Consider the following 57671-nt stretch of genomic DNA (forward strand, 5'->3'; position numbering starts at 1 on the left):
TCTAGAAAATCTAACTGCTCCATGTTAAGATCATTCCCTGCATTATATTGATATCTTTACAATTCAAGATATTACTGCGTTATCCTGCCCGTTAGCGTAATGAAGCAGCCGATCATTGTGGTCGGCTGCTTCTGCGTTTTTATTGAACTATCGTTCTCCGTTAGCTTAATGATCAGCACAACTACATGTGATACGTACAAAGCGTAGGCCTTAAATTTCCTCTTGATAAACTTTTAATTCAAGGAGAAAATTACGGCTAATGGGAATTGAAAATTCCTTTAATGATTCAACTGTTGTAAAAAACGAATCAAGGTTATCATCAGTATCATATGACCAAATTGGCTTTTTCAATGACCTTAATTCATCAACAGGAGGAAATGTATACTCACAATGTAACTGTCCACAGAAAATAAAGTATTAGACTGAAAAATAAAGTTGTAGACTGAGAAAATAAAGCTTTAGACTTGCGGGTGCTTCATTACGCTAACGGGCAGGTTAGCGTGGTACTATTGAACAATCGTTCACATACGTTAGCTGGTCTAATGCTCAGCTGCCGTTTCTAATTGAAGTAACGAGCAGTCAGCATCCAAAATAGGTTGATTAGCGTGATTTCAACAACCGAGGATTTTTGTAAGCATCATAAAACTAAAAGGAGTAGCTGTTACTATGAAGGATTTACATAATTTTGTTTCAGATTACACGAAAGATAAGAAACATTTACATCTTGCGATCGGGATTATTAGAGAGGGCGGTATTGAATACTTTTCGTTTAGTAATAATCAAAAGAGAAGTACGATTCCTCCTGAGCATATGTTGTTTGAAATCGGCTCCATAACCAAAGTTTTCACATCCATTCTCTTATTAGAAATGGAACGGGAAAAACTGCTTTCCTCGGATGACATGGTTGGTAAGTTTGTGCCAAACGTTAAAAACGATTATTTGAATAAGATTACCTTGAAAAGCCTTGCTACTCATACCTCTGGTTTACCTGTATTGGCAACAAACCACAATCTGGCTAAAAAAAGATCGAATCCTTATTCAATGTATACCGAGCAAGATTTAACTGCTTTTCTATCTAATGCTGACTACACGGATAGTATTGGTTCATTTGGATATTCCAATATCGGTGTGGGCTTACTGGGGAATATTCTATGCAAGGTGTCAGGAAGCAAGTATGATGAACTGTTGAAAAAATACATAACGAGCCCATTAAAGATGAATGAGACAGCCGTTACACTTGATTCAGAACAGAATAGAAGGTTTTTGAATGGACATGCTTCAACTGGGAAGAGAGTCCCTCACTGGGATCTCTCTATACATGAAGGAGCTGGGGGGATTAAGTCATCGGTTAACGATTTGAGTTTATTTGTCCAAGCCAATCTAAATGATGATAATCCGATAGCCTCTACACTGCAAAAAAGTCATATCCCTATATGGATCGGAAATTCAAACCGTTATTTGGGCTGGGGTGAGGATAAACTTCTAGATAAAGGTATCCTCTGGCATAACGGGGGTTCAGCTGGTTTTAACAGTTATCTAGCTTTCAACAAGGAACTCCGTGTAGGAATTGTATTGCTATCCAATTATTCTTTTTTCTCGAATTCTCTTATGGATTATTATGTTGCTCAATTAATAAAATGGATTACTAAAAAAGAGCCTTCTCAAGGAACTATGATAGACGCTACAGGGTTAAAAATATTTGAAGCCATCCTAAGTAGTGAAAAGTCATGAACTAACGGAGAACGTTAGTTGAAATAGCAGCGGCAGTCTAAGACTTTATTTATCTGGTCTTGGTTCGCCGCTGCTTTTGTTATGGGGTTAGTCTAAAACTTATTTTTTAAAAGCTGACGATCCTTCAATTCAAAAATCGCGTTAATTCAATGACTCCAGTCTAATACTTTATTTTCACCGAACAGTAACTGCTCCATAAGCGAATATTCGCCTTCTTCCTCTATTGTAAACTGACGGACAAATTCGAAATAAAATAGTTCAGTTCCAGTAAAATTATATACACCACACTGAAATAATAATGAAGATTCCGCACATTCAACATCTATCTTGGCAAATGTCTTAAAAGTGTTCCAAACATTCAAAACTTCGTCAGCATTTATATCTCCAAGCATTGCTTTAAATTGGTTTTCAGCTTCTTTGACATTTATCATTAAACCCTACCTCCATACATAAAATCGTACGAACTACAATAACATTCCATATTTAGGTATTCGCGAAAGTGAGTTAAACTATCCTGCCCGTTAGCTTAATCAAGCATCGTCAAACTAAAACCTTATTTTCTTAGAGCCATATTACCCTTATTGATTCAAAATATTAGGAAAAGGGTAAACATACGATAAGTGGGAAGTGGTATTGAAAAACAGCGAAAACCGGAATTCAATTTTAGTTTCCGAAAGGTTGTTGATTCACCATGAAAACACGAAGAAGGATAAAAAGTTCGAGATTTCTGCTTCGATACTTTTTGAGTAAGACTTAGCTTCAGAAGTACATTTATAAACCGCTTCCCACTATAAGAGGACGCTGCGATTTAATTCGTGGGGTCCTCGCTTTTATGATACTATCAATCATTTTCTCCTTTGTTATTACGCTATCCTGCCCGTTAGCTTAACGCCACTGCCAGTCTACAATACAGTAAAAAACAATCTAAGTTGAAAATTATCTTTAGTTTGGAAAAAAAGTAGTGTTATTATTTTGGCAAGGTAGACAGTTCCTTTTGCAATCAAAAAGTTGAATTGGCTGTGTACTCCATTTGGCGATATAAATATGGAAAGAAGGGGTATCCGTGACCAATTACCACGACATGAACCGATTGAATTGGAACGATCGAACTGCTATTCATGCTAAGTCGGCATTTTACAATATTGAAGCTTTTTTGGCAGGGAAGAGTTCTCTGTCAGGGCTGGATCAGACCGAGATCGGTGATGTAGCCGGACGATCGATGCTTCATTTGCAATGCCATTTCGGAAAGGATTCGTTATCTTGGGCCAGAATGGGTGCTCACGTGACGGGAGTGGATTTTTCCGAGGAAGCGATTGCTTTGGCCAAATCGTTGAACGAACGACTGGGGCTTGACGCCCGTTTCCTGTGCTCGGACATTTATGACGCCGCGGAAGCGATTCAAGGAGAGCAGTTCGATATCGTCTATACGTCCTATGGTGTTCTATGCTGGCTGCCGGATTTGACCCGATGGGCGGAGTTGATCAGTACATCCCTAAAGCCGGGAGGAACGTTCTATATGGCCGAGCTCCATCCTCTTACTTTTATCTATGAAGCAGAGGATGACTGTCTAATGATCAATTATCCCTATTTCGATAACGAGGCGCGGCGCTATGAATCCGCTACAACATATACTGGTGATGAAGACAAGTTGGAGCATCCCGTCACCTATCAATGGCAACATACGCTTGGCGAAATCGTGAGCGCGCTCGTTGGGGCAGGATTGACATTAGAGTTTTTGCATGAATTTCCGTTCACCGTATACGATATGTTTCCGGGTCTCATGATTCAGGACGAACGGGGGAGATGGCGAATGAAAGAGAACGACCATTTACCACTGTTGTTCTCCGTCAAAGTAACGAAGCCATGAGTTTTGCAACTGAGCCCCAATCGTTTATAATGCAGGCAAACATGGGGATTTGAAGCCAAATATCTTTACAACTCTCAGAAAGAATTTGTTTTTTCACTTAATAAATCATATCTTGAACTTCCTTATTATCAAATTATCCTGCCCGTTAGCTTAACGAGGCTGCCGTTTCATGCCGGCAGCCTCGTTCTGTTGATTGTTAAGCTATAGTGTCCCGTTAGCGCAATACGCCGGCATTTCATCTCACCTTGCTTCACAACTACATTTATGAGTACAGCCATGCCAATAAATTTCATCCTTCACTTCACTATAAACAAAGAACAAAATAAAGCCCGCGGTTTCCGCGGACTTCATTCGGACAATAATATCTTTTTTCAAACTTTCTTTTTATACACCCTCATTGCAAAGAAATAGCCTACGAACAAAATCCCGACGCACCACGCAAGAGCGACCCATATATCATTGCCCACCGGCTGACCTGACAGAAGCGCACGGATAGCCTCTACGATCGAGGTCACCGGCTGGTTTTCAGCGAAGGCACGAACGACCGAAGGCATCGACTCGGTCGGCACAAACGCCGAGCTGATAAACGGTAGGAAGATAAGCGGGTAGGAAAAGGCACTTGCGCCATCAACCGTTTTTGCAGAAAGACCTGCAATGGCCGCTATCCAAGTTAATGCCAGCGTAAACAGAGCGAGTATGCCGACAACCGCAAGCCACGACAGTATCCCCGCAGACGAATGAAAGCCCATAATCAAAGCTATGAGAATGATTATGATAAGAGATATAGCATTGGATACTAGTGAGGTGAGTACATGCCCCCAAAGAAATGCGGAACGTGAAATGGGCATGGTTTGAAACCGCTCGAATATGCCCTTCTGCACATCGTTGAACAGTCGAAAAGCCGTGTAGGATATTCCGCTAGCAATAGCAATTAGAAGTATACCTGGTAGCAGGTAATTCACATAGTTATCCGTTCCGGTTTGAATGGCACCGCCGAACACATAGACGAACAGCAACATCAACGCAATCGGCGTGATGGCGACCGTAATGATGGTGTCCATGCTGCGAGAAATATGACGCATAGAACGTCCTAGCATAATGCTCATATCGCTGAAGAAGTGTTTCTTTACTCCCTCCATTTACTTTCCCTCCCTTTTGCCGACGATTGCAAGGAAAATATCCTCTAATGTCGGCTGTTTTTCAACATACTCCACCTTTGCGAGTGGGAACATCTTTTTCAGGTCTGAAAGCGTGCCGCTGGCAATAATCTTACCCTCATGCAGAATGGCAATTTTGTCGGCAAGCTGTTCTGCCTCTTCCAGATACTGACTGGTTAGAAGAACCGTCGTACCGCCGCCCGCAAGCTCTTTGACAATCTTCCATACCTCGATACGTGCCTCAGGGTCGAGTCCTGTTGTCGGCTCGTCGAGGAATATGATCTTTGGTTTTCCCACAAGGCTCAAGGCGATGTCGAGCCTGCGGCGCATACCACCCGAATAAGTGGATACTCTGCGGTCTGCGGCTTCTGTCAGGCCGAAGCTTTTAAGCAAATCGTCTGCAACCTGTCGTGGGTTTTTAAGGTATCGTAGCTTGGCAATCAAGATAAGATTTTCCCGTCCGGTCAATAATTCGTCAACGGCGGCAAATTGACCGGTCAGACTGATCGCTTGTCGCACATTCTCGGGTTTTGAAGCAACATCGAATCCGTTCACGGTAACGGATCCGTCATCTTGTTTGAGCAGCGTGGTGAGGATTTTGACAACCGTAGTCTTGCCTGCCCCGTTGGACCCGAGCAACGCGAAAATACTGCCCTCTTCCACCTCAAAATCTACACCCTTTAGGACCTGAAGATCCTTATAGGACTTTTTGAGCCCTGTTACTTTAATTGATTTGTTTAGCATATATTTTATCCCCCCTTAAATTACGGTAACCTTAGACAGATCGGCCTCCATGCCCTTAAGAGAGGCATAAGTCAACTTATCCATCATCGCTCCGTCAAAGCAGATCGTTTTAATGACGCGATAATATTTCTTCGTTAACGTAAAACCTGAAATAAATGACACATTTTTAAGCGTTGCTCCCCTAAACGAAACTTCGTTTAATGCCGCCTTGTCAAACTTAACGCCGATAAAGGTTTGCCCGTCAAAACGCTGCCCGCCCAAGGCGGAGTATTTGAAGTCAACCCCATCAAATAAACAACCTTCAAAAATCGTTTTGCTAAGATCGGTCAGCGTTAACGTCACGTCGGTCAGTCTTACTCCTGTGAATTTGGCTCCGTCAAGCCCCGACTTGCTGAAATTGGTTCGTACAAGGATCGTCTTATTGAAGCTTGCATTTGTCAGGTCAAGTGCGGATAGGCTGCAGTCCGTCAGATTCGCGCCGTCAAAATTGGCTTCGCGTACGTCGCTGCTCTTAAACGAACTGCCGGTCAAATCTGCGCCCGAAAAGTCGGAACCGTGCAACGCGCTACCTTTAAACTGTCCTTTATGGGCCGTAACGCCTGCAAAGTCGCTTTTCGCCAGGTTGCTTGCGCTAAAGTTTGTCACCACCTGACGTTCCAGCGAGCGGGAGAGGTTGGCGACCTCCAGGATCGTTTGCTCGATGTCGCCGATACTCTCAATAGTCATCTTAAACGCTGTTTCATCGTCCTTGCCCTCAGCTTTGAGTTCACGGAACCGCTCCTGTAAATCGGAGTGCAGGTCGGCCTTTAATTCGGTGACGCTTTTTACTCCATCGTATGGCGTAAAAACGCCGTTCAAATAATTCGTCAATTTCTGATTCATAACATCATCTCTCCTTATAATAAGTTTTCTAGCACGCGCTTCGCGTACTCCCAGTTGCTTATATTGCGGGCGTAAGCAGTCTTACCCTTTTCGGTAATTCTAAAATATTTACGGCGTCCACCCTGAGATTCATCTCCCCAAAACCACTCGATATCACCGTCCGCCTCAAGCCGTCGGACGCTGGAGTACATCGTGGCTTCCTTTAATTCATACTCACCGCCCGAGCGACCGGCAATCAGTTTGACGATCTCGTAACCGTAGCGGTCAGCTTCGGATAAGAGCCGTAAGATCATCGTATCGGTATGTCCGCGCAGCAGGTCGGATATAATTTTGTTTTCACTCATATAATCACCTCGCATTTGTATAATACGACATATTACTATTACTGTCAAGGTAGTATTTCTAATTAATTACTTTGCCTAAAAGTGTCTTGTCCTCAATGAGGAATCACAAAAAAAAAGCCGCGCAATGCGCGGAGCTTCATGGATGTATGTTCTTGTCCTTTGACAATGCAGTGTCACTCTAACCAGTTTCTTTTTCATCCGATATGTCCCAGGTTCATTTGCCATTCGGTTTGACCTAGTGATACATATTAAAATGCTAATTTCCACGCTAACCTGCCCTTTAGTTGAGTACCGGCAACCGGCTTATTTGGAAACTACCGCTACTTGGTGGGTGTGACAAGACGCTAGAAGAAGCGGCGATATAGTTCTCATCTCCGCTCTCCGAGCTGCAAGCCTCTTTAATGACCACCTCATCGTCGGAATTGCCATTCGTCGGGTAGGGTTCGTATCCGTCACAAACAATGCTCTACACGAATCCTCCCGACTCGCCAGGTACTTTTTCAACCAAACCTTGCATTCGATAGTAAAGTAAACTTCTCTTTGTTTGGAGCCCTATCCGTTAACAATCGCAGAGCAATTCTCCCAATTTAGATCTTCAATGTTTATCTTCTGTACTTCTCCAACACGACAGCCGGTACTATATAGGAATCCAATCAAAGCTCGTTCTCGAGCCTGAATCCGTTTATCAGCTTCATACAGCTTCCCTAATTCACTTAAATTCATAAAATAACCTCCCATTAGTCCTATTAAATCTAGGTTTGCTTCTAATGGGAGGTTTTAATCGTTCGTATTGCACTAGCGTTTCCCGTTAGTTCAACGACTTATACTGAAATTAGGAAAAAAAGCCAAGCAAACTTTCACTTTAATGAATTTGAAACCTTAGGTATAGTAGGTTTAGAGGTACAACTGAATCGTGCAGGATATTTCATTATATGGCAAGGAAGGGGTGAATTCAGAATGTTTGGAATGTTTGGAATGTTGGGTATATCTGGTCTTTCGTTTTTGCTTGTGGCGTTTTTTACACCACTACTCATTTGGGGGCTGCGCAGCCTGAAGCTAACGCAGCCCATCCGGTCTGAGTTACCCCCTGATCATCAAGCCAAGCAAGGGACTCCACTGATGGCTGGCCTCATTTTGCTTATCGGTGTGGTAACATCTCTACAATTTCACCCTGCACCATTGATGATCTTTTTGTGCGTTACGTTTCTCTTATTCAGTTCTGTTGGTTTTATGGATGATCTCAAAAAGGCAGCGTGGCAAGATCCATCAGGCATCTCCGGACGGACGAAACTTGTGTTTCAATTCGCATTTACCGGTATTCTGCTTATCACTTTGTTCCGTTCGTTTACGCTGACGAGCGATATTTCGTTGTTCAATGGTTTTCAGCTACACTTGCCCGTTTACGTGTACATAGCCATCATGTTACTATTTGTGGTTGGATCAGCGAATGCTATCAATTTTACAGATGGTCTAGACGGGCTATTGATCAATGTTGCGATCCCGACTTATTTTTTCTTTTTTCTAATTTCAGACAAGCAGGAAGTACAAACATTTTCGCTCGTAATGATTGGCTGTCTGCTCGGATTATTTCTCTACAATATTTATCCCGCCAGAGCGTTTATGGGGGATACTGGATCGCTAGCAATTGGAGGTTCACTCTCCATCTTAGCGGTAATTGAAAAGGTAGAAATATTAATCCCAATCCTGTTTTCAGTTTATCTGGCTGAACAATTTTCGGTCATCCTGCAAGTCTGGTACTATAAACGCACGAAATTGCGCCTATTTAAAATGGCTCCGATTCATTATCATTTCAGCTTGAAGTATGGCTGGAGCGAGAATAAGATAGTCATGGTATTTGGTTTCATTTCTTGGGCGTCCGCTCTTATCTGTTGGTTTATTTGGAAATATGCCCTCTAGGCTCGTCCTCTCTTATAAGGGACAAGTCCGAAAGGGCAATGAGCACCAAAAGTATTAGTGTCCGGATAAAAAATAAGGTTTATGGGCTTTTACTTCTGAAGTCAAATCACCCTTTATCCTCCTCTTATTAGACCCTACCAACCAAATGGTGGGGCCTTTGTCTTTCTCCCTCAACAAGAAATGTGGGTTTTCAACTATCCTGCCCGTTAGTTGAACAAAAGGCTGCCAAGCGGCAGCCCTGTCGGTATTGAACTATCGTTCTCCGTTAGCGGAATGACAATTTTCAAAAGCAGATTCACGTCAGGTTAAATGACTCCTCAAAAAGTAAGTGTCTCTTCCGCTGACGATGCTTGCGGAGTTGCTACACCCCTACTATTTGTGTGTTTATGAGGCAATAAATCAAAGCGATAGATTACTAACGTCCTTTTGTAAGGATCCGGAACGTGATACCGAATTTATCCGTTACATTACCGTAAGCGGGGCTGAAGAAACTTGCCTCTAGCGGGTTATTCACTCGACCGCCTTGCTTCAATGCTTCGAAATATTGGGTAGCTTTTTCTTTGTCGTCGGTTTGAACAACGATAGTGATTTGCGTTCCCTTCTCGTAGGTGCTTCCGGTAACATTATCGGTAATCTGTAGTTCGGAATCGCCAATTTTCAAGGCGGCGTAATTCACCCAGTCCTTCTTTTCCGGAGGCAGTGGAGCTTCCGGATTTTCCGGCATGTCTCCGAATCGAAGCATATAAGTGACCTTGGCATCCAGCGCCTTCACGTATAAATCGATGGCTTCATTCGCGCTTCCGTTCATTTCAAGAAAAGGGATCAAACTCGTACTCACAACAATCATCTCCTTGGTTAAGTTTTCAACGGACAACCGGTAGACTCTTCTTTCACATAGACCGATATCCCTTGTCACTTACTATGTCGTAAGTCATGAAGGAAACGTGACAGAAATGGCGAAAAGCGCTTTAATGAAAAATTCGAAATAATAACTGTAGTTTTGGTGCACTCCGTCACATTTACAGAATTTCTTACGACAAATAAGTAGATAAACAAGAAACGAAGGGAGAGATAGTGGCGCATGAACGATCACAACTGGCTTATTGAACAATTCGAGACGCATCGGAATCATTTACAAGCGGTGGCTTACCGGATGCTCGGATCACGGAGCGAAGCAGATGACGCTGTGCAGGAATCATGGATCCGTCTTATCCACTCAAATAAGGGCGAAGTCGAGAATATGGGAGGATGGCTGACAACTATTGTCTCGAGGGTGTGTCTTGATATGCTGCGAACACGCAAGTCGAGGCGTGAAGAGCTTGTGATGGCTAGCGCACCTGAACCGGTTACTGGTCATCAAGACGGAAGCGATCCCGAGCATGAAGCGCTGATGGCTGACTCCGTCGGACTTGCGATGCTCGTTGTCCTCGAGAAATTGAATCCTGCTGAACGCGTTGCGTTCGTGCTTCACGATATATTCGCCTTGTCTTTCTCGGAGATCGCTCTCATTATTGGACGCAACGAAGCCGCAGCGAGACAGCTTGCGAGCCGCGCTCGTCGCCGAGTCCAGGGTACCGAATCGACTTCGGAAACTGTTGAGCTTCAGCGAAAAAGGGAGCTTGTCGATGCCTTCCTCGCCGCGTCGCGTAACGGAGACTTTGAGAAACTGCTCTCGGTATTGGACCCGAATGTCGTCCTTAGAAACGACCCCGCATTCGCGCCAGTTGCAAATGCGCCGGTTGTTCGCGGTTCAGAGGCCGTGTTCAAGCTTGCCCAGCAATTCGCGAATCGTGCCCGGAGCATGAAGTCGGTGCTCGTGAACGGATCGGTAGGCGTCGTCGCGGGTCATTTGGATCAACCGATGTTCATTCTGGAATTCACGGTTGTGGATGGCAAAATCACCGAGATCGGCATGATTGCCGACCAGGCACGCCTTCACGGGCTCAACATCGCGGCTTTGAACGATTGATTGGATGAAGAGCTAAGGAACTGCAACAACATTAAAATAGAACACAAGAACACAAAAAAACGCACTGTCGCGATCGTAGACAAAGCGTTTTTTCTTGCTTTAACAGTAAATGATTCCACTGCATATATCATGACAATACTTGATGAACCAAAATGGGTTGAGACCAATGGCTTTAGCAAATCCTCAACATAGTATTGTCAAAAATAAGGGGAGCGCACCATGAGTAAAAGGATTACCACGTTATCCTGCCCTTCGCGGGAATTGACCCTAGGTTTACGCTTCAGGCAAGTTCACAGCGACAACCAATCGCATTACAAAGCGTGGCTCAAAAAAGCTGCGACACGCCTTATATCTCGCCGTATTGTGCGGTTTGAAGAAGACAGGCAGGTATCGCATTCGTTCCGATCTTCTCTGAAGGTGCGGAGAAAGTAAAAGAGTTCTCGACAACCACCTGCTCTCTGCAAGTCTCTCGTGTGCCTGCTTATCTATGCGGAGCAATCATCCAAAACTATTTTATTCTACTATAAGTTTAGCCTTCATATTGGAATGGCCTGAGCCGCACATTCTATTACAGAAGAATTCATACGTACCAGCCTCATTTATTGTCACAACCTTGGAATCACCGGAGCGCAGTTCTTTGATTTCAAGGTCTTCAAATGCAATACCATGTACGCCAGATCCCGACTCTAACGTTAGCTTAACGGCTTCTCCTTTTTTAATTCTATACTCGGCTTTATCAAACTCCCAGTTCGTTGCCGTGATAACGACTTCATTCGCAATTTTTTTTGACTCTTCACTAGGTCCTGATTGAGCTTCTTCATTTTTACTAGCTCCACATGCTGTTAGCAATATGACATATACCACAATAATGACGGAAACCCCTGTGATACGAAACACGCTATCCCCTCCTAGTAATGGTAATATAAAAAATTAAAAGCATTTTTTATAGCTTAAATCCTCCTATTTATATCTATCAATATGTCTTTTTCTATATCCATCATAGGAATTTCTAATATCTATGGGGAATACTCGGTCCACACCTATTTTCACACTGACTTTATAAAGATATAAACGATAGCTATGTCAAATATAGATAGACCCATATTGATGGAATCACAAAATGCTAATAAGATGTTCCTAACACCATCCTAAATAGATGTAAATAAATGAATGGGGTCAAAATTGTTCCATGGAGGCAAAAAATTCTTTCAATCTTGTCCGACGAACCAAATGACTTATTGCTTAGGATGGTTGGAAAGAAGTTGCTGATTTTATTTAATATATTGGAGGTAATTAAATTGGAAATCAAAAATGGCCAAATAACGACAAGTTGGGGAGCTCCAGTTGGAGATAACCAGAATTCTATGACTGCTGGCTCTCGAGGTCCAACGCTCATTCAAGACGTTCATCTTCTTGAAAAGCTTGCTCATTTCAATCGCGAACGAGTCCCTGAACGTGTAGTTCATGCCAAAGGTGCCGGTGCGCACGGATATTTTGAAGTAACCCATGATGTATCTTCATATACAAAAGCCAACTTTTTGTCTGGGGTTGGTAAACGTACGTCCGTGTTTGTACGTTTCTCCACTGTTGCAGGCGAACTCGGCTCTGCAGATACCGTACGTGACCCTCGTGGCTTCGCCGTAAAGTTTTACACCGAAGAAGGGAACTATGATTTGGTAGGAAATAACACTCCCGTCTTCTTCATACGGGATGCCATTAAATTTCCGGATTTCATTCATACTCAGAAACGACACCCTCAAACTCATCTTAAAAACCCTAACGCAGTATGGGATTTCTGGTCTTTGTCTCCCGAGTCCTTGCACCAAGTATCTATCTTGATGTCTGATCGCGGTATACCTGCTACACTCCGTCACCTGCATGGTTATGGAAGCCACACGTTTAAGTGGGTCAATGCAGATGGACAAGGGGTTTGGGTGAAATATCATTTCAAAACTGAACAGGGAGTAAAAACTCTGGATGTCGAACTAGCTGCCAAACTGGCCGGTGAAAACCCGGATTATCACATTGAGGATTTGTTTCATGCCATAGAAAAAGCAAACTTCCCCGCATGGAAGTTGTATGTTCAAATTATGCCGCTGGAAGATGCGAATACTTATCGTTTCGACCCATTCGATGTAACAAAAGTTTGGTCGCAAAAAGACTATCCTCTTATCGAGGTTGGACGTATGGTCCTCGATCGTAATCCGGAAAATTATTTTGCTGAAGTTGAACAAGCAACTTTTTCACCTGGAGCATTCGTACCTGGTATTGAGGCTTCTCCGGATAAAATGCTTCAAGGGCGTTTATTCGCCTATGCAGATGCACATCGCTATCGAGTGGGCACAAATCATAACACGCTTCCTATTAATAAACCTGTCGTCGAAGTGAATAATAACCAGCGTGATGGTCAAATGCGTTATGATCGCAATGGGGGAAATTCAGTTTATTATGAACCGAATAGTTTCGACGGCGTGACTGAATCTGCAGCATACAAGACAGCCTCGTTTGAAGTATCCGGTTCAGCCGACAGTGTCCCTTATGACCATAATGACCATTACACTCAACCTGGTGACTTGTACCGGTTACTTAGTGCAGAAGAACGCGGGCGCTTGATAAATAACATTGTGAACGCAATGAAACCGGTTGAGAAGGATGAAATAAAACTTCGTCAAATCGCCCATTTTTATAAAGCGGATCCTGAATGGGGAAATGCGGTTGCTGAGGGGCTTGGTTTAAGAGATACCGAGCTGGCTTAAAAAAATTTACCTCATTGAACAAAGAGCAGTTACTCGCAGCTAATCATAGCCTGTGTAACTGCCCTTTTTGCGTTATCAAATGCTCAAATCAAACTACTTTGTAACAAGAAAAGCAGCAACTTCAGCTAGCCGAGAAGCGTAACTCCACTCATTATCATACCAAGCGGCTACTGATAAAAGCTCGCCCTGCACTTGCGTCAAAGGCAGATCAATAATGGATGAATGAGGATCCCCTACAATACGGGAAGAGGCCCATTCACCCTCCAATACGTTTAGAACCCCCTTAAGTTCACCTTCATTAGCGGCAAGGCGGAACATTTCGTTGATCTCTTGAACGGAGCATGATTTCTCTGTTATCAGATTAAGCTCCGCAATGCTGCCTGTGCGAGTCGGGATTCGGTATGCCTTTCCAGTAATTTGGAGATCACTCCAAATAAACTTGAGAGCCTTGGCCGCTCCTGAGGATGATGGGATGATATTTTCTGCTGCTGCCCAAGAATCCCTCCGATCCTTCATAGGCTGATCTGTTAATGATTGTGTATTAGTATAAGAATGAACCGTTGAAAACAGGCCATATTTAATGCCGTAATTTTCCCTAACTAATTTCACTACTGGTGCCAGCGAATTGGTTGTACAGCTAGCCATACTGATAATTTTATGCTTCTCCGGATCGAAGCTGCTGAGATTAATTCCTTTAAGCAAAACGGCGTCGCAGTCTTCGAGACTTTTACTTGGCCCGCTGACAAGTACACGCTTGGCGCCGCGATCCAAGTGCAATTGTGCAACGGGTCTGGTTACAGCACGTCCCGTACAGTCAATCACCAACTCAACATCCAGTTCTCCCCAATTAGGCACTTCACTGGACGAATTCATATATCGGATTTCACGGCCGCCTATAATAATAGCTCCTTCTCGACTGAGGACTTCTTCATACCAACGTTTATAATTCGTATCAACCTCAAAAAGCGCCGCAAGTATAGATTCATCTTTTATATCAGAAATGGAATGGGGTACAAAGAGCTTCTCCTGAAGTGCTACTCTAAGTAATTGCCGACCGATACGCCCGAATCCAAATATTGCAATTTTACTCATGATACCCTCCCATTTATGTTTCATTGCTTGATTGACTCCAATTCGTGCACTTGAATAGGAGTCAGGATCTTTTCAATTTCAGCACGGCTGTCTTCAAACCATGATGGCAGCATTAATACCTCGCCCAGATGATCTTCAGGCTCATCATTTGCGAAACCTGGCGGATCTGTCGCGATTTCAAACAAAATGCCGCCTTGTTCACGGAAATAGATAGCATTGAAATACTGTCGGTCAATAATCGGTGTTGGATTAAAACCGCTTCTTTCCACATGGCTTCTCCATGCATCATGGTCTTCAAAATCCTTGGCTCGCCATGCGATATGGTGAACGGTGCCTGCACCGGGGATCCCCCATTCCATGGGCTCCGCATTCACGTCAATGAGGTTTCCGATGTCTCCTTCTGCCTTATAGCGAATAAAGTCGCCATCCTGCCCTACCTTTTTAAGACCTAAAACGTCCTCAAGAACCTTCATGGTCATTGTTGATGCAGTGCTGTATAGCACCGCACCCCCGAATCCTTTGATGGCCTTATCCGTTGGTATACCTCCGAATGACCACGTATTGAGAACCCCGTCTTCCCGTTCAACAATCTCTAACTGCAGACCGTCAAGATCTAAAAATTCGATATAGTTTTCGGAAAAACGGGCACTTTCTGTGAAGGCAATATCGAACGCTGTGAGGCGTGCTTTCCAAAAATCAAGTGCGCCTACTGGTACTGCGTATGTTGTTGTACCTACTTGTCCTCCTCCTATGCGACCCTTACTAGAAAATTTGTGTGGGAAGAACGTAATAATGGTTCCAGGGCTACCTTTTTCGTTGCCGAAGTACAAATGGTATACTTCGGGTGCATCAAAGTTAATTGTTTTTTTTACAAGACGAAGACCCAGGACCCCAGCATAAAAATCTACATTTCTCTGCGCATCCTTCACGAAACAAGTAATATGATGGATGCCTGCTGTTTTCTTTAAGATATTAACCATCTTTACCAAACTCCCTCTGCTAGATTTTTCGATCCTGCTAATGACTGAACATACTCCTAATTCAAATCATAGTGAAAAGAGAAACAGCGAACAATTCCATTTTTTCTATACTTGCATAGCGAATTTACTATATCTTTGGCACGAATAACCCATTTGGTTCCAATACAAAAAGCCGAGGATTTCCCCCGGCTTTTTGCGATGACATAGCAGATAGAAAACGGATCTCGGTTACCCTAAAAATGATTTCAACATCCATACATGCTTTTCAACCGAGTAATGAATGGCCAAAAGCATATCTCCGGTTGTCTCGTCGTCCTCACGATTAGCGATACTTATACCTTCTTTTAGCTCATTAATAATAGTTCCAAAATCGGCTACAAGCGTGCGGACCATCTCTGCAGCGCTCTCATTACCCACTGCATCTTTTACCGTTGCGGTTTCAAGAATTCCATGCAAAGTCGCTACAGGGCTGCCGCCTAATGCCAGTAGCCGCTCGGCAAGATTGTCCGTATGAAGTGCAGCTTCCGTGTATAGTTCTTCAAACTTCAAATGTAAAGTGAAGAACTGTTGACCTTTGACATACCAATGATAATTATGGAGTTTGGTGAACAGAAGACTCCAGTTCGCTATCTGAGTGTTTAGTACTTCCATACGTTTTTCAGACATAAAAAAGCCCCTTTCTAATTTAGCATTAAATTCCAGGACCCAATATAACACACCAACAAACTTCTGTATACTCGCATTTTTAAATATAAGAAAAAGCTATATGAGACATAGAAAGATTGATATTGATCGTTCGAACCACTGTTTATACGATTGTGTTACATATCAAGTTCTTGGAATTCGTTATCTATAGAACTCCTCGACTGGAAAATGAATCTCACCAATATAAAGGAGAATTTGAATGGGAGTACGTTTTTTAAAAATGGCGGTTATTTATATTGTTCTCGGTATTGGCATTGGAATCTACATGGGTGCAACATTGAACTTTGCATTGACTAGCGTTCATGCCCATACCAATCTTTTCGGATGGGCAACTTTGGCCCTTTGCGGATTTACTTATCTGCGTTTTCCCAAAGCCGCAGATTCCCGACTAGCTAAATGGCATTTCTGGTTGCAGGGCGCAGGCTTGCCAATCATGTTAATCTCTCTATCATTTATTGCGAACGGCTATGACCAGGATTGGTTATCGACTATAAAACGTATAGGTGAATCCGTTGCCGGAAGTGGAATTCTTGTTTTTGCTGTCAACGTATTTTTAAATGTTAAAGAAACCAATATAGCTGAAAAAAAGGGGGGGCACTTTTGATTAACCCAGTGAATCCAATTGCATCGCGTTATAATCTTACGACCCTTATTCTATTCTGGTGCTCATTAATTGTCGTCTCTTCACTATATTTAACGATCCCTCTGTTCTCCCTATTTGAGGACGTATTCCAGATCTCATCTTCTAAAGCGGCTTGGGCAGGAAGCGCCTTTTCTTTTGCTTTTGCCGGTGGAGCACTCCTTTTCGGGGGGCTTTCTGATCGCTATGGACGAAAAAAAATGATGATATCCGGGTTATGCTTGCTCACGGTATCAACCCCTTTTATAGGTACAGTTCATGAGTTTCAATGGCTTATTGTTTTAAGGGTTATACAGGGATTGGCAGCATCCATGTTTCCGCCTTCTGTGTTAGCCTACGCTATGGAAATGTTCCCAACTAAAAAAAGGGTAACTATCCTCGGGTTTATAAGCACCGCCTTTTTAATGGCCAGCATTGTTGGACAGATCTATAGCAGTACCGTCGTATTGGGACTAAGCTGGAAATATGTATTTTATATCCTTGGCATCGTGTATTTTGTTTCGCTTTTTTTGATTGCAGTATGTATACCCAAAGATATAACACAGAAGCCGGAGGGCAATTTTTTTTCTCCTCTAAAGCGCATTGGTGGTATTTTTAAGAAAAAAAGCTTGCCCTTCTGTTACATCATTTCCTCAATTCTTTTTATTTCACTCGTCGGTTTTTTCTCTACGATTGGAAGTTATCTAAGCAGCTCTCTCTTCGGTCTGAGCCACCAGGAAATCCTATGGATTCGTGCAGCCGGCATCATCGGTATGTTCATTTCTCCGTTTGATGGAAGGCTCGTTACTAAGTTTGGCGTTAAAAATGTTCTATGGTGTGGTTTGATTATGGCTGGTATTGGTCTAGCTCTGGTTGGCACCTGGGGGAACCTTGCATTTTTAATCTTGACGAGTATTATTTTTACTGCTGGCATAGCTATGGCCCTTCCCGCCTTGTTATCATTAATAGGTACTTTAGCTGGAGAGTTAAGAGCTAGCGCTCTTTCTTTCCATATGTTTATGCTTTTCATTGGAGCCTCGCTTGGCCCTATCATCTCCATTTATTTGATCGACACCGAAGGTCATAGGTTCACTTTCGAGGTGTTAGCCGGATTACTGCTGTTAAGCACGGTTGTACCATTCTTTATTCGCTTAGAGAGAAAGGAACCCATTACACAGATCAATCAGAACAATCAAACTAACGATAAGTATCATTGAGAAGTCGAATGAAACAACGAAAATAAAAAAAATGAAGCGGCCTTGGTCCTGAATTCCATTGGATTGAGGCCGATTATTTTTGCCTGTATGAAGCATAGGCGTGCTGTTGGTCGCTGCCTACAAGGCCAAATCTAACGTCTGAAATACGAGAGGATTATTATTGGAGTGTCCTAGGAGCCAATCGGTTTATCATGGGGATCTCTCCTTGATGATTGCCAATTTCTCTGCTGGATTAAGTTTATTTCTATGCACGAAAATGCTCCCCCTTACAGTAACAGGGTTGTCTTATTTCACCTGTCTACCATATGAGGAGCATATCACATACCTGGGATCGCCTTTGGTTTATTCCTGATGATCACATTTTTCAGTTGCCGAAATTGTTTATTTTCAAGGACAGCCTCATGGACCAAATCTTAATGGTTCTGCTTTCCATCAATCAAGCACGCGGTGCGCTTTCAAATTTACCTTTGTGAGCCAAGTCACAGAAAGGCTTTTGACTTGATAATCCGCACCGACAAAGAATAAAGCTCTCCTTTGTCTCGAAACGGTTACCCAACGCATCCACCATTTCTACTTTTTAATGGTCCATTATCATTGACTTTAATCGTAACATCGGACAAGATAATCTCACCTACCTTAATGATATTTAGAAGACAAAGCAATCCAAGTCACAGAAACCGCTGCCATGATGATGGTTACACTTATGATGAAGATGGACCTGTTTAGGGGTATGGGCACCTGATCCACCACCCCCATATTCCGGCCCCTTGTAATAGCCTCCAAAGAAATTATGCGGAGACCAGTCTGGACTGGCTTTGGGAGCCAGAGGCGACAAAGACTCAAATTCGTTGGTACCGTAGACAATCTTGCCTCCTACAACAGTGAAGACAGATTCAATTTTTTTAATTGCTTCTTCGGAGACATGAAAGAAATTATCGGAAAGAATCGAAAAATCAGCATAATGACCCTCCTTGATTTGCCCTTTTACATCTTCTTCTTTGGAAAACCATGCATTCCCCGACGTATACATGCGAAGCGCTTCATGCCTCTCTACACGATTAGAAACAGGGTACAGGCTTAACCCACCTAACGTCTTACCCGTCACTAACCAGTATAAGGCAACCCACGGATTATAACTGGCTACTCTTGTCGCATCTGTTCCTACGCCGACACGTAATCCAGACTTAATCATTTTGGTTATCGGAGGAGCATTTTCCGCTGCTTTGGCCCCATATCTTTCGACGAAATACTCACCTTGAAAAGCCATTCGGCTTTGAACGGCGATCGAACCGCCTAATGCCACAACTCGCTCCAAATCCTTCTCATGGATTGTTTCGGCATGATCCAGAATCCAGCGCAACTCTTTGAATGGCACCTCCTTATTCACACGCTCAAATACATCGAGAAAGCGTGAAATAGACTCTCCATAGGTTGCATGAAGACGAAATGGCCAGCGTTGTTCAACGAGGTGCCGAGAAACTCCAAATAGTTCATCTTCAAGTACAGCAGGGAGTTCCGGACGAGGCTCTACAAAATCTTCAAAGTCTGCTGCGCTATAAACAAGCATTTCACCGGCACCATTATGACGATAATAGGAACTGCCCGTGTACGGCTGCGATGAAGCGGTCCATGCTTTAAAATCACTCAATTCATTCTTGGGATGCTGAGTAAATAAATTATACGCAGTGCGAACCGTAATATCTCCACGTCTATCAAGTTCTTCAAACACCTGATAATCATCGGGATAGTTCTGAAAGCCCCCACCGGCGTCAATAACGCTTGTGACTCCAAATCGATTCAATTCCCTCATAAAAAGTCGAGTTGAATTTATTTGGTCCTCGTATGAAAGCTTTGGCCCTTTAGCTAAAGTAGCATACAAAATCGTAGCATTGGGCCGAGCGATGAGCATTCCTGTTGGATTACCTTTGCTATCCCTTTGGATTTCTCCGCCTGGCGGGTTCGGCGTATCTTTGGTATACCCAATTACTCGCAAGGCAGCTTTGTTCAGAAAAGCTTGACGGTAAAGATTGAGGATAAAAACGGGTGTGTCTGGAGCAACTCGATTGATTTCATCTAGAGTTGGCATACGGCGTTCAATGAATTGGAACTCTGTCCAGCCGCCTACAACACGGACCCAATGAGGAGCTGGAGTACGGTCAACCTGCTTTTTCAACATACGCAATGCATCCGCTACTGACGGCACTCCATCCCAACGAAGTTCAAGGTTATAGTTGAGACCGCCTCGAATGAGATGAATATGGGAATCGTTCAAGCCCGGTATTAACATTCGTTTGTTTGCGTTCACAACCTGAGTGGATGATCCAACATATTTCATGATTTCGGCATCATCTCCCACAGCCAGGAATTGGCCGTCCTTAACTGCAACTGCCGTTGCTGTAGGATTTGAATCATCCATCGTTACAATACCGGCATTGTGAATGACCAAACTAGCCTCAACATCTATCGCTTTCTTAGACATGATTCCACTCTCCCTTTAGATTATTTTATTTGTGGTTTAACCATTGCTGTACCCAGGGTATCAACCGCTGGCCTAAAAACATACCGGCAAGACCAAGTAGTCCCAAAAAAGGCGGTGCTGGCGAAGGGATCTTAAGCGATTGAAAAACAACGCCAATTACAATACCTGCAGCAAGAGCCAGAACCATAGAACCCATACTCATTTCTCCTCCTCAATACTAATAACTGTTATGTTTTTACTAGATGCCTTCTATTCATAAGTCTAAAAGTCAACATTCTTACTAGCAATAAGGCTTTCTCTATAACAGCCATAGGAATTGCTTATGCATATACTTTATAGAAATTTTGATATATATAGTTTTTTCCTATGAAATATATAGAAAACTGAAGATTGTTTGCACCGTTACATTTCAATAGACTGAGTACATGCAGCAGGATTTCCAATTTATTGGGACGGTTGTAATCATATCCGGAAAAGGTAGGGATCTTAGTATGTTTAACGGGAAGACAGATTTACTTACGGCTGATAACTCTGCAATTATTCTTGTAGACCATCAGCCCCAAATGCTATTTGGTGTACAAAGTGCCGATCGCCAAACTATCATTAGCAATACGGTTGCACTTGCAAAAACGGCTAAAGTTTTTAATGCACCAATTATTCTTACGACTGTTGCTGCTGAATCATTTTCAGGTCCTATTCATCCGCATATTCAAGATGTTTTTCCCCATCAAAAACCGATTGACCGTACAAACATGAACTCTTGGGAAGACGAAAACTTCGTGTCGGCCGTGAAAAAAACAGGTCGTAAGAAGCTGGTTATGGCAGCTCTTTGGACGGAAGTTTGTCTGGCTTTCCCTACAGTTTCAGCCATTAAAGATGGATATGAAGTATACATTGTAACGGACGCTTCAGGTGGGACTACCACGGAGGCACATGACATAGCCGTTCAACGCATGATACAAGCGGGAGCAATTCCTGTTACTTGGATGTCTGTTCTTCTTGAGTATCAACGCGATTGGGCACATCAAGAAACGTATGATGCAGTCATGGAGATTGCTATGCAACATGGTGGTGCCTATGGTGCGGGTATTGTTTATGCTCAAACGATGTTTGGTGGACATGAGTAATATTCAACCCAAAAAGGACAGTTTAATTTTGACTCTCTTAGCTTGTGGAATATGCCTAAAGTGAGTGTACTAAACCCAAACCAATTCTAAAGGAGTGAAGTATGGAGCATGGCTAAATTAACAGTCGGAACGGAAAACGGGCAACCCATTGAATTGTATTTTGAGGATCTTGGAGCAGGCAAACCTGTAGTTTTGATCCATGGCTGGCCACTGAGCGGGCGCTCGTGGGAGAGTCAAGTTCCAGCGCTCATCGATGCAGGTTACCGCGTGATTACCTATGACCGCCGCGGATTCGGACAATCCTCTCAACCGTGGAACGGTTACGACTATGATACGTTTGCAATGGATCTCCATAAGCTAATTGAACATCTAGACCTTAAGGACGTGACACTGGTCGGATTTTCGATGGGTGGCGGAGAGGTTGCCCGTTACGTTGGCACATACGGAACAAGCCGTGTCAAAAAAGCCGTGTTGGCTGCTGCGGTTCCGCCGTTCTTTTATAAATCTGCCGAGCACCCGGAAGGTGGCCTGGATGAAGCCACCATTAAGGGCTTCCAAGATGGTTTGAAAAAAGACCGTGTCGCCTTCCTTGACGGCTTCACTCACAATTTCTTTAAAGCAGGGGATAGAACTGACCTGGTCAGCGAGTCCTTCCGAGCTTACAACCTTGATATTGCCTCTTATGCATCGCCAAAGGGGACGCTGGATTGTACTGATGCCTTCGGCCGGACGGATTTCCGTGGCGATTTGGCGAAATTTGATATCCCATTGCTTGTTATCCATGGCGATTCCGATGCGATTGTGACGCTTGAGGTAAGCGGTCAACTTTCCCACGAAGCTGTTGCAGGCAGTCAACTCGTTGTAATTGAAGGTGGACCACATGGTTTGAACGCGACTCACCCTGAAGAATTCAATACCGCTTTGATTCACTTCCTTAATACTAAATGAATGAACAGTTACGGGAATAATCAGTTACTTTATATAGAGCGCTTTCGAGACTTTTCATATTGGAGTAAAGAGGAGAGTTAAATAAACTAGTACCCATAGAATTGATGAAAAGGGGGAAACTGTGACCCATAAGAAGGACACTTTGAAAAAATGACCCTCTATTGGGCCATTATTCTTTTAAACTAGAGCAAAGGCGAAGATCAACCAACTGGAATCACAGGTGGACTTGCTAAAAAATCTCGTAGCGTTCGAGAGGCAGAGAAACGCTTAAGCCTTCCAGGCGCTACGAGAACATCTACCGTACCATTCTTCGGGCATTTGGGCTAAGGCGTCATTGATGTTATCCCGGGGGCCACCGGACAAATACTTGTCGACTACGTCGCAGCCACGCTCGAGCTTTCGCTTGTCGAACGGACGCATCACCGTCTGTTAGAGAAAATGGACGGAAACATTCACCTTGAAACCATTCTGCACGCTGATCATGGTATGCACTACACGCACTCCAAAACGCGGCTGCTCATCACCAAGGATGGCCTCAAGCAATCCATGTCTCGCAGGGGTAATTGCTGGGATAATGCTCCCATGGACTCGTTCTTTGGCCACATGAAACGGGTCACAGTTCAGGTGTTCAGGCTATGTATATATCGACCAATACATGCAGGGCAGAGCCCCTCAAGAGATCTTTGAAAAGAACGTTCTCGACAAGACAGAAAGGTTTCTGGTAGCCTTTTCCACTACGCTATGCAATTCTTAATGCATGATAAAGCAAGTGATTTAAAAACCGTTAACTTATTAAGTCTGGGAGACTTTAACTGGTTTAGGATTCGAATATAGTTTCTCGCTTCAGTGTCCAATTTATTACCGATTATAGGTGTAGTCGCATGATTTGAGGGTCCCGCTAAGTTTAGTGCAATTTTTGCTCATACTTGGGTTTCAAACAACCTTCGCTGGCTTCGGAATTCCAGGGCTGTAATGCCTTCGGTATCCTTGAATATTCTCGTAAAATGCTTCACATTTTCGAATCCAACCTGATCACTGATTTCATACACCTTCAAATCGGAGTGCACCAGCAGTTCCTTCGCCTTGTCCAGCCTTAACCGGCGAACATAGTTCGAGAAACTCTCACCGCTATATTCTTGGAAGGCATGGCTGAAATACGAGTAATTGAGTGAGAAATGGTTGGACACGACCGCCATGTTCAAATTGTCGGCATAATGCGTCTGCAAGTAGGTGAGAACTTTTTGCATCGTATTTTGTTCCGTCGGCGCTTGCTCTCTCCGATCTTGGATGAACCGATCCAGACTATCGAGAAGCTGCTCAACAGCTGCGTAATAATGTTCAAATCGATCGAAATTCCCGATATGGCCAACACAGGCGTACGGCCTTAATAAGCCAAGCACTCTATTTCCGTAGATGCGGAACACCTTGTCGAACAGCTCTTCATTGAGCAACTGACTGATCCGTTCCAGGTAGCCGATTTCACAGCAGCTAATAATACGAACATCTAGGATTTGATCGAGAAGCTGTTTCATTTCGTTCCCGCGTCCCATTCCCATCAGATTCGATAATCGTTGAATCAACACAACAGGAACGGCATGCCGCTCATTGCGCTCACTTATGCTGGTGTAGTCCAACACATCGAGTTCTGGAAGCACAATACTGTATTTCAAGGTTTGCTTCGCTTGGCTGTATGCCCACCTTATCTGCTCTATCCCTTGAACAGACTCGCTAATCGCGATTCGCAGCTGCGACTCATATACACTCAACTTCCACCGTTCCGACAGCTGGTAGAACATAACCGGATCGCGTACGATCATAATCGTTCCGCCTTCTCCATCACGCGTGAGCATCCAATCCATATGCCCTTGTAACAGCTCAGCGATTTGATTCCTGAAAGAAGCAGCATCCGTACTGCTAGGCTGTGATCCTCCACCGTGTCGCGTAAGCAAGCCCAACGTATATCCAGCATCCAACAAGCTAAAGCCGGCCTGCTTCAGCTTGTTCTGTGTTATCGCATCACCCACATCCTTCTGGGTCAAATGCTGGGTAACTAGCTCGGCAGCAACAATGCTGGCATCTTCACCCGCCTTGTCTGCTTGCTCTTCTCTCATCCTTATGTCCCGCATCATTCGCTCCAGGACGGCAAACAACTCCTCCCGCACCACAGGCTTTACGAGATAATCCTTCACAGCAAAGCGAATCGCTTTCTGCGCATATACGAACTCATTATAGCCAGACAGCAGTACAATCTCGGGCCTTACAGGATTCTCTTGCAGTTGCTCGAGCAGTTCGATCCCATCCATAATTGGCATTCGGATATCTGTGAACATAATATCCGCAGGCTCCTGGCTAAGCAGCTCCAGCGCCTCTTGTCCATTCTCGGCAAATCGGTAGTTGAACAGATTAGGAAACTGCCTCTCAATCACCGATTGCAAGCCCCTCCGAATGATCTTCTCGTCGTCGACGATCAGCAAGCTAATCATAGATGTCTAATCCCCCTTCCATGACCCGATACGGCAAATTCATCATTATGCGTGTATAGCTTCCTTCCTGACTCTCGATCTGAATCCCATATTCCGTCCCATAGCTCATCACTAGGCGTTGGTCCACATTACGCAGACCGATTCCATTGCTTTCCTGGTTATTTTTGCGAACGAATAATTGCCGGACATCTTGGTAAGCGGACTCTTCCATTCGGAGCATTCGATTCAATAAGCCCAGCTTCTCTTGCGGTATGCCGCAGCCGTTGTCAATGATCTCTATGACACAAGCTTGATCACGACGGACGGCAGAGATCGTAATGACAAGATTTCCGTCGCTGGAATGCATGCGGCTCATCCCATGCTTGATTGCATTCTCTACTGCGGGCTGCAGTGACATTTTGAGCGATTCCTGCTTGAGGCATTCCGGTGCAATCGACAATCGGAGATCAAGTCTTCCATCATAACGGATGTTCATGACGGCTACATAATGCTGGAGCTGCTGAATCTCATCGCTAAGCATCACGTGATCCCGCTTCCATTCCATCGAATACCGCATCATACCGCCTAGCGAGGTCATTATGTCCGATATAAGGAACTGCCCTTCGATCTCCGCCAGCATCTTGACGTTCTCCAGCGTATTGTAGAGGAAGTGGGAATCGATCTGGTTCTTCAGCGCCCGAAGCTCGGCTTCTTTGCCTGCCGCCTGCCTAGCTGCCTGCTCTTGAATGAGCTCGTTAATCTTCAGGATGAGCTTGCGGTAATGCAAGCCCAGCTCTCCTACCTCATCGGTACCGGTAATCGGCGGCAGCTCGACGTCGAAGTTACCGCTTCTTACCTGTTTCATCGATTCTCTTAACGCCTTAAGCCTGCGCAAAATCATCGCCTGCATCGAGTAAGACAGCAGTACGAGAAATGCCGCTAGTAGCGAAATGAGTAAAATATAACGAACTCTCGAATGATGAATGCCTTCCAACGTGTCCGCAAGACTAACCATATTGACCAGATGTACGTCGATCGATGGAATGTAGATCTGAGATGCCAAGTAGGACTGCCCATTAACCTTGAACTGTACCGTCTCGCAATCTGTATTACTCGTCAGATTCACGCTGTTCATCAATTGCTCCGCGCTGTGCTGCTCGAACACAGGTGAAGCCTTTAAGCTGAATACCTGTCCGCTCCTTGCTACTACGATCAGTTGGGAGTTCATGTCCTGCACACTACTGAACGTTCGGGAGAAGAAATTCGACAGCTTCATCGATATCTCTAGAATCCCGTTATGTGTTGCGCTGTCCGCGTATTTGAATTCCTGCAAATACGTCATGAAAGGCTCATTCAGCGATGTTTCGGATGGCGCACCGGTGAGGGTGACGTTCTCCTGTATCTCCCACCAGGGCAAACCGCTCTGCTTCATCACCTCATCATGCCAAGGCTTGTCCTGAATACGTGATTCCTGTAGGATGACTGGCCAAATCTCATTCACATAAGGGTTGTCCGTGAACAACCGGACATTCGCAATTCGTGGATTGTTGAACAGAAAATATTGAAAGCTGTTGACCACATTATACTTAATATGAAGAACACGCTCTGCATCCTGAATTTGTTCAATTTGCAGATAATCGTTCATTTCCCGATTGGATAACGCAAGCTGACCGGTCCATCCCATCAGCTCCATGTTATTTTCAATGTTCGTCTTCTCGACCGCCAGCGCATTCTCGTTGTTCTTCGTCAATTCTTTCATTGCCTTGGCCGACTCTTCATTGAGCGTATACCAGGAGAATAGAACAACCGGTATGATGATAACGAACACAAATGACAAAATCAGTTTGACTTGAAGCGATAGTTTAAACGTAAATGCACGTATCCCCAATAACCGACGGATTGCAGCGAATCCCATCTCCTGCTTCACATCCTACTGCTTCCTCTATAGAACTATTGATTGAGCGACGACTTCAGCTTCTGTACATTTCGTTCATAGGCTGCTTGGCGGCTAGCTACGATGGCTTCATACTCGGGATCCTCGGTAATTCTGTTCATGAATTCGGTGAACAGTTGATCGAATTCAGAATCCGACTTGGACATCAGCAGCTTCGGCAGCGTCTCGGCCCAGAGCCGCACGTTTTGGCCATCCGCAATACCTTCCTTCGTCGTCGGGTCCGGATCCAGATTGTCGAACTCGCTCATGCTGATCGTCTTGCCCCTCGTCCAATCGGTAATTTGTTTGGCAGGCTCAGCATCCATCCCCGTCATCCATGCTAGTTTCATGTTCGTATCCATTAGCATCCAGTACATATAAGAACTGCCATATTTGCTATCAAACACATTGCGGTCGGTGTTGAGCAGATGCATGACCTCGGGCAGGAATTGATCCTTGCCGTCTATCGTATCGTAGGTAACGCCCTTCTCTCCTAAGTACAGATCCTTGTTTCCCTCTTCGCTGAGCAAATAGCTAAGGAAGGCAATTGCCCGCTTCTTATCCTTGACGTTCTTCGAGATGAGCGTCACCGTCCAACCGGAGATGCCATTTCCTGCAAGTGTTGGCGCATCATGCGCATCATTCGCCGGACCATCAATCGCGATATACACCTTATTCGGGTCCTTCTGATACAACGCTTGGTTAATCTCTGTAAAATCAGACCACTGATACAGCATGGCAAAATAGCGCCCTTGCGATATTTTTTCATCCTTTTCCAGTCGTTTTTCATCAATATAGACATCTGTCGGCATCAGCCCGTCCTCATTCGCTTGGCGGAACACCTTCAGCCATTTCAGATAGGTTGGATCGCTTCGACGGTCGTACAGTTTGCCGTTTTTCTGCTGCGGAATTGCTAGGAAGTTCTGAAGATACGCTTCCAGCGAATAGTTGCCGGTTTCCGTAAATTCATGCAGGCCGATCGGAATGAGCGGCTGGCCGTCCACTTCCGGAAACTTCTCCTTCGCAGCTTTCAGCGCGCCGAGAAACCCTTCCGGCGTGCTCATATCCGGCTTCCCAAGTGCTTCATACATGTCTTTCCGAACAACAAAGGTCTGATTAGACGTAAAAAGCTGACCATATTTCCGATAATCCGCAGGGGATGAAGATGCATTCGGGTAGCCATACACATTGCCGTCAGCCTGTGTATACCAGCTAAGCTTCGCGGGGTCTGCGACTTTAAAGAAATAAGGATCATACTGATCCGCTAGCTCATTCAATGGAAGCACCATATCTCCCTTGATCATCTTCAGCACGGAATCCTCGTACCAGCCTAGCGTGATGAAGTCAGGGAGCGACCTTGCTGCCATCATCGTGTTGAGCTTCTCGCCGGCGTCGCCAGCAGGCACGATAAAGTTCAAGCTGACGCCCGTCTTCTTTGTTATATAATCGGAAACGGCGTTTCCTCCCCACTTGCCGGTGAACCAATCGAAATTGATATACCAGTCAAACGTAATCGGTGTCGTGTCCAGCTTCCAGGCAGGCTCATCCGGAGAAGGCTTCGTTTGAGAAGCATCTGCCTCCTTAAGCTTGGCGTTGAAGTTCGTATGAACCTCAGAAGTGCCATTGCTCGATGCGCCAGTGTTCCCAGCACAAGCCGCTAACGTCCAACACATCATCAGTGTTAGTAACAGCATTGCTGATTTACGCATTTTATCCATTAATAATTCTCCTTCGGCTGTGAACGATGAATTTAATATTTTATTAATGTAATATATTACAATAAAAAAAGGATTACGCTGTTCAGTAGCCTCAATTTACTGCTAGTATAAAGGTTATTGCAAGCAAAGGGAAGTAAAAGGCTTACATTTTGAGGTGGGGTTACTCTATTTCTGTTTTCCTACGCCGCCAACTCGAATAAGCGAGCAAGACAAGGAAATATTCCTTCGTCTTGGCTCGCTTTCATTAGCTATGATGTTCTAGTTATGATTCATAATCTCCAGCGTCGTAAGACGCTCTTTCGAAATATCAAGTGTGCCTACCGGTATGATGTATGTGTTATTAATGGTTCCAGGACTCCCAGCTTCATTACCGAAGTATAATTTTCATTACGGTACTTGAATTAATCAGTGTGAGTCGCATTTAAGCTATGCGGTCCACCTTTAATATTAACTAGCTGGCTGCCTTTAAGCGCTTCATGGGAGAGCTGGCGGCTTGCTGCAATCCAACAATCGCATCAGATTGGCCCATGGATAAAAATCAACGGAAAACGGGATATCGAATCTAACCAAATCACTTCGTAAGCCGGTACTGCCGAAAGCAGCAACGCGATCCAGCGTCCGTTTGGGAGAAGCGAAAGAAGCGATTTCAAGGCAAACGATAGGATTCGCTGACGAGGTCGGTTCTGTTGCATACTTTATAGAAGTTATGAGTGAAGTCGTTAAGGAAGGAAACTCGATCTTTTTTCTTGGAATCCTTGAATGGTCGCTTCATCCAGACCTCCTTCCGGATGCTCTGCGGATTTGAGGAAAAAACTGAGGAATCCCAGCTACCAATACGGCCTTTTTAACACGGCTTGTTCCATATGTACCAATGTATCGGGCTGGTCTTCTGTCAGCTAAGTAGACACTTATTTATGAACGTTCGATTGTATCTTTTCTTTTTCGGTAAAGGTTTCAATAGGGGTTGGAGTAGGAGCGTTTAAGCTTCATAATCGCCCTATTTGCTATGGCCGTGGTCTGCCACTTTTTTGATTATTCTAGAAAAAAATTGATACATTTCTGAACAGAAGGATTATTGTCATGATACTTTTTAAAAATAAGCTTGATCTCACGAACAGGCGTTGGATCTACGAGACGGATCATTTTCAATTGCTGAGAAAAGTTTTCAATTAAAGAAGCAGGTAAAATAGCTACCCCCATCTTTTGCAGTACCATAGAAAGAAGAATTGCCGTGGAAGTCGACTCAAATTTTGATTGTAAGGATTTAGCGATTTTAGTGCTGAATGAATGAAGATGCTCGATTAAACTTATATCACCAACAAATAAGGATGATTCTAAATCTTCTAGCTCTCGAAAAGAAACAAAGGTTCGATCTGCCCATGGATGATCCGCATAAACGACCAATGCTTGTTCTTCTTTATACAGGTGCATCAGATGAATTTCTTTGTTTGGATTATATTTGTCGGTAATGCCAATATCAATACTACTATTCAATAATTGCTGTGATGTATTTTCTACACTGGAAAATTTTAATGTAATGTCAGGATACTGTTCATGGAATTTCAAAAAACGAGGTATTAAACAAAAAAAGTCCATGGGCGAAATGCCTATCGAAAGTTTATTTACCCGAGAATAGCGTAACTCGTAAGTTTCTTTTTTCGATTCTTCAATGAGCCTCATCACGGAAAGGGCTTTTTCGTAAAGTATTTCCCCGTCAGCTGTAATCTTTACCCCTCTACCAACTCTCTCGAACAAAGGGGTTCCAACTTCTACCTCTAAAAAACGGATCTGTTGACTTAAAGAAGGTTGAGAAATCATTAAAACTTCTGCAGCCTTAGTAAAACTTCCTTCTTTGCAAATTTGAATGAAACATTCTAATTGCCTGAACATGAAAGATTCACCTCAGCCTCTCTTACATATGATTCCATCTCTTGAATGAATATTCGTGACGTAAGCTTCGTAGTAACGGAATTAAGATATACAAGAGATATATCCCAACAAGGAATATGGCCTTCTAATTTGACAATACGCAAAGAATCGTCCCTTAGACTTTCGAGCAAAGATGTTGGTATAAGAGCTGCTCCAAGTCCATGACGAACCCAATGAATCAATACTGAAGTGGAGGACGTTTCTATTATCGACTTCAAGGTAAACCCACAAGAGAAACAATACATATCAATTAATGATTTGTTTTGTTCTCGGAACATGATCGATTTCATTTGCTTCAAAGATCGAAATGAAATCGAAGATTTATCGGCCAAAGGATGTTCTGAGTGAATTAATAGCGCCATTTCTTGTCTATACAAATGAGTCGAAATGACCGAAATATCAGAAACCGGATATGCAGTGATTCCAATGTCTACCCTTTGTTTCAAAACTTTATTCTCGGCATCCTCTGCATCGATAATTTTTAATAAAATATTCGGGTATTTTTGGTGAAATCTCATGAAGTAAGGAGCAAGATATTCAAGTTCAGCAGGACAACATCCAATAGAAATTGTTTCTCTAGATTTATTGTTTCGGCCATCTATTTCATTTCGCGCCTCTTCAAGAAGATTCATAATAGCGTTGCCCTTATTCAAGAGAATTTTTCCCGCTTCCGTTACTTCAACTCCCCTACTTACCCGATCGAACAATTGAATATTATACTCATCTTCCAAAACCCGAATTTGCTGACTTAGCGTAGGCTGAGTCACACCTAATTCTTCTTTAGCTTTGGTGAAGCTTCCTGATTTGCAAACATGAATAAAATATTCAAGCTGGCGTAATTCCACAGTGTATCCCCCCCTTAGTTAATCCAGATTAGAAACCCAGTTCGTTCATTAATCGTATGTCCGGACCGAGCGAGCTGAGCGAAGTGGAGTGAAGGAGGGAGGGCCGCGGTATGCTGCGCCACCCCCGTCCCTCTCCCCCTATGCCCCTGCTTACTTTCCCAATCTTCCGAGAGAGCAGTTTGCGAAGCGCAGCGCGAATTGTTGATAGCCGCATGTCGGGCAAGTCAGACGATTGTTCTGCTTGCTAAGATATTTGCCATGAACGCCGCGGAAAAGCATAAAGCTGTTCATTCTCTACGAGCGTTGATTCCACGATTTCATTAAGCAGCAAATCATCGCGATTCCGCCTGCGATCGGAGCTATACCGGCGATTCATGGCTTTTTACACCGTCGAATCCCTCGTCGTTGTCGTTTCCGATATTACCCACCAAGGAGGCGCCTTGTGTGGTGGTGATGAGCGTATCGTATTATTGCTGGGCTTTGTAAACATTATATGAAAGAACCCGTCATATAATATATCCGCTAGATTTCAGGTGAGGGTTGCTAGATTTTAGGGTTGGTGCGTTGGGAACACTATGTGTGTGGTCTGAAAATATGAAGAATCCGCTTCTCGATACGCGGAGCTGGAACACTGGTTAGCCCAGAGCACAAGATGTCGAGCAGCGGCTAGGGCAAGACGGGGGACGGGGGAATGGAAAATCGCGTTGGCGGTTTAATTGAACTATCGTTCTCTATCGTATTATGAGGTCAACCAGTTTTTACTGGTTGAACACTTTTGTCTTGGTGGTGTATTTCTCAGTAGCCCTGGGCTGATCGGACGTTCTCCTGGGGTCTGTAACTCGCTAAAAGGGATCGCCCCTACTTGTGGAAACCATGTTCCAGCAGTTTAATCAAAAGAGAGGGTATTGAGATGAGCGGACTTACTACTAGAAACAGGGCATTAAGCTAAGAGTAAAGTCTGCGTGAGGAAAGAAAACCTATTGCTTTTTGTCATACAACTCATGTTCGTTGCACCGATTTTGTACCAATCTTAGGAAGGGGGCAATCTTGAAACTGTAGCTTTGCCCAATCCCTCGCCCTAAATAGTCTTCAAATTCCTCTTAGTAGTACAGTTCACATAGCCTAAAAATATCTATCAACCGCATGAATTTCTCAATTGGCTTGTTGCAGAAGCGAGGTACGTACCTGATACGTACGCTCTAAATTGTCTGCAGCCGCTAGCTGCAATTGCATACTCTGCGCGTCAATTCCGAGTACAATATAAATCCCTCATTCGAATTATTGTCTGAAGTTTAATGCCTCTTCATGAGACCATGGAGAATGTAGAATAGTGCAAACTAAGTTCAGTTGTAGTCCGGAATCCTTTGCGCAGACTTCCTTCTGCCATTTTGTGTGGTAGTCAAAATCATTTACACGCCAAGCAATAAGATGAACCTTTCAGCTCCACATACTCCCCAGTTTATGTTGGCTAGGTTACCCTCTCTCCGGTTGCCTAAAAACGTTCATATTCAAAAGTTCATCAGACGTTTTTCCCGAAAGCTTAGTGAACCTAACCTTGCCTTCTATAATGCAAATTTGAATTTTTCATGCATTAGCATTCTACCAACATATTTTTCCATGCTCTTCATTATTTCTTCTACTTCATTTAAATAAGTTTGATCACCGAACAATTTATAGAGCAGCATATAATCATTGTATTCGTCCAGCCATTCGTCTACTTGGAATAGTGTCACTAATCTACTTCCTTTCCTTGACGTATTTTATTAATTACCGCTTAGGAGTGATAAGCGCTTTTTCATATTGTCTGTGACTCCTAGTATCTTGAATGTTATACTTATTCGAATCAATCAATTGGAGTTATAAAAAAATTCACGAAGTAATTTCTTACTTCGTGAATTTTTTCTGCTAATTGATTAGTGTCCCTCACTACCGCCGAACATTTCTTGCGAGTAAATAATACCTAGACCGTATGCGCCGCCGTGTTCTTTTGCAATATCTGTTGTCGCTTTGTACGTTTCGGAACGTGCCCAGTCGCGTTGCAGTTCCAGTAGGTACTGTTCCCAAGTGATTGGTGCCGCGCCTGCTTGAATCATGCGCTCAATGGCCATATCGTGCGCTTCTTTTGAGACACCGCCTGAAGTATCGGTTACGATGTATACTTCATATCCTTGATCGATCGCGGAAAGCACAGCTGATAAGTCGCAAACCTCTGTCCATAGACCAGAAACGACAAGCTTTTTATTACCATAGCTGTTTACTTTATCCACAACTCGTTTATCTTCCCAAGCATTCATCGTTGTGCGGTCAATTGGCTTCTGCTCAGGGAAAACCGCTTGGATTTCCGGGAAAATCGGTCCGCTGAACGACTCTGAAGCAACAGTAGTCAGAATGGTCGGCACCTTGAAAGCTTTAGCTGCTTTGGCAAGTCCGGTCACGTTATTGCGCAATTCCTGAATGTCAATCGATGATGTACCAAATGCCATTTGCGGTTGATGGTCGATCATGAGCAAGGTATGGTTCGTTGGCGTCAGCAATCTAGGAGACGGAACCGCCTTTGCTTGAATGACAGGTGAACTAGCATCAGCTCTTTCTATCTTTGCAACGAGAATTGATCCGAATGTGCTTGCCGATACGACAGCAGTTAAAAGTGCTAGAGTTGTTACGCGGCTTGTAAGTAATTTTTTCATGGTTATTAGCTCCTTTTATATTGAAATAATAGAACAGTATGTCCCAGCCGAAGCGTCTGTTACAATGCATACTTCGTAACCGTCCCTAATTGCTGACAGTGTGGGGAAAGCAAGGTATACTTCTGTCCACAATGCAGCCATAAAAAAGTATTGCGGCCAGTCTTTTTGACTGTAGCTAAAATTTTTCGTCTTTCCACGATTGCTAAGGAAGAACTTCTTGAATCTGATCGGCACTTTGCATGCCATTTAACATTTGTGGTTGTTGATGGTCGATAAGGATGATGGCTGAACTATCTGCGGTAAGCAAATCATTTGTCATAAAGCATGTAGAATCCCTACTTTCGTTTATTAGTTTTACGACGTATTCGAACTAACTAGTTAATAAGTTCGCCGTATCTCGAAGCTCATCGCATGCCCTTATAATATTGAAACCGAAGTATATCAACAATTCTATATTTTCTATACGTTCTATAGGTTGAAACTATAAGATCATTCCACTGAATAATATAAGTACTCCCTATATGTTATATAGAGAAAACCATATTGTTAGATACTTTGTTTTGCTAATAGAATTAGTCCAAGGTCTTAGTAAGAAAATAGGTAAATTATGTGGTCTGACCTTGCCCCGAATAGATGGACACGAAAAAACCTCTATAATAAATCATGGAGGGATTCAAATGGGACAAGGGAAGAAATACGACAAGGCATTTAAGGAGCAGATTGTACTGCGTATCTTGGCTGAAGAATCAACAGTTTCAGAAGCAGCCAAGGAGCTGGGCGTGCATTATACAACAGTCAGAGACTGGGTTAAGGATTGTTTGTCAGACCCTTCGTATCCCATCTCCGCACCACCAATGTTGGGATTGATAGGTCTATTCGGTATGTATTTAGGACAAAGACTTATCCCGTGGGTTAAATTACTGTCCTATCACATTTAAATCAGGCTGATTTATTGATCCACAACGCTGATATGTAACGATGAGCTATTATCAATAATCGGGGCAAGCTGTAGCAAGTGCTCCTTTAATTTTACCAAAGTATATGACCATCTAAATTTATCGCTTGTACGCTAGAATTAGGGTTCCTATTACTAAAACTCCATCATCACTTAAAGCTGGCGTAATAACAATTCCGTTATCACGTAACAAAGCTGCCGATCGTGAGCCAGCAGCTTCATTCGGTATGACTATTGAACTATCGTTTCCCGTTAGCTTAACGGCTGATTGATTATTTTAATTTTTGACAATACATTTTCCCAGTCAGTCTTGTCTGAAACAAATGACATTATTATTTCATGGGATTTCACTTTCTCAAGGAATTCCTCATGGTTTTTAACCAACATTTTATTATCAATGAACACATTTTCTATAGGATTAACAAGTATACTATTCACTTGATTATCCATAGCAATTGCAAAATCATTCAGCGATTGCGGTTCACCTAACAGGCATATCGGCGAAAAATACCACAAGAAAAACGAAAGGACCCGTAGTCTCTGCCACTAAAAACAGGCCCATTTTCAACAACTTTAAGCTGCAGCTTGGTCACGGTAATGTCCCAGCCCCATTTCCTACAAATTGAACCTCTTAATCGATTCCCTTAAGTGTACTGACATTTCGGCTTGTCCCTCCATGGAATCAGTGACTTTATGCATCACCTGATTAATTTCACCTAAACTTTCTTTCATTTCACTGGTGTAACCTGCAGCTCTAAATGAGCTCTCGGAGACGCCTTCAATGACATTTTCGATATCTGCTACAGCAGAACCCATTAATTCTGTAGAAGTATGTACTTCCTCAGAAAGCGACAGAATCTCTTGTGCATCACGCTGGTATTGTTGGCCAGTCTGTATAAGCAGTTCATAATCCGCTTTTACATCATTGTTCATATAGTCCAATATATCCTGTGAACTCTTCCCCAGTTTTAGGAATGCATCCTTCACTTGTGCGACCAGTTCATCAATTTGAGATATGGCTTCAGCCGATTCGCTGGATAATTTTTTTACTCTTTCGGCTACAACCTGAAAGCCTTTCCCATGTTGACCAGCTCTCGCTGCCTCAATAGAAGCATTTAAGGCTAGTATGTTGGTCTGTGAAGAAATTTCCTTGATGCTTGCAGCAATAATATAAATCTCATCCACGATGCGTCCAGCCTCAATGGCCTTCCGAAGATTCTGCTGCTTCTCTTCATACGTTCGAATAGCCTTCTCAAGGGAATGAACGGCCTCAACTTCCATTTGCGTCGCTCTTGTCTTTATATCACTAGAGGTTTCTAAGGAAGCTTTTACTTTATGTAATAATTCATCATTGGATCTAGTTATTTTAAGAAGGGATAGATTAGCGCGTTGTGTATCATTTAACAGATTCGTTGCGTCTTGTGCTAGAGTAAGTGACTTCGATTGAATACTTGCAATACTCGCTGTAGAGTTGCGCGTTGCATCCAGCATTGCTGAACTAGATTGTTGTATGTTATTAGATGCGTTATCAATTTCCACCACCAATTTCTTGATACTTGTCGACCCTGTATTTAAAGATTTACTTAACTTGCTTATATCATCATTCCCCTTGAAGCATAGTTCAGAAGACAAATCTCCTGCTCCAAGCTTACTTATAAATCTCGCAACTGATTGAAGTCTCCTTAGGACTAGCCGATCATACATGAAAACAACAATGAGTACCGATATCAGTGTGCTAAAAACAGAAGATACGTATAAGCCAATGTTCCCCTCCATAAACTCGTTTTGGATTCCTGCTTTGGCGATAACCTCCTTACCGGTATCCAAAATGAAGTTAACGAACTTACCAATGTTCGTACCGAGAATTTGAACGAGCACGATGGGGAAAATCAGCTTGAATTTAATGGACTCAACTGTCCATTTCTTTAGGGTGTCAATAATTTTCATAAGTGTCTCCTCAGTAAATGTTGTAGATGCGTAGAAATGATGGCAACCCTCCGTCAGAACAATGGTATTAGAAAAACAATCGGAGAACAGAAGCATGAACATTGGCGAAATTGACCGATGCTCCAAGGAAATAGCCTATAGATATAAACATGGCACACCAGAACAAGGCCCCTATGACCGAGTAGAGTAGGTATTTCCTGTGGCTCATAGCGCTCATCGCTGCTAGATAACAAGTTAGATGTCGGAGTCCCAGAATATAATAGCCTATACATATTGCCAAGGGGCCATAATGTTCGAACCAACTTTCTGTTTTCTCCAATCAAGCGGGAAATAAAGCAGCCCAATTGAAGAAAGATAACCGACGGTTGCCATTATGATTTCATCAGGCACAGGCAAACCAATAATATCAAGTGCCAAACAGAAGAAAATGGAGATGTACCCGTATTCCATAATGATGTCTTGTAATAAGGCGATGATGATCACGCTCCGTCTCTAACGGCTCTAGGCAAGAAAAGGTTATTCGGCCGCTTTAAGCCCTTCAAAATACAATAGCTGTATCTTAATTCCTTTATGGTCATACCTCCTAGTGACTAATTGTCACATGACACTTTGGGGTGACAAGACATCATAGATGACAAAATGAAACTTGTTGATATGACAAGTCCTTTGCCATACTCGGTTTAGCCGTCATGAGGCAAATACATTTTGAGGAGAGACCATTTATGAACAAAAAGATTCACACCATCGCGGTTCTGCTATTATCCGCTATGGCAACGACCGCATGTATGCCAGCTAGCGGCGCGACAGCTACCGCAACAATTGCCACACCTATTGTATCTGTAAAATCTAGCTTGGAGGGACCCCGCGATGCCAAGGAGCTAGAAGCATTTGCAGATAGCGTTTTTGCGGACGTGATGAAGAAGTATAACACAGTCGGTTCTAATTTTGCGGTCGTTGCCGATGGGAAAGTGTTACTAAGCAAAGGTTACGGTTATGCCGACAAAGAAAAGAAGATTCCCGTTGATAAAGACACCGTTTTCCAGATCGGCTCTGTTACCAAGACATTCACGGCCTTGGCGGCTATGCAGATGGTCGATAAGGGGAAAATCGATTTACGAGGCGACATTCAAAAGTACTTAGGAGGAGTGAAGATTCCGAATAAAACGGGGAAAAAACTGACCATGTATGATCTACTTACCTATTCAACCGGATTTGAATCACCCGATATCGCTTCGTATTATTCACCGGAATATGTTAACAAAAACTTTCCAATAAAGGATTTTGTCAGATCACATATGACAGCGGTTGTCATGCCTCCGGGAGAAGCATACGTTTATGACAATTTTGGGTTTTTGCTAGCGGGGTATGCGGTAGAGAACGTCTCGGGAATGCCCTATTCGAAGTATATGGAGAAAAACATTTTCAACCCGTTAGGCATGACCTCAACGAATGTGCGGATTACGCCTGAACTATTAGGCAGGATGGCTGCTCACTATGGACCGAAGGGTGAAAAGATCCCCATGGATGGAACTATTCCTACAGAAAAACCTGAAGGTGGCATCATCTCAACAGCAGATGACATGGCGAAGTATCTCTTAATGCATCTGAACAAAGGAAAGTATGATGGTAAAGAAATTGTGAGCCAAAAAAGCATAGAGCAAATGCACACATACCAGTTTTTTGCTGATAAAACGATTCCTCTTACAACAATCGGGTTCGAAGGCTACTTCAGTGAGAAGATGAATGGTCAGCATGTGATTCTAAAAGGAGGGAATGTTACAGGGCATTCATCCCTGATTGTTATTCTGCCTGAGAAAAATGCAGCCTTTTATCTGTCCAACAATGATGACAACGCCCACTTTAGCATTGACGTGTATGAAGCGTTTATGAATCACTATTATCCAAGAAAGACAGAAGTTTCAAAGCCAACCTATTCGGCAATCAGTGAGCAGCAAGCCAAGGCGTATGTCGGATTATATAAAAACACACGTATGGATGCTTTGAGGACTAAAGTTTCTTATTCGAACGGGAACTTAGTTTTGGAATCAGGAACTTCAGGCAATCATACACTGAAAATGATCCACCCTTTATTGTTCGAAGATGAATCAGGTACTAAAATGACGTTTAAGAAAAACGCAGCTGGTCATATTGCATATATGTATTCTACGGGTCTACCAGACTTAGCTGCATTTTCAGAAAAAATTAACGTTGATTCACCATTCTCTGATGTACCTGCGAATAGTAAGTATAAACCATATATTAACAATATTAACGCTTTGAAAGTCATGAGCGGGAAGTCTTCCCATACCTTTGATCCAAAAGGAACGATGACTCAAGGTGAATTCTCAGAAGTGCTACTTCGCGCCCATGGGTGGCATAAACAGCCTTTCATGGTTGAACCCAATAAGAAGCAGATGAAAGTCGGACTGCCTAATTATCAGCCTAATTCTCCGATTACTAGACAAATGGCGGCGGTAATGATCCAAAACCTGAAACAGGTAGAGCCTAGAACGAAGGTTAAACTGAGTGGCAAAACTGATGCTTGGGCAGTTGAAGCCATCAAAGCGCTTATATCCCAAGGGATCATGGACCCGGATACTAAGGTTAATTCTGATGGCTCCGTGAACTTCCGTTCAAAAGAACTTTTGAAACGTCAAGAAGCTAGTGCCTTATTGGATCAAGCATTTAATTACTATACTTTACCCATCAGTCACTAATTAATTCGATTCATGAACTCTAGCCAAGTTGAAGGGCTTATATAGTAAGAAACAAGCGGCTGCCTATGCTGCCGCTTGCTTTTAGTTATTGCCGTGTCCAGCGGCATTCTACACCGAGCGATAAGGTTATTCCAGCAGCCCGGCCTCTAGTGCTTTTTGCAACGCTTCCTCCCGGTTGCGAACCCCCAACTTCATGTAGGCCGATGATGCATAGTTTCTAACCGTACCATCGGATAAATACAATTTGGAGGCAATCGTTTTATATCGTAGACCTTTCGACACGAACTTTAGTACCTCAATCTCCCGTAGCGTTAAATCATAGGCGGCTCCCATTTGGGTTGGTGACGTATCGTCCCCGGTCTTATCCGCCTCCAGCTGTGCGAACAATTTGTGTGACATTTCTTGGTCGATCAAGGTACCTCCACGATAAACCGTGCGTATCGTCTCAGCAAGTTCTGCCGGCTTGATGGATTTTAATAAATATCCGTCAGCTCCGCTTCGCAACGCCTCCAGAGCTTGCCTAGTATCTTCGAACGTGGTAAGAATCAGAATGCGTAAATGGGGCCACATTTGCTTCATGGTACGAGATGCGGTGATCCCGTCCATGTTCGGCATGTCCAAATCCATAAGGACAAGTTGAGGTTGAACCTGCTTGCAGAGCGCAATGGCTTGTTCACCATCTTTTGCCGTTCCTACTACTTGCAAATCCTGCTGCTCCTCCAGAAGAGTCCGCAAGCTTTCACGGATGAAAGGTTGGTCATCGACGACTAACAAGCGGATGACTTCATCCTTAAGCTCCGTTTGCCGTGGCAAGGTGCAGGTAACGAGGGTGCCTTCGCCCAATTGGGTATAGACGGCGACATGACCTTGCAAATTCAACGCTCGCTCTTTCATGGCGTTTAAGCCGAAGCCATCCTGCACTTGTTCCATCCCGCGACCGTTATCTTGAATTTCGAGCCTCGTCTGCTGAGGCTCAAATTTCATTGACACGGCAATCTCCGTCGCATGTCCATGACGCACAGCATTCGTGAGCGATTCCTGTAAGCAGCGATACAGTGCTATCTTAACTTGCTTCGTTACTGGATATTCCTCACCAAAGGTCTGAAAACGAACGGATACCCTCGCATGCTCCTGAAACTCCTCGACCAGTTTCCGCAAATACTGAATCAGCGGGAGCGCCTCCTGTGGAGATTCAATCTGATGCACATATCCTCTTACTTCCTCCATATTTTGACGGGCTAGGTTCAACATGGAATCTAGCCGTTCCATTCCTGTCTCGGACGCTAGTTCAGGCCGCAAGGTTTCCAATCCCATAATGAGGGAAGTGTAAGCATGGCCGACGGTATCATGGAGCTCTTTGGAGAGTCGGCTTCGTTCCTCAGCCAAAGTAATACGCTCGACTTGCGATAAGTACTGTTCCAACACCCCATTTTGCTCCCTGATAATCTCGCTTTGACGATGATTAACCATCAATAAATGAAAAGAGAACCCTATCACATACGCCAATCCAACGTGAATGGTCATGAGCCAAAAATCACTCTGCTCTGTAAGCCATTTAATTATAGCGGGTATGAATAAAACGGATATAGGCCCTGACCAGAGATAGGCCCTTTGAGCGCTGTTAGCGGCGATAAAAAATGCATACACCAGGAACGTGAGGTAGGCTTCCGGAAAGTATGAAGCTAAATACAAGCACAATCCGCCCGAGATCACGATCTCTGTCAGCAAGTAGGATTTATAATTGAGCTGCAAGCACAGCCAAGGAACAGAAAAAGCGATAATCTGCCAAAACACAAGAACCCACAGCGGCAACGTGAAATAAGCTGCTCGCTCAACGGTAGTGAGCAGGAGCGAAGTGCTGCAAATCAATCGAATCATGAACATGAGCCAGTCATACCAGAACCACTGCTTCACCATATCGAACATAACGAATCAACCCCTCATAACGATCAGTATGACATTACGTAACTATTATAGAGTACACCACCCAACGATACTTTCTAGTCAAATCGAGGCAAGCCTTCTAGCGGTTCACGCTATTCATCATAAGACGGGTGTAGTGGCCCAGCATTCGTGTCAAGCGACTTGCAAGCCTACTGCTAACCATCATGAGTGCAACGCCTACGGCCGATACCAGCGCAGATTTGACAAAATTGTCTATTGGCACATCCATAAAGTAAATATTAATAAATGGAAAAAGGTACGGAATGACAATCACCACGAGTGGAAGTACATAAAGCATGACCGCCACGATAAGACTTGCAACCCCTATCGGAAACTTCAGCATCAACCAGCCGATAGCTATCCAGTTGCGCCTGTTCATCATCTCCCTTTTGGCTTGGAGCCAGATGGAAGTATTGGTGCTTAAGGGATTAACGTATGGCGCTGTCGTAATATCCGTATAGATCTTGGTCTGTATGCGTTCAAATTGCAGAAAGGTGGAAGTCGTCCGCAAAACGTGAGTTATCAGAGGAACGCCCGCGACGGTAAACGAAAGACTGAACCCTAGAGTAAGCACGACCAGATAAAAACTAAAATAGAACACCCCTGTAGCGAAAGTGAATAACAGGAAATAGCCATTTTGAATAAAGCTGACGACGGTTCTTGTCATCAAAGAGCCCACATCCTTTACAAGTAGTCATAGTAGTCTAAGGCTCTCGATGTCATATCTTCCAGTGTCATAATGTCATATGACACAAGTCGAATCATTCTGCTCCTCTATCGTGTCCCGGTTGTTAAATCGTTGCTCTACCGCAAAGGATGTAAATTCATCATTCCATTTTTTTTAGAACTCTATATTCCCATGAACGCATTGTTCTAACCTCATTATTTTTCTTTCAGCTATCGTGTCCCGTTAGTTGAAAGAGCTATTGTAATTCGTAATCTATCTAAAAATGTTATGCGTTGTTTTGTGTCTCGTAGCGAACCTTCTCAACCGGCCTAACCTCCATGTATCTGAATGAGTCCTGTTATACGCGATTAACTATAAGCTAGGTAAAATTAGGGAAATGCGCTACTTCGGAACGAATGTTGAGCGACAGACCAACTTAGGCAGAATTTCCGTTCGAATGCTGGTCCAACACTGGGGGGCTCCGAATGAGTCAGTCCTGATTAAGTCGGGCAAGACAGTACAAAAGAAAATTACCTATGTCCGCGGTAAGTACCAGCTGGAATTCATCTTTGATGGCACGAGTGGAATGAGCCTAAATCATATTAACCTTGTGAACAAAAATATTAAGTGAATTTACTCGCCATTAAGCCTGCTGATATCGATGAGGACTCGAGAGTATAGCATGAAAGGATTCACTAAAATAGAAAAACCGCCTATTGGCCAATAACGGCAGCTGATCCTCCTCTGATCGGCTGCCGTTATGTTGTTCCGAGCTTTACGACCATACAAAAAAGAGATCGACCAGAAAGATCTGGTGACCTCATCCACTGGTTCTGTAGAAATCGACGATCTCGGGGGCTGCTTCTACGAAAACTTCAAACTCCTTGCAGTTATTAGATTTGAACAGGACAAAAGCCCTTATCAATAGCCCGACACTAGTCATTGCCGGTCAGTATGATACAGTGACGCTTCCAAGCCACGGCGAATTGATTGCCGAGACGGTGCCGAACGCGAAGTTCGTCTTGCTGCCCGCAGTACACCTATCTAACCTGGAGTATCACGACGAATTCTTGAGTATCGTGATTGAATTCTTGCAATCGAAATTAATGAAGTAAACCCAAAGTGCCCGTAAACTAATGTAGCTGCCGATCGGCGCCGGCAGCTTCATCCTGGTCATTTATTCAAATATCGTGTCCCGTTAGCTTAACGTTTGGGTCCAACCTCATTCGCTTGGTTGCTTAGAAATAACGGTCATACCATCGGCTTTATACCCTTCTTCTACATCCGCCCGAAAGGTAATCTGTACTGTTTCAGAGCTGTTATCTTTTGTAAGTACTTCTCCTTCTATCTTGAATTCAGTTACAAGTTTATCAGAATTTATTATCGGTAGTACGCGAGCATTTCCGAAGAGAAAATCAGTGCGAGACCTATCTCTGAGGACGCATCTTATTTTCGTATGAATGCCAAAATCACCTTCATCAAATGATAACACCTCGCCATTGGGATATTTTAATTTTCCCAATAAGCGGTATTAAATGCGTGCTAATTGTCTCACTATCCTGCCCGTCGAAGTAGCCGATCATTGTGGTCGACTGCTTCCGTTTTTTTATTGAACTATCGTTCTCGGTTAGTTCAATCGACTAGACATTATTGAACGTATTTTATTTTCCTCTCGGAATAAGTCTTTTCGTCTGCTGTTCCATATCCATACCCGTCTCTGATAATTTGATTAACGGGAACATGTAGGGTTAGGACAATTTTTCTTTTACGACCCTCCATTTCGGTAACGATAAAGAAGCAATTTACTCCGTTTATGTGATACTTGTCCTCCCTAAATACCTCATAGTTTACAGCCACATAATAAATTTGAGGTTCGATAAATGTCTCGATATAACGTGTTGGTATATAAATTTTTCCGTATTCGTAGGGTATTTGCTTTGAAGAGACAATATGGGCTTTATTGATATTGAATAATCCAACCTTCTGGTTTTTATTTTGCTTGTTGTTTAAAAAGTTAATAATTAGGACATGTTGATCCTTAACCCACAAATCAGGTATGTCAGGCCATTTTTTTTCGTTTATTGAGTTGATGTAAATTGTAACTAAGTTTTCATCTAATTCATCACTTGCGAATGCTAAATTTGCTGTTAGCATGTTCAGCCATAGTAAAAGTAATAACGATATATTGAGGGACTAGTTCGGGGTCATGTGTTTTAATGAGTTGGGGTAAATCGTAAAATTTTCCAATAAACTCAATAACATACCATCGAATTGTCCAATGAGGGCTATCTGCTAATGGAATCCAATGATTTAGTTCCTTTTTGTCAGTATTTTGAAGTAAACCATGCAAGAACCAGGCGCGGACACTATTTTCTTGTTCAGCATTGAACCTATCCCAGTATTTTTCGCGTTCGGATTGGCCAACAGGCTCTCCTAATGAGTAAACTGCAATTTTCTAATAATAGGATTAGGATCGTTTGAAAATTCCCATAGATCGTCTCGCGTATATTCTCCTTTTCTAATATTTCTGCTCATGTGGATTGCACGTTCGACAATTCCTGTTGTATCGGAGAGTTGGTTTTCGTTCTTCGTTTTACCTTTCAAAATAGCTTCAGATGCTCGTTGTACATTTATGATCGGCGCTAAGTTCTGATCTCCGGTCATTTTATCTCCAAAACCAACCAACGCTTTTCTAAGCGTTAAATTGTCGATATACGGAAATCTAGATAACAAGTTTATACATGCTCCAGCTACTAATGTTGATGCTGCAGAAGTGCCTGTATATATCGATTGTTGCCTCTCGTCTGAATCCCCTTCACAATATGGAATGATTATACGTGTGCGTGGAGCGCGTACGTCTGGTCTAAACTTGGATTATAGTTTTTATTAGTAATATCACTACAAGTTATTGAATCATTTTCTACAATCACATGCTTAAGACGGTTAGCCAGGTGCCCAATCGTTGGATGTGGCGATATATCGTCGATAATTATAACTCCAATGCCTTTCCCAGAGAATTGATCTGGTGGCTCGGAAAACCCTAATCTCATCCACGAGGGTTCAATGAACACAACTCATCCTCCTATTCTAATTACCAAAGCTGCCCTTCCACGCCTGTATACTTCTGAAAATATTCTGATACTATCCACGACGCAAGGTTGTTGTGAGTGTATCGCTTCTGTCCGGCATCAATAGCCGATTTATAATAACAAATCTTATAATCCATTTTTTCCATGTATTTATTGAGTTCGGCAATCTTATCAAGAACAGCTTTTTTATGTTTTTCGGTCACTATGCCATATTATTCCTCGAAAATAATGACCATATTCTTACTTCCCATATATTCTACAGAAGTATTTAACTGCTCCGCCACAAATCGTACTGGGACGAACGCGCTGCCGTTCTTCAGAAGTAAAGGAGCGTCTTGCATCACCGTTTGCTGGTTCACCTTGACCTGCCCGTTCCCCACAATCCAACGAATTGTTTTACTTTCCTTTTGAATCGTCACCTCTTTGGTGGTCTGGTTCCAGTTCACGTTTGCCCCAAGTTTCTCGGAGATGAAACGAATCGGCACATAGGTACGACCCGATAGCATAAATGGCGCTGCAGAAATTTGGTAAGGGCTGTCCCCCACATAGGCAGTACGGCTGCCAATGACCAAACGCTGTGTCTTATGCTGAGTTCCGTAGTAACGATCCGCATTCACTTTATTGAATAATTTGTTTGTTTTGCTGCCTTGGCTTAAATCCAAGTAGTTGTCGCTCAAGTGCAGTTCGTAGCGTTCCGCACCCGTATCCCAATGAAAACCAAATTCAATGTGTTGAATCGGCTCCAAATCCCACACCCGATTGTTGTTCAAATCTAGAGTTCCAAGAAGTTTCAAATTTTTTAACGGTTCCAAATTCCACACTCGATTGTTGCTTAAGTAGAGGGAACTCAGCTTGTTCAAATGGGTTAACGGTTCTAAATCTTTAATCTTGTTGGATGATAAATCTAATCCAGACAAGCTAGTTAATTTCGCTAAAGGAGCAAGACTCTCGATATTATTGTTACTGGCAGTGAGCCACCCGAGATTGTAAAATCCTTCTAGCGGCTTAAGATCAGAAACCTGGTTGCTGTCAATCGCGAGATGGATCAAACTTTTGGGTAGCATCCGAAGCTGAGAAAGATCCCTGATTTTATTGTTAGATACGTTAAGATATGCCAGCTCTTTTATATTGCTAAGTGGAGCTATGTCTTCTATCGCATTGTGATCAGCGTCCAACTCGTTTAGATGGGGCAGCTGTTTCACTAAGTCTAGCGATGAAATCTGATTATAGCTAATTGATAGATATTTGATCTCCTTCAGAAGTGACAATTCCTCGATTGATTTGATTTTATTTCCTTTGAGGCTGAGAGTATGAATCTTTGAAAGTTTCTTAAGCGGTGTAAGATCCGTAATTTCATTCCCATTTAAACTAAGTTGTGTGATATTGACGGCATACTCCAATCCCCGCAGATCCTTAATTCCTCTACCTTCCAAATATACGACGGTAAGAGATTCTAAATCCGCTTTAGTAAGCGATTCATCGTCTTTTTTACCTAACCACGATTTAATCGCTTGTTCTAAATTAGGATCCTGGAAAACTACAGCCTGTTGGCTAGAAGCCTCCATGTAAGCTTGTCCTGGAAAACCCAAACATAGGATGAAAATAATTAAAAATCCAGCAAGCTGTTTCTTCATTCTGACCATTCCTTCTCATGATGATTGTATATTGTTGACTTGCAGAATAACCGCTACAAACCAGCCTATTTTAATTATAACACCTTAGTTCTTCTAAAAATAAGAAAAATAACGGAACAATACCATCATAATTAATATGTATCATTAATATGGGTGTAAAGAAAAGGGAACTCAGAATTCAACTACCTCTTGACGGTTGATTGGAACCACTTGTAAGCAAGAGCTAAATTAACCTGCCCTTTAGTTCAACAAAAAAGCAACCGAACGTTATACGCCGGCTACTGTCGCATTGTTACGCTATAGTACCCGTTAGCGTAACAATGCTTTCCGACTATTGAAAATAAATTGTGTACTTTTAATTACATTGTACTTTATTGTCTAGGTTTGAAAAATTCGGCTATTTCTTTTGGTAATTCACTCTCCCACATAGGCATACCATATTGACTGTCTTTCTCGGAGATAGGATATTTGTATCCTAATGAAGCATCTGTTAATAAAATCACATGATATTGAGGTGAATTATCAACTCTAAATTCATTAGGCTGCCCTTTTTGTTCAAAAAGAGAAACAAACTTTTGAACATCTTGCCCTTGGATATTATTGATTAATTCCATTTCCTTATAAATTTTTATCTGGTTTACCCTTGAATACGAAATATCCTGTGGAGGAGAAATTGGCATTCCACCGCCTTTGTACTCTCCATAAACACTGAACCCCGTAAAACTTTCTTTGTCTTTAACGGCTATAAAACTATGATTAGAAAATCCCTCAATCTCAAAAACGGCATTTCCCTTGCCCAAATGACGAGATTTTTCAACTGAACCAATCTTTTTAATTTTTGAAGTATCAGTAATTGTAAATTCCCAATGGTTTATATAGTATTTATTCTCAAAGTTTAAATCATTAGCATATAAACCATTGCCTTTATCTATTTTAGCTGAACAACTTATCATTAATAAAATAGTTAAAACGGCTGCTATTTTCCGCTAACAGATCTTTCCATCCCGGCTTGTTCTTGCGCGCTATACTCCCAATCTCTCATAGCACACATGACACCGTTACGGTACGTCTTAACCTTTACGCCCATATAACCTGTTGGAACATTGATTGAAGCATTTCCAACGATGCCCTTTCCTGTAATAATTGGAGCAGAATCATTAAAAAGCTCTCCACCATTATAATAATGGTAACCCATAACCGGACCGTAAATTTTTCCAGGGCTGACTACTTTCGCTGCATGTACAATAGATGGGAGTGTTCCAATCATAATCCCCATCATGAAAACGCCGATGACGGTCCTAATTCGCATCCCCTTCTTCAACGATTTGTTCTGCTTTTCTACAGGTTGTAGTTCAACTTCTCTAGTCGACATTGGACAACCATTCTTTCCTATAATTGTATCAAACAAATGAAATATACCAATTTATGTATGTCGAAGTAACCTGTATTTGTCGAATGGGAAAAATGGTCGTAGCGACACAGATCGATTGACTCTACAAGTTCTAAGCGGATTCGTCCATTATAGACGTACTTGGGGAGAGAATTGTTCAATGGCTGGTGTTTGTTTTACAAGACAGCCACAGTCTTGCAGCATTCAAAGCAGCCTAACAGCTGAAACCTTTCACCACAAGCCCCCCTTCCAGACATAGGACGCGAACGAAGGGCACGCCGTCGCTGTTGTAACTCGAGCACCTAGTTTCCGAATGCGGAGGGCGATGGCGGCCAACTACTGCAGCTCGGGCGCCGGAATACGAATTGTGTTTCGGGTCACCAATGAAGTGGTAGATATACTACGGATCGTTTATGTTCTTACTATTGAGCGACGTACGCGTGATATGGCTTTTAAAATCGCTCATGGAAGATTAAAGGTTTATCGGAAGCTTACTGAGGAATACGCTTCCGAAGTGCGATTCGATTACCTTCAAAAGCTTGAAACCTTCCCTTCTGTATAACCCGTAATGTCGTTAATTACTTAATAGTTATCACTTATAAATGATTAATGATATTAAAAGAGACGCTTAGATTAGGTATCTGAGCGTCTCTTTTTTAATGTCGTTAATCAGTTAATTCTAACTCACTTACAATGGAGTAAATGTACACACTTCGTTATCGGTCGTGATGGTCAATGACCACCCTCCGGCAATATTACCGGATCCGGGAACATCATCATCAAAAACATAAAGGTCCCATGCGCCATTCGGGGTCATCCCAATAAAATTGAAAAGCCTGACAAATACGGATGAAGCGGGTGCAGGAGCAGGGAGATTTTCTACTATACCTTGGTAGTTCGTTGGCTTAAATGTGCCCGAAACGATTTGTCCTAATTGCGGAAGGAAATTTGCTGCATCGTCATCGAACGTCAGTGTGACGTTGACTAAATCAAGAGAGCCTCCCGCATCGGACATGAGGATTGTATTTGTTATACCATTTGAGCCGACAAGTAATATGTCCAGATCTTCCGGGTTAGGGTGGTTCATATTGAAAAGTGTTACCGTTACCTTCGCAATCGTACCTGTCATACCAGTGACGGCAATGGTGGACGGGTAAGGATCGGCTATTCCTTGAACCGGTATTGTTATTGGATCGGTATTTACAAACGTAGCTGTGGTGCTGACGGTACTGTTGCACACCCTTTGAAACGGCCCGATGGTCAGAGTGGGGTCGACGTTAATGATTGGATTCACATTAATCGGAGTAGGGTCGACGTTAATGATTGGATTCACATTAATCGGAGTCGGATCGACGTTAATGATTGGATTCACATTAACCGGAGTAGGGTCGACGTTAATGATTGGATTCACATTAACCGGAGTCGGATCAACAATAACACGACGTTCTTTCTTCGACGTTTTCTTGCGGCATAGTCTTATTTTCTTAGGCAGACATCCCATCCGCATATCACCTCCCATGATTCTTGTAACGTCACATCATATGTTTATAGTCATGTGAAAGATTGGACGGGAATCTAAAGGTAAGTAGACTGTTACCCTATTTAAATAAAAATAGGTGATATACCTTAGAGACATGTCTCGATCTAATTTTACTGTCCGGGTGGAAGGTCTGTTAACAATGATTTAACGCTTGTTTAGAACCCATAAGAAAAAGGAAAGCTGCCGAATTGTGCCGGCAGCTTCAGAAAACCATCACTAGTACAGACGCTTCGAAAAACAACGGCCAATAACCTTTAAGTAAATCAGCTGTTTGCACAATTGACCGCGATGGAGCTGAAGAAAATCGAGAACAATCTTTAAAAGGAAGGATTCGATCGTGACGAATGGCCGATGGCCATGTGTGCTGAAGGCGGCGAAGGTGCTGACATTGCATATGTTACTCACGCAGATAATCTAAAGTTTTTCCAAACAAAAAAGAAACCTTGAAAGGTAATGACACCAATCAAGGTTTCTAGGGTTATATCCCAATAATTCCGTCAGCTAGATCCTTCCAATATCCTGTCGGAATTTCGTATTTCGTACCCCCTTTAGGTAATTCAAGTATTTTATCTACTAGATTCCGCTTTAATCTTAGTCCAGATTCATTGTCATCAATTTGTAGTTCTAAAACTGGGTACCAACCACTTTTTGATATATTCTCCATACTCGTTATTGATTTTTGAGTGAAATCCTCTAATGCCTCCAACAAATTATCAAATGAGTTGTAATATACCCTTATTTCCAATCCTCCTTCATCATATTCATACATAGTGCGGATAATTGGCATGATTAGGATTAAGAACTCCTGGATGGACTGGAAGGGTTACGCCCTCTTAAAAAACTTTCAAATGAAGAATAGGTACTTAGCGTACGTTTTTCGCGTTTTGTCGGCCGGTACCCTCCATTATAAAAGTCGATTATCCTTAGCGTAGGAAAATTTTATTACTGGAATTTATTGTCTTAGCGTGGGTTTTACGTCATTTGGTTGGCGGTACCCCAGATAACCAATGGGATACTTAAAATGTTATTTAGTCGCTGTCTTTTTACAATTATCGGTCCTCATTAATTGTGAAATAATGCTGACTACTAGGCTAAACTGCCCGTTAGCGTAATGAAGCAGCCGATCATTGTGGTCGGCTGCTTCCGTGTTTTTTTTGAACTATCGTTACCCGTTAGTTCAATCATATCGTTGTGCTACAGCCCCCTATTAGGGTAGCACTAATTTAACTACGGCCTGAAATTGCTGCTCGATCGATTCGTCAAGATAGCGCTCGCGATAATACTGAAGAGATGCTCAGCTCGTGGCGCAGACGAGGGCTGGTTGCTGAGCCACGCAAGCGCAGCAGCTAGCGAGAACAGGTCATCACCATCCATGTCAGTACGCGCCAAGCCCTCGGCCTGAGCGCGAGCGAGAAGTCGCGTGCCTGCCGTGCGCATCGTGACGCATGAAGCATGGAGTGCGGACTCCGTGTCCTCCTTGGCTGCCATCATCGCGTCCACAACACCTTGATAGTTGCCCGTGAATGCAACGACGTCGTGTAGCCACGACACGAGTGCATCATCGGGTGAACTCGCAGTTTCGAGCTCACGTGCCTTTGTCGTAAACTCGTCGAAATTTGCGCGGAGCAAAGCTTCGAGCAGCGCCTCTCTCGTCGGGAAATGACGATACAGAGTGCCGAGCCCGACACCAGCTCTGCGAGCGATTTCGCGCAGCGATGCATCGACGCCGTGCTCGGTTACAACGACGCTCGCGACTGCGAGTATGTGTTCATAGTTTTTCTTCGCATCGGCTCTCATATGATTCCTCCTTGACATCCGGAGCAGTGCTCCGTATAATCTTAAACGGAACAGTGATCCGATTATGTGAAGCACTGCTCCGGTAAGTATAACTCATCTGCAGGAAAGGAGAAAGCAAGATGTCTACAGATACAATGAAGGCGATTCGTCTGCATGAATTCGGCGGCCCTGAGGTACTGCGTTACGAGGAGGCGCCGCTTCCCGAGCTGAAGCCAGGTGAGGTGCTTGTCCGTGTTCACGCGGTTGGCATCAACCCCCCCGACTGGTACCTGCGCGAGGGGTATAAGGATCTTCCTCCTGAGTGGCGGCCGCCGGTGCCCTTTCCCGTCATTCTGGGCTCGGACGTGTCGGGCGTCGTCGAGGCGGTAGCCACGGATGTGCAGGACTTCTCCGTCGGCGATGAAGTTTACGGCATGGTTCGCTTTCCTAGCTTTGGAGAGAGCGCTGCTTATGCCGAGTACGTCGCCGCGCCAGCTTCGGACCTTGCAATCAAGCCGGCTGGGATCGATCATGTGCACGCCGCAGGGGCGCCGATGGCAGGCCTCACCGCGTGGCAGTTCCTGATCGAGTTGGGGCACAATGAACAGAATCCGCTTCAACCGGCGATGCATCGCCCGATGCCGCTCAACGGCAAAACAGTGCTCGTCAATGGTGCCGCGGGCGGCGTGGGGCACTTCGCAGTGCAACTGGCTAAATGGAAGGGGGCGCACGTCATCGCGGTGGCATCGGGCACGCATGAGTCGTTCCTGAGCGGGCTCGGTGCCGACGAATTCATCGACTACACCAAGAGCCCTCCCGAGGACGTCGCCCATGACGTTGATCTCGTCCTCGATACCCTCGGCGGTCCCACTACCGGTCGTTTCTTGCGTACGCTCAAGCGTGGCGGCGCTTTGTTCCCAGTGTTCTTAGGCTTCTCCGACGCCGAGGAGGCCGCAAAGCTGGGCGTCACGGTCTCGATGACCCAAGTTCGCTCGAACGGCCCACAGCTGGTGGAATTCGGGCGCTTGCTCGATGCCGGGACGGTTCGCGTCGCCATCGACAGCACGTTTCCACTTACCGATGCTCGCAAGGCGCATGAACGAGCCGCCGGTGGACACATTCAAGGCAAGATTGTGCTCACGGTCGTGTAAGGACGACAGCACGAATGATTATCGCACTCCTCGTGGAACGCGAATGAGCTTTGAAGAATTTGCTAACTTAATTAAGAAAAAAAGGATGAACAACAATGATTATACTCATGGGTTACGTTCACCTAAATCCGTCTGATGTGAATCAGTTCACTGCAGACGTTCAGGCCGTCGTTTCCAGCACGAGAGCTGAAAAGGGATGCCTCTTTTATGCCTTTACTTTGGAAGATGCGCGCGTCGGACGCATGCTGACTGTCCAGCGGTGGCAAGATCAAGAATCGCTGACTGCCCATGTTGAAAGACATGAGTCGGCGCCCTTTTTAAAAAAGTGGGGAAACAGGATGAGAATGAATATTCTAAAATATGATGTCTCGAACGAAAGCTCGTTCATGGAGTAAAAGAGGTCGAGTAAGGGCTGCTCTTGGCAGCAGAAGTAAGAAGGATCCGCCGCGGCTGGTCCTTCTGCTTTGTATTGAACTAAAGTATCGGCTCATTGAACATAACTGCCCGTAATGCCCAGTAGTACGTCTGTACAAAATTCTTTATTTTGTGTAGATGTTTGGAAATGAAAAAGGAAGGCGGATGGGGGGCCATCCGCCTTCCTTTTTCGTAATTTAATTTCCTCCTTTTTGATAAGAAGAGGCTTTTCTGAGCAGTGAATTTTTCATAACAGATTGTTTTGTCTTTTGTTTTTGAATGTACTCGTTTTGATAATAAAATTCCTCATCCTGCAATAATTCGAACAAAGCTTGACTGGCAGCTTGGACCGCCAGTGTTTCATCCTCGAGTAAGTAATAAGCGACTTGGCAACTGAAGACCTCGTACTGCTTTAATACGGCTGCTCGTTGTCGTAGTAACTCTTGCTTCTTAGGCGTTACCATCCCCAATACCATCGTGTACCTTCCTTAACCCTAATTACTTAAGTGTTTTCCAAACATCAATCCCTACTGTAAACTTATTCTATAATTAGGTGTACATTTCTTCTATGTGCTCATACTGAAAAAGGAATAACGCTCTATGGTGCAGCCTCAACAACAGATGATGATGGCTTCGATTGGGGTTGGCTTGGTCTTTTAGGCTCCTTGGTTTAGCTGGTGCTAGAAAACGTGCTCATGATCGTGACCGCGAACGTGCTTAATACTTAAATAGTATAAATACCCCCAGCTCATAAGGGGGTTAACCATGTAGTACAACTTTATATTCCGCTCTCTATTCGCAAAATATTTAGTTTTTCCATACATTAAGTTCGTGTTCTGGGACACATTATACAAGTTAAAATTAATCTAAAAAGGAGCATACTTAAATGGGAATTTTAAGCGGAAATCCTAAAGATGAACCAATGCACTATGGAGAAATCTTCAGTGTGTGGCAAGCATCAACTGTTGCAAAAGGTGCCATTTCCTGTTATCAAGCATACTTGAATCATTCCGGTGATAAGGATCTCAAGAAATCATTAGAATCTTTAATTGATCAAGCAAACCTTGAAATTAAAGAATTAGATACTTTGCTTACGGAAAACGGTATTGCTTCAGCCCCTATGATGCCTGATAGACCATCAGTAAAACTTGAAGACATTCCAATTGGAGCTCGATTTACTGATCCTGAAATAGCTGCTAAAATTGCATCTGATGTTTCGTTGGGACTTGTTTCCTGCAGTCAAGTTATGGGGCAATCAATAAGAGAAGATATTGGCGCTTTATTTGCTAAGTACCATATCACTAAAACAGCATTAGGCGTTAAAATACTCGAGATGAGTAAAGAAAAAGGCTGGCTCATTCCTCCTCCACTGCAAGTAAAGAGACCCGAGACAGTGAATGCTTAATTTTATTTTAAAATCCTGCCCATAGGGTGGGATTTTTTTTTGATGAGAAAAAACTATTAAACTAACCTGTCCGTTAGCTTAATGACAATTCCTTATTTCAATGTATATCGGCTATATGTTCTGGTCACATCTCGGCTAAGGATATATGTTCTTGTCCTCTGACATATTTATATCATACATTATATACGTAATTACTTTTATGCACCGAAAAATAAGTTATTTAGTTTCCCCCATAAAAACAAAAAAAAGCACATTTTTATAGTGTGCTTCTTCCTTTTTTTAGATCATCATTTGAATAATAACCTTCTAAGAAACCATTAATGTTTTCTTTTTCTGACTAATTGCGTGTATATATTTAATTGTAAGTCTCCATAACACTTTCCCCAACAAAAACATCAACACACCAATCACAATAGAAGTTGGTAAGAACTGCATTGGGCTTGGTGTAAATGCTCCAATTTCGATTGTTATTCCGGCAATATCATATCCCATAAGATACCCGACAAATTTAATAATTCCGCCTATTGGTGTAATAACTCCACTAATCATTAAAGCAATGGAAAGAGTACTGATAATCGGCAAAACAAACATACCGCTGGCGCCTGCAAAGCTGCTACAAAATGCAAATACAGCGCCGAATTTACGCCAACTAAATTTACTGTTCTTTGTAATGGCTTCACCTAAGTATGCTTTCGCTAATTCTTTTGGGTTTCCTAACCGTTCGATGATTTGCTCAGAAGTAAGACCATTATTTTGCAACTCAAGCATTAGACTTTTGATTTCATTTACAATGTCAATACGCTCGGAAGCGGACATAGATTTTAAATACTTTTCAATTTTTCCAAGATAGTTATCCATAATTTTACACTCCTTTAATTACTTCTATAGCAATTAATAAATTATCCCATTCTAAGGACATAGCGTTTAAGTATTCGTCTCCTTTTGTTGTAATGGAATAATATTTTCTCGGTGGCAAACCCTCTGTACTTTCTTGCCAAGATGAAGAAACATATTCTTCTTTCAATAACCTTCTAAGCAGAGGATAAATTGTATTTTCTTTTGCAGCAACAATAGGATACTGCTCTAACTTACTTATGATTTCATACCCATAATATGGTCGCTGCTTTATTAGCAATAGAATACAAAATTCGAGTGTTCCTCGCTTAATTTGTGATTTCCAATCTTCGACATCCATGTATTGTACCTCCTGCATATACATCGTACAACACAGTACATCACCAGTCAATAGTACGCTCTGAATAAATTCGGCTACGTCAGCCTCCGATGAAACAGGTGGGACATCTCCGAAGCAACCATTACCTTACTGCCTGCCGTACTACCTGTCTCTAGTGCAAGTTTTTGAAGAATATGTGGAGATAGATATCGCTGTAATTTTCAGCGAACAAATAATGAATCGATAGATTCATACAAAAACGCCATCCTATCCTATGATTCTATATTTTTAACTAGAAAAACTATGACAAATTTTTCTTTATTCCCGTTTTTCCTTTTTGCCTACTTGCTAAATTCAGCAAGTAAAATATTTTTAAAAGGATTAGGACTGTTATCTCTACCCAAACTGTTCAAACTGACGACCAACGTATGCTTGCCTCCAAGTGTACCTCCAGCAATAGTAGAAAACCCTAGAATACCACCTGTGTGTCCCCATATCGAGACACCGTTTGGAAGCTTAGTTTCAAAGATTCCAAGACCATATCCATCGATTCCTGCTCTTCCTGTAGGAACTGTAGTAAGCATTTGTTTTAATTGCTGTTCCTTCAGTAATTTGCCACCGAGCAAGGAAGAGAAGAATTTATTTAAGTCGTCAGCAGTAGAAATCATATCTCCAGCCGAGCTACCTGCACTTGGGTTATAATAAGTAACGTCTTTTATCTCACTTGCTTCGTCTGGTTGGGAATATCCCCGAGCATGCTTGGTGCCTGGAATAACGCTTGAATTTCCAGGTAGGAATGTATCCGACAATTCAAGCGGTTCAATAATCCGATTTTCAATCTCTTCCGCGTAGCTGTTTCCGGTTAATTTTTCAATAAGAATACCCAGTAATACGTATCCTGTGTTTGAATAAGACCATCCTTTTCCTGGGACAAAGTCTGGGGGCAGAGAAATCCCCATCTTCACTATTTCTTCAGCCGTATACGATTTTTTTGTATCCATAAAATCAGCGTCTTTTGACCTTGAGTATTCAGCGATACCACTTGTATGGTTCAATATCTGCCGGATGGTAATCTGTTTACCATTATATCCGTTTCCTTGAATGACACCAGGCAACCATTTTTCGATGGAGTCGTCTAGATTCAAGCGGTTCTCTCCAGCTAATTGAAGTACAACCGTTGCGGTGAACGTCTTCGTCACGCTGCCAATGCGAAAGCGAAAATCTGTTTCCATTGGTTTCTTGGTGCTCAGATTCGCTACCCCAGCAGCATAACCCCAGGTTTTTCCACCCTCAAAAGTTTTAGCAAGTATCCCCGGGAATCCAAGTTGCAATGTATCCCGCATTGCTTGCTTGACGGAATTATGATCTCGTTGAGTGATTGTTTGTAACGAACTAGATACATTTTGAGTGGGCTCTGCTTTTATAATTGAAGTTGGCGATGTGTCTAGCAGGGAACTTCCAGTTATTAGAATGGCCAGACTTGCAAAAGTAATTTGGCTACGTATTTTCATAAGGCATTCCTCTCTTCTATTAATATCGTATACGTGGTTGCATGTTGTTCCATATTAATCACGCAACTATCATCTCCACCAATGAAAAAATGTCATCAAAAAGTTTGTAAGCATCTTCATAATTGTTGTTTTACCAACGCCGTTCTGTCCTAACAAGTCCTCGATTAATTTGTGATTTCCAATCTTCGACATCCATATACTGTACCTCCTGCATATACATCGTACAACACAGTATATCTCTCGTCAATA

The 57671-nt window shown here is 43.1% G+C and carries 54 protein-coding genes and 5 pseudogenes; 19 read left to right on the forward strand and 40 right to left on the reverse strand.

Going from position 1 to position 57671, the window contains the following annotated elements:
- Positions 1-666: 666 nt before the first annotated feature.
- On the forward strand, positions 667-1731 hold the full coding sequence (locus HI950_RS29785) for a serine hydrolase domain-containing protein (RefSeq protein WP_169089551.1): 1065 nt from the start codon (positions 667-669) through the stop codon (positions 1729-1731).
- 146 nt (positions 1732-1877) lie between these two features.
- Here the strand turns inward: HI950_RS29785 and HI950_RS29790 are convergent, their stop codons facing one another.
- Positions 1878-2162, reverse strand: coding sequence for a hypothetical protein (locus HI950_RS29790; protein ID WP_169089553.1), 285 nt, complete (start codon positions 2160-2162; stop codon positions 1878-1880).
- A 632-nt stretch (positions 2163-2794) separates the two neighbouring features.
- Here HI950_RS29790 and HI950_RS29795 point away from each other — a divergent pair.
- Entirely contained in the window at positions 2795-3598 is an 804-nt protein-coding gene (locus HI950_RS29795; protein WP_169089555.1) for a class I SAM-dependent methyltransferase, read from the forward strand.
- A 371-nt stretch (positions 3599-3969) separates the two neighbouring features.
- Here the strand turns inward: HI950_RS29795 and HI950_RS29800 are convergent, their stop codons facing one another.
- The 5 genes from HI950_RS29800 to HI950_RS36170 form a co-directional block, all read right to left on the reverse strand.
- Positions 3970-4737: an ABC transporter permease gene (locus tag HI950_RS29800; protein ID WP_169089557.1), complete on the reverse strand. Its 768-nt coding sequence runs from the start codon at positions 4735-4737 to the stop codon at positions 3970-3972.
- The gene (locus HI950_RS29805; RefSeq protein WP_169089560.1) at positions 4738-5499 is read right to left on the reverse strand and encodes an ABC transporter ATP-binding protein; all 762 of its coding nucleotides are present in this window, start codon (positions 5497-5499) and stop codon (positions 4738-4740) included.
- A gap of 15 nt (positions 5500-5514) precedes the next feature.
- Positions 5515-6381: a pentapeptide repeat-containing protein gene (locus HI950_RS29810; RefSeq protein WP_169089562.1), complete on the reverse strand. Its 867-nt coding sequence runs from the start codon at positions 6379-6381 to the stop codon at positions 5515-5517.
- Between the two features lie 14 nt (positions 6382-6395).
- On the reverse strand, positions 6396-6725 hold the full coding sequence (locus tag HI950_RS29815) for a PadR family transcriptional regulator (RefSeq protein WP_169089564.1): 330 nt from the start codon (positions 6723-6725) through the stop codon (positions 6396-6398).
- Positions 6726-7277: 552 nt separating this feature from the next.
- Positions 7278-7448 (reverse strand): site-specific integrase, encoded by a 171-nt coding sequence (locus tag HI950_RS36170; RefSeq protein ID WP_223285598.1) that lies wholly within the window; start codon positions 7446-7448, stop codon positions 7278-7280.
- Positions 7449-7682: 234 nt separating this feature from the next.
- Here HI950_RS36170 and mraY point away from each other — a divergent pair, with 234 nt between their 5' ends.
- Positions 7683-8642, forward strand: coding sequence for a phospho-N-acetylmuramoyl-pentapeptide-transferase (gene mraY, locus HI950_RS29825; protein ID WP_169089566.1), 960 nt, complete (start codon positions 7683-7685; stop codon positions 8640-8642).
- A gap of 415 nt (positions 8643-9057) precedes the next feature.
- Here the strand turns inward: mraY and HI950_RS29830 are convergent, their stop codons facing one another.
- Complete coding sequence (locus tag HI950_RS29830; protein ID WP_169089568.1) at positions 9058-9480, reverse strand: VOC family protein; 423 nt, start codon at positions 9478-9480, stop codon at positions 9058-9060.
- A 243-nt stretch (positions 9481-9723) separates the two neighbouring features.
- Between HI950_RS29830 and HI950_RS29835 the strand changes: the two genes are divergently transcribed.
- Together HI950_RS29835 and HI950_RS37300 are read left to right on the forward strand one after the other, a co-directional pair.
- Complete coding sequence (locus HI950_RS29835) at positions 9724-10611, forward strand: sigma-70 family RNA polymerase sigma factor (protein WP_169089570.1); 888 nt, start codon at positions 9724-9726, stop codon at positions 10609-10611.
- 242 nt (positions 10612-10853) lie between these two features.
- Positions 10854-11011, forward strand: a pseudogene (locus tag HI950_RS37300) (transposase); the annotation flags it as partial.
- Positions 11012-11124: 113 nt separating this feature from the next.
- Here the strand turns inward: HI950_RS37300 and HI950_RS29845 are convergent.
- Positions 11125-11508, reverse strand: coding sequence for a cupredoxin domain-containing protein (locus HI950_RS29845; RefSeq protein ID WP_169089572.1), 384 nt, complete (start codon positions 11506-11508; stop codon positions 11125-11127).
- A 269-nt stretch (positions 11509-11777) separates the two neighbouring features.
- Between HI950_RS29845 and katA the strand changes: the two genes are divergently transcribed.
- Positions 11778-13367, forward strand: coding sequence for a catalase KatA (katA, locus tag HI950_RS29850; RefSeq protein ID WP_411268164.1), 1590 nt, complete (start codon positions 11778-11780; stop codon positions 13365-13367).
- A gap of 93 nt (positions 13368-13460) precedes the next feature.
- On the opposite strand, the gene HI950_RS29855 is transcribed toward katA, so the two are convergent.
- From HI950_RS29855 to HI950_RS29865, 3 genes are all read right to left on the reverse strand, one after another.
- Positions 13461-14459, reverse strand: a complete 999-nt coding sequence (locus tag HI950_RS29855) for a type I glyceraldehyde-3-phosphate dehydrogenase (RefSeq protein ID WP_169089574.1) — start codon at positions 14457-14459, stop codon at positions 13461-13463.
- Between the two features lie 20 nt (positions 14460-14479).
- Positions 14480-15439, reverse strand: coding sequence for a ring-cleaving dioxygenase (locus HI950_RS29860; protein WP_191297136.1), 960 nt, complete (start codon positions 15437-15439; stop codon positions 14480-14482).
- Between the two features lie 228 nt (positions 15440-15667).
- Positions 15668-16105 (reverse strand): Dps family protein, encoded by a 438-nt coding sequence (locus HI950_RS29865; protein WP_169089576.1) that lies wholly within the window; start codon positions 16103-16105, stop codon positions 15668-15670.
- A 238-nt stretch (positions 16106-16343) separates the two neighbouring features.
- Here HI950_RS29865 and HI950_RS29870 point away from each other — a divergent pair, with 238 nt between their 5' ends.
- Positions 16344-16748, forward strand: coding sequence for a hypothetical protein (locus tag HI950_RS29870; protein WP_169089578.1), 405 nt, complete (start codon positions 16344-16346; stop codon positions 16746-16748).
- Positions 16745-17980 (forward strand): MFS transporter, encoded by a 1236-nt coding sequence (locus HI950_RS29875; protein ID WP_169089580.1) that lies wholly within the window; start codon positions 16745-16747, stop codon positions 17978-17980. The genes HI950_RS29870 and HI950_RS29875 overlap by 4 nt, the downstream gene beginning before the upstream one ends.
- Positions 17981-18416: 436 nt before the next feature.
- Here the strand turns inward: HI950_RS29875 and HI950_RS29880 are convergent.
- The 3 genes and pseudogenes from HI950_RS29880 to HI950_RS29890 all read right to left on the reverse strand — a co-directional run bounded on the left by HI950_RS29880 (position 18417) and on the right by HI950_RS29890 (position 20655).
- Positions 18417-18600, reverse strand: a pseudogene (locus HI950_RS29880) (CDGSH iron-sulfur domain-containing protein).
- A 26-nt stretch (positions 18601-18626) separates the two neighbouring features.
- Complete coding sequence (locus HI950_RS29885) at positions 18627-20459, reverse strand: amidohydrolase (protein ID WP_169089582.1); 1833 nt, start codon at positions 20457-20459, stop codon at positions 18627-18629.
- Positions 20460-20484: 25 nt separating this feature from the next.
- Positions 20485-20655 (reverse strand): XapX domain-containing protein, encoded by a 171-nt coding sequence (locus HI950_RS29890; RefSeq protein ID WP_169089584.1) that lies wholly within the window; start codon positions 20653-20655, stop codon positions 20485-20487.
- Between the two features lie 295 nt (positions 20656-20950).
- Here HI950_RS29890 and HI950_RS29895 point away from each other — a divergent pair, with 295 nt between their 5' ends.
- The 3 genes and pseudogenes from HI950_RS29895 to HI950_RS37195 all read left to right on the forward strand — a co-directional run.
- A complete protein-coding gene (locus HI950_RS29895; protein ID WP_169089586.1) occupies positions 20951-21586 on the forward strand; it encodes a hydrolase in 636 nt (211 codons plus the stop codon).
- A 108-nt stretch (positions 21587-21694) separates the two neighbouring features.
- Positions 21695-22534 (forward strand): alpha/beta fold hydrolase, encoded by an 840-nt coding sequence (locus HI950_RS29900; protein ID WP_169089588.1) that lies wholly within the window; start codon positions 21695-21697, stop codon positions 22532-22534.
- 465 nt (positions 22535-22999) lie between these two features.
- Positions 23000-23143 (forward strand): annotated as a pseudogene (locus HI950_RS37195) (IS3 family transposase); the annotation flags it as partial.
- Between the two features lie 311 nt (positions 23144-23454).
- Here the strand turns inward: HI950_RS37195 and HI950_RS29910 are convergent.
- The 9 genes and pseudogenes from HI950_RS29910 to HI950_RS37200 form a co-directional block, all read right to left on the reverse strand.
- Positions 23455-25017: a response regulator gene (locus HI950_RS29910; protein WP_169089590.1), complete on the reverse strand. Its 1563-nt coding sequence runs from the start codon at positions 25015-25017 to the stop codon at positions 23455-23457.
- Positions 25010-26911: a sensor histidine kinase gene (locus HI950_RS29915; protein ID WP_169089697.1), complete on the reverse strand. Its 1902-nt coding sequence runs from the start codon at positions 26909-26911 to the stop codon at positions 25010-25012. The genes HI950_RS29910 and HI950_RS29915 overlap by 8 nt, the downstream gene beginning before the upstream one ends.
- 35 nt (positions 26912-26946) lie before the next feature.
- Positions 26947-28647, reverse strand: coding sequence for a type 2 periplasmic-binding domain-containing protein (locus tag HI950_RS29920; protein WP_223285599.1), 1701 nt, complete (start codon positions 28645-28647; stop codon positions 26947-26949).
- Positions 28648-29293: 646 nt separating this feature from the next.
- Positions 29294-29419: a hypothetical protein gene (locus HI950_RS36555; protein ID WP_262985741.1), complete on the reverse strand. Its 126-nt coding sequence runs from the start codon at positions 29417-29419 to the stop codon at positions 29294-29296.
- 260 nt (positions 29420-29679) lie between these two features.
- The gene (locus HI950_RS29925; RefSeq protein WP_169089592.1) at positions 29680-30537 is read right to left on the reverse strand and encodes a LysR family transcriptional regulator; all 858 of its coding nucleotides are present in this window, start codon (positions 30535-30537) and stop codon (positions 29680-29682) included.
- Positions 30522-31421 carry a LysR family transcriptional regulator gene (locus tag HI950_RS29930; RefSeq protein ID WP_169089594.1) on the reverse strand — a complete coding sequence of 300 codons (900 nt, stop codon included), beginning with the start codon at positions 31419-31421 and terminating at the stop codon, positions 30522-30524. Before HI950_RS29930 ends, HI950_RS29925 begins: the two co-directional genes overlap by 16 nt.
- A 244-nt stretch (positions 31422-31665) precedes the next feature.
- Entirely contained in the window at positions 31666-31797 is a 132-nt protein-coding gene (locus tag HI950_RS36560; protein WP_262985742.1) for a hypothetical protein, read from the reverse strand.
- A 1537-nt stretch (positions 31798-33334) separates the two neighbouring features.
- Positions 33335-34108 carry a hydrolase gene (locus HI950_RS29935; RefSeq protein WP_169089596.1) on the reverse strand — a complete coding sequence of 258 codons (774 nt, stop codon included), beginning with the start codon at positions 34106-34108 and terminating at the stop codon, positions 33335-33337.
- A gap of 39 nt (positions 34109-34147) precedes the next feature.
- A pseudogene (locus HI950_RS37200) lies at positions 34148-34427 on the reverse strand (cysteine hydrolase family protein); the annotation flags it as partial.
- A gap of 358 nt (positions 34428-34785) precedes the next feature.
- On the opposite strand from HI950_RS37200, the gene HI950_RS29945 reads away from it, so the two are divergent.
- Positions 34786-35046, forward strand: a complete 261-nt coding sequence (locus tag HI950_RS29945) for a transposase (protein WP_169089598.1) — start codon at positions 34786-34788, stop codon at positions 35044-35046.
- Positions 35047-35678: 632 nt separating this feature from the next.
- On the opposite strand, the gene HI950_RS29950 is transcribed toward HI950_RS29945, so the two are convergent.
- The 3 genes from HI950_RS29950 to HI950_RS36185 all read right to left on the reverse strand — a co-directional run bounded on the left by HI950_RS29950 (position 35679) and on the right by HI950_RS36185 (position 37493).
- The gene (locus HI950_RS29950; protein ID WP_169089600.1) at positions 35679-37010 is read right to left on the reverse strand and encodes a methyl-accepting chemotaxis protein; all 1332 of its coding nucleotides are present in this window, start codon (positions 37008-37010) and stop codon (positions 35679-35681) included.
- A 67-nt stretch (positions 37011-37077) separates the two neighbouring features.
- On the reverse strand, positions 37078-37329 hold the full coding sequence (locus HI950_RS29955) for a DedA family protein (RefSeq protein ID WP_223285600.1): 252 nt from the start codon (positions 37327-37329) through the stop codon (positions 37078-37080).
- The gene (locus tag HI950_RS36185) at positions 37275-37493 is read right to left on the reverse strand and encodes a DedA family protein (RefSeq protein ID WP_223285613.1); all 219 of its coding nucleotides are present in this window, start codon (positions 37491-37493) and stop codon (positions 37275-37277) included. Before HI950_RS36185 ends, HI950_RS29955 begins: the two co-directional genes overlap by 55 nt.
- 239 nt (positions 37494-37732) lie before the next feature.
- Here HI950_RS36185 and HI950_RS29960 point away from each other — a divergent pair, with 239 nt between their 5' ends.
- Positions 37733-39727: a serine hydrolase domain-containing protein gene (locus tag HI950_RS29960; RefSeq protein WP_169089602.1), complete on the forward strand. Its 1995-nt coding sequence runs from the start codon at positions 37733-37735 to the stop codon at positions 39725-39727.
- A 126-nt stretch (positions 39728-39853) separates the two neighbouring features.
- On the opposite strand, the gene HI950_RS29965 is transcribed toward HI950_RS29960, so the two are convergent.
- A complete protein-coding gene (locus HI950_RS29965; protein WP_169089605.1) occupies positions 39854-41653 on the reverse strand; it encodes a helix-turn-helix transcriptional regulator in 1800 nt (599 codons plus the stop codon).
- A 97-nt stretch (positions 41654-41750) separates the two neighbouring features.
- A complete protein-coding gene (locus HI950_RS29970; RefSeq protein WP_169089701.1) occupies positions 41751-42338 on the reverse strand; it encodes a sensor domain-containing protein in 588 nt (195 codons plus the stop codon).
- Positions 42339-42726: 388 nt separating this feature from the next.
- On the opposite strand from HI950_RS29970, the gene HI950_RS29975 reads away from it, so the two are divergent.
- Positions 42727-42969, forward strand: a complete 243-nt coding sequence (locus HI950_RS29975) for a DUF4309 domain-containing protein (protein WP_411268166.1) — start codon at positions 42727-42729, stop codon at positions 42967-42969.
- A 1016-nt stretch (positions 42970-43985) separates the two neighbouring features.
- Here the strand turns inward: HI950_RS29975 and HI950_RS29980 are convergent.
- The 5 genes from HI950_RS29980 to HI950_RS30000 form a co-directional block, all read right to left on the reverse strand.
- The gene (locus HI950_RS29980; protein ID WP_169089607.1) at positions 43986-44492 is read right to left on the reverse strand and encodes a hypothetical protein; all 507 of its coding nucleotides are present in this window, start codon (positions 44490-44492) and stop codon (positions 43986-43988) included.
- A gap of 279 nt (positions 44493-44771) precedes the next feature.
- Complete coding sequence (locus tag HI950_RS29985) at positions 44772-45071, reverse strand: hypothetical protein (protein WP_223285601.1); 300 nt, start codon at positions 45069-45071, stop codon at positions 44772-44774.
- 568 nt (positions 45072-45639) lie between these two features.
- Entirely contained in the window at positions 45640-47061 is a 1422-nt protein-coding gene (locus HI950_RS29990; protein WP_169089609.1) for a stalk domain-containing protein, read from the reverse strand.
- Positions 47062-47432: 371 nt separating this feature from the next.
- Positions 47433-48014, reverse strand: a complete 582-nt coding sequence (locus HI950_RS29995) for a hypothetical protein (protein ID WP_169089611.1) — start codon at positions 48012-48014, stop codon at positions 47433-47435.
- Positions 48015-48037: 23 nt separating this feature from the next.
- Positions 48038-48433, reverse strand: a complete 396-nt coding sequence (locus HI950_RS30000) for a hypothetical protein (protein WP_169089613.1) — start codon at positions 48431-48433, stop codon at positions 48038-48040.
- Between the two features lie 343 nt (positions 48434-48776).
- On the opposite strand from HI950_RS30000, the gene HI950_RS30005 reads away from it, so the two are divergent.
- Complete coding sequence (locus HI950_RS30005) at positions 48777-49013, forward strand: hypothetical protein (protein WP_169089615.1); 237 nt, start codon at positions 48777-48779, stop codon at positions 49011-49013.
- Positions 49014-49139: 126 nt separating this feature from the next.
- Here HI950_RS30005 and HI950_RS30010 read toward each other — a convergent pair whose 3' ends face one another.
- Entirely contained in the window at positions 49140-49958 is an 819-nt protein-coding gene (locus HI950_RS30010) for a hypothetical protein (protein ID WP_169089617.1), read from the reverse strand.
- Positions 49959-50251: 293 nt separating this feature from the next.
- Here HI950_RS30010 and HI950_RS30015 point away from each other — a divergent pair.
- Positions 50252-50405, forward strand: a pseudogene (locus HI950_RS30015) (NucA/NucB deoxyribonuclease domain-containing protein); the annotation flags it as partial.
- Between the two features lie 64 nt (positions 50406-50469).
- Here the strand turns inward: HI950_RS30015 and HI950_RS30020 are convergent.
- The gene (locus HI950_RS30020; RefSeq protein ID WP_169089619.1) at positions 50470-50778 is read right to left on the reverse strand and encodes a hypothetical protein; all 309 of its coding nucleotides are present in this window, start codon (positions 50776-50778) and stop codon (positions 50470-50472) included.
- Positions 50779-51218: 440 nt separating this feature from the next.
- Positions 51219-51806, reverse strand: a complete 588-nt coding sequence (locus HI950_RS30025) for a TetR/AcrR family transcriptional regulator (RefSeq protein WP_223285602.1) — start codon at positions 51804-51806, stop codon at positions 51219-51221.
- 101 nt (positions 51807-51907) lie between these two features.
- Here HI950_RS30025 and HI950_RS30030 point away from each other — a divergent pair, with 101 nt between their 5' ends.
- A complete protein-coding gene (locus HI950_RS30030) occupies positions 51908-52918 on the forward strand; it encodes an NADP-dependent oxidoreductase (protein WP_169089621.1) in 1011 nt (336 codons plus the stop codon).
- Between the two features lie 95 nt (positions 52919-53013).
- Positions 53014-53313 (forward strand): putative quinol monooxygenase, encoded by a 300-nt coding sequence (locus tag HI950_RS30035; protein ID WP_169089623.1) that lies wholly within the window; start codon positions 53014-53016, stop codon positions 53311-53313.
- Positions 53314-53529: 216 nt separating this feature from the next.
- Here the strand turns inward: HI950_RS30035 and HI950_RS30040 are convergent, their stop codons facing one another.
- Positions 53530-53808: a hypothetical protein gene (locus HI950_RS30040; protein ID WP_169089625.1), complete on the reverse strand. Its 279-nt coding sequence runs from the start codon at positions 53806-53808 to the stop codon at positions 53530-53532.
- A gap of 410 nt (positions 53809-54218) precedes the next feature.
- Between HI950_RS30040 and HI950_RS30045 the strand changes: the two genes are divergently transcribed.
- The gene (locus tag HI950_RS30045) at positions 54219-54737 is read left to right on the forward strand and encodes a DUF3231 family protein (RefSeq protein ID WP_169089627.1); all 519 of its coding nucleotides are present in this window, start codon (positions 54219-54221) and stop codon (positions 54735-54737) included.
- Between the two features lie 306 nt (positions 54738-55043).
- Here the strand turns inward: HI950_RS30045 and HI950_RS30050 are convergent, their stop codons facing one another.
- From HI950_RS30050 to HI950_RS30060, 3 genes are all read right to left on the reverse strand, one after another.
- Complete coding sequence (locus tag HI950_RS30050) at positions 55044-55595, reverse strand: DUF1700 domain-containing protein (protein ID WP_169089629.1); 552 nt, start codon at positions 55593-55595, stop codon at positions 55044-55046.
- A 4-nt stretch (positions 55596-55599) separates the two neighbouring features.
- Positions 55600-55932, reverse strand: a complete 333-nt coding sequence (locus tag HI950_RS30055) for a PadR family transcriptional regulator (RefSeq protein WP_169089631.1) — start codon at positions 55930-55932, stop codon at positions 55600-55602.
- Between the two features lie 320 nt (positions 55933-56252).
- Positions 56253-57422, reverse strand: coding sequence for a serine hydrolase domain-containing protein (locus HI950_RS30060; protein ID WP_169089633.1), 1170 nt, complete (start codon positions 57420-57422; stop codon positions 56253-56255).
- Between the last annotated feature and the right edge of the window lie 249 nt (positions 57423-57671).

It is taken from the genome of Paenibacillus sp. PL91 (assembly GCF_012935325.2).
GTDB lineage: Bacteria > Bacillota > Bacilli > Paenibacillales > Paenibacillaceae > Pristimantibacillus.

Bases quoted from the DNA above. Each gene is read 5' to 3' on its own strand.
- HI950_RS29970 (WP_169089701.1), bottom strand. From the start codon at position 42,338: ATGACAAGAACCGTCGTCAGCTTTATTCAAAATGGCTATTTCCTGTTA.
- mraY (WP_169089566.1), top strand. From the start codon at position 7,683: ATGTTTGGAATGTTTGGAATGTTGGGTATATCTGGTCTTTCGTTTTTG.
- HI950_RS29895 (WP_169089586.1), top strand. From the start codon at position 20,951: ATGTTTAACGGGAAGACAGATTTACTTACGGCTGATAACTCTGCAATT.
- HI950_RS29950 (WP_169089600.1), bottom strand. From the start codon at position 37,010: ATGAAAATTATTGACACCCTAAAGAAATGGACAGTTGAGTCCATTAAA.
- HI950_RS29810 (WP_169089562.1), bottom strand. From the start codon at position 6,381: ATGAATCAGAAATTGACGAATTATTTGAACGGCGTTTTTACGCCATAC.
- katA (WP_411268164.1), top strand. From the start codon at position 11,778: ATGAATGGGGTCAAAATTGTTCCATGGAGGCAAAAAATTCTTTCAATC.
- HI950_RS30035 (WP_169089623.1), top strand. From the start codon at position 53,014: ATGATTATACTCATGGGTTACGTTCACCTAAATCCGTCTGATGTGAAT.
- HI950_RS29965 (WP_169089605.1), bottom strand. From the start codon at position 41,653: ATGTTCGATATGGTGAAGCAGTGGTTCTGGTATGACTGGCTCATGTTC.
- HI950_RS29815 (WP_169089564.1), bottom strand. From the start codon at position 6,725: ATGAGTGAAAACAAAATTATATCCGACCTGCTGCGCGGACATACCGAT.
- HI950_RS29960 (WP_169089602.1), top strand. From the start codon at position 37,733: ATGAACAAAAAGATTCACACCATCGCGGTTCTGCTATTATCCGCTATG.
- HI950_RS29915 (WP_169089697.1), bottom strand. From the start codon at position 26,911: ATGGGATTCGCTGCAATCCGTCGGTTATTGGGGATACGTGCATTTACG.
- HI950_RS29860 (WP_191297136.1), bottom strand. From the start codon at position 15,439: ATGGTTAATATCTTAAAGAAAACAGCAGGCATCCATCATATTACTTGT.
- HI950_RS30025 (WP_223285602.1), bottom strand. From the start codon at position 51,806: ATGTCAAGGAGGAATCATATGAGAGCCGATGCGAAGAAAAACTATGAA.
- HI950_RS29790 (WP_169089553.1), bottom strand. From the start codon at position 2,162: ATGATAAATGTCAAAGAAGCTGAAAACCAATTTAAAGCAATGCTTGGA.
- HI950_RS29835 (WP_169089570.1), top strand. From the start codon at position 9,724: ATGAACGATCACAACTGGCTTATTGAACAATTCGAGACGCATCGGAAT.
- HI950_RS36555 (WP_262985741.1), bottom strand. From the start codon at position 29,419: ATGAAGCGACCATTCAAGGATTCCAAGAAAAAAGATCGAGTTTCCTTC.
- HI950_RS29945 (WP_169089598.1), top strand. From the start codon at position 34,786: ATGGGACAAGGGAAGAAATACGACAAGGCATTTAAGGAGCAGATTGTA.
- HI950_RS29865 (WP_169089576.1), bottom strand. From the start codon at position 16,105: ATGTCTGAAAAACGTATGGAAGTACTAAACACTCAGATAGCGAACTGG.
- HI950_RS30050 (WP_169089629.1), bottom strand. From the start codon at position 55,595: ATGGATAACTATCTTGGAAAAATTGAAAAGTATTTAAAATCTATGTCC.
- HI950_RS29920 (WP_223285599.1), bottom strand. From the start codon at position 28,647: ATGGATAAAATGCGTAAATCAGCAATGCTGTTACTAACACTGATGATG.
- HI950_RS29800 (WP_169089557.1), bottom strand. From the start codon at position 4,737: ATGGAGGGAGTAAAGAAACACTTCTTCAGCGATATGAGCATTATGCTA.
- HI950_RS29995 (WP_169089611.1), bottom strand. From the start codon at position 48,014: ATGATAAGTTGTTCAGCTAAAATAGATAAAGGCAATGGTTTATATGCT.
- HI950_RS29900 (WP_169089588.1), top strand. From the start codon at position 21,695: ATGGCTAAATTAACAGTCGGAACGGAAAACGGGCAACCCATTGAATTG.
- HI950_RS29885 (WP_169089582.1), bottom strand. From the start codon at position 20,459: ATGTCTAAGAAAGCGATAGATGTTGAGGCTAGTTTGGTCATTCACAAT.
- HI950_RS29990 (WP_169089609.1), bottom strand. From the start codon at position 47,061: ATGAAGAAACAGCTTGCTGGATTTTTAATTATTTTCATCCTATGTTTG.
- HI950_RS29980 (WP_169089607.1), bottom strand. From the start codon at position 44,492: ATGCTAACAGCAAATTTAGCATTCGCAAGTGATGAATTAGATGAAAAC.
- HI950_RS30045 (WP_169089627.1), top strand. From the start codon at position 54,219: ATGGGAATTTTAAGCGGAAATCCTAAAGATGAACCAATGCACTATGGA.
- HI950_RS30010 (WP_169089617.1), bottom strand. From the start codon at position 49,958: ATGCGGATGGGATGTCTGCCTAAGAAAATAAGACTATGCCGCAAGAAA.
- HI950_RS29935 (WP_169089596.1), bottom strand. From the start codon at position 34,108: ATGAAAAAATTACTTACAAGCCGCGTAACAACTCTAGCACTTTTAACT.
- HI950_RS29910 (WP_169089590.1), bottom strand. From the start codon at position 25,017: ATGATTAGCTTGCTGATCGTCGACGACGAGAAGATCATTCGGAGGGGC.
- HI950_RS29925 (WP_169089592.1), bottom strand. From the start codon at position 30,537: ATGTTCAGGCAATTAGAATGTTTCATTCAAATTTGCAAAGAAGGAAGT.
- HI950_RS36170 (WP_223285598.1), bottom strand. From the start codon at position 7,448: ATGAATTTAAGTGAATTAGGGAAGCTGTATGAAGCTGATAAACGGATT.
- HI950_RS30055 (WP_169089631.1), bottom strand. From the start codon at position 55,932: ATGGATGTCGAAGATTGGAAATCACAAATTAAGCGAGGAACACTCGAA.
- HI950_RS36560 (WP_262985742.1), bottom strand. From the start codon at position 31,797: ATGAATCGCCGGTATAGCTCCGATCGCAGGCGGAATCGCGATGATTTG.
- HI950_RS30040 (WP_169089625.1), bottom strand. From the start codon at position 53,808: ATGGTATTGGGGATGGTAACGCCTAAGAAGCAAGAGTTACTACGACAA.
- HI950_RS30000 (WP_169089613.1), bottom strand. From the start codon at position 48,433: ATGTCGACTAGAGAAGTTGAACTACAACCTGTAGAAAAGCAGAACAAA.
- HI950_RS29870 (WP_169089578.1), top strand. From the start codon at position 16,344: ATGGGAGTACGTTTTTTAAAAATGGCGGTTATTTATATTGTTCTCGGT.
- HI950_RS30005 (WP_169089615.1), top strand. From the start codon at position 48,777: ATGGCGGCCAACTACTGCAGCTCGGGCGCCGGAATACGAATTGTGTTT.
- HI950_RS29805 (WP_169089560.1), bottom strand. From the start codon at position 5,499: ATGCTAAACAAATCAATTAAAGTAACAGGGCTCAAAAAGTCCTATAAG.
- HI950_RS30060 (WP_169089633.1), bottom strand. From the start codon at position 57,422: ATGAAAATACGTAGCCAAATTACTTTTGCAAGTCTGGCCATTCTAATA.
- HI950_RS29855 (WP_169089574.1), bottom strand. From the start codon at position 14,459: ATGAGTAAAATTGCAATATTTGGATTCGGGCGTATCGGTCGGCAATTA.
- HI950_RS30030 (WP_169089621.1), top strand. From the start codon at position 51,908: ATGTCTACAGATACAATGAAGGCGATTCGTCTGCATGAATTCGGCGGC.
- HI950_RS29785 (WP_169089551.1), top strand. From the start codon at position 667: ATGAAGGATTTACATAATTTTGTTTCAGATTACACGAAAGATAAGAAA.
- HI950_RS29890 (WP_169089584.1), bottom strand. From the start codon at position 20,655: ATGGGTTCTATGGTTCTGGCTCTTGCTGCAGGTATTGTAATTGGCGTT.
- HI950_RS30020 (WP_169089619.1), bottom strand. From the start codon at position 50,778: ATGCCAATTATCCGCACTATGTATGAATATGATGAAGGAGGATTGGAA.